Origin of the sequence: Streptomyces noursei, assembly GCF_001646665.1 — a bacterium.
GTDB classification, from domain to species: domain Bacteria; phylum Actinomycetota; class Actinomycetes; order Streptomycetales; family Streptomycetaceae; genus Streptomyces; species Streptomyces lavendulocolor.
Genome location: NZ_LWBU01000279.1, coordinates 310,760 through 368,430, shown reverse-complemented (window position 1 = coordinate 368,430; position 57,671 = coordinate 310,760). Strand labels below are relative to the sequence as shown.

The 57,671-nt window shown below is 75.0% G+C and carries 47 protein-coding genes; 16 read left to right on the top strand and 31 right to left on the bottom strand.

Going from position 1 to position 57,671, the window contains the following annotated elements:
• Window positions 1-183: 183 nt before the first annotated feature.
• Complete coding sequence (locus A4V12_RS20325) at window positions 184-1,116, bottom strand: MurR/RpiR family transcriptional regulator (protein WP_064070766.1); 933 nt, start codon at window positions 1,114-1,116, stop codon at window positions 184-186.
• 193 nt (window positions 1,117-1,309) lie between these two features.
• Here A4V12_RS20325 and A4V12_RS20320 point away from each other — a divergent pair, with 193 nt between their 5' ends.
• The 4 genes from A4V12_RS20320 to A4V12_RS20305 all read left to right on the top strand — a co-directional run bounded on the left by A4V12_RS20320 (window position 1,310) and on the right by A4V12_RS20305 (window position 7,893).
• Window positions 1,310-3,943 (top strand): SpoIIE family protein phosphatase, encoded by a 2,634-nt coding sequence (locus tag A4V12_RS20320; RefSeq protein ID WP_234372258.1) that lies wholly within the window; start codon window positions 1,310-1,312, stop codon window positions 3,941-3,943.
• Between the two features lie 59 nt (window positions 3,944-4,002).
• Window positions 4,003-6,384 (top strand): SpoIIE family protein phosphatase, encoded by a 2,382-nt coding sequence (locus tag A4V12_RS20315; protein WP_064070959.1) that lies wholly within the window; start codon window positions 4,003-4,005, stop codon window positions 6,382-6,384.
• Between the two features lie 71 nt (window positions 6,385-6,455).
• Window positions 6,456-6,794, top strand: coding sequence for a DUF3140 domain-containing protein (locus A4V12_RS20310; RefSeq protein WP_064070765.1), 339 nt, complete (start codon window positions 6,456-6,458; stop codon window positions 6,792-6,794).
• A gap of 64 nt (window positions 6,795-6,858) precedes the next feature.
• Window positions 6,859-7,893 (top strand): DNA topoisomerase IB, encoded by a 1,035-nt coding sequence (locus A4V12_RS20305; RefSeq protein ID WP_064070764.1) that lies wholly within the window; start codon window positions 6,859-6,861, stop codon window positions 7,891-7,893.
• Here the strand turns inward: A4V12_RS20305 and A4V12_RS20300 are convergent, their stop codons facing one another.
• Window positions 7,894-8,640, bottom strand: a complete 747-nt coding sequence (locus A4V12_RS20300) for an SDR family oxidoreductase (protein WP_064070763.1) — start codon at window positions 8,638-8,640, stop codon at window positions 7,894-7,896.
• A gap of 414 nt (window positions 8,641-9,054) precedes the next feature.
• On the opposite strand from A4V12_RS20300, the gene A4V12_RS20295 reads away from it, so the two are divergent.
• Window positions 9,055-10,284, top strand: coding sequence for an MFS transporter (locus tag A4V12_RS20295; RefSeq protein ID WP_234372257.1), 1,230 nt, complete (start codon window positions 9,055-9,057; stop codon window positions 10,282-10,284).
• A 405-nt stretch (window positions 10,285-10,689) separates the two neighbouring features.
• Here the strand turns inward: A4V12_RS20295 and rfaE2 are convergent, their stop codons facing one another.
• The 18 genes from rfaE2 to A4V12_RS20205 all read right to left on the bottom strand — a co-directional run bounded on the left by rfaE2 (window position 10,690) and on the right by A4V12_RS20205 (window position 32,617).
• Window positions 10,690-12,090: a D-glycero-beta-D-manno-heptose 1-phosphate adenylyltransferase gene (rfaE2, locus tag A4V12_RS20290; RefSeq protein WP_064070762.1), complete on the bottom strand. Its 1,401-nt coding sequence runs from the start codon at window positions 12,088-12,090 to the stop codon at window positions 10,690-10,692.
• The gene (locus tag A4V12_RS20285) at window positions 12,087-12,746 is read right to left on the bottom strand and encodes a D-sedoheptulose-7-phosphate isomerase (protein ID WP_064070761.1); all 660 of its coding nucleotides are present in this window, start codon (window positions 12,744-12,746) and stop codon (window positions 12,087-12,089) included. Before A4V12_RS20285 ends, rfaE2 begins: the two co-directional genes overlap by 4 nt.
• Window positions 12,747-12,825: 79 nt before the next feature.
• A complete protein-coding gene (locus tag A4V12_RS20280; protein ID WP_064070957.1) occupies window positions 12,826-14,040 on the bottom strand; it encodes a glycosyltransferase in 1,215 nt (404 codons plus the stop codon).
• A 209-nt stretch (window positions 14,041-14,249) separates the two neighbouring features.
• Entirely contained in the window at window positions 14,250-15,215 is a 966-nt protein-coding gene (locus A4V12_RS20275) for a glycosyltransferase (protein ID WP_064070760.1), read from the bottom strand.
• A gap of 16 nt (window positions 15,216-15,231) precedes the next feature.
• Window positions 15,232-16,899, bottom strand: coding sequence for a carbamoyltransferase family protein (locus tag A4V12_RS20270; protein WP_064070759.1), 1,668 nt, complete (start codon window positions 16,897-16,899; stop codon window positions 15,232-15,234).
• Between the two features lie 85 nt (window positions 16,900-16,984).
• Window positions 16,985-17,953: a UDP-glucuronic acid decarboxylase family protein gene (locus A4V12_RS20265; protein ID WP_064070758.1), complete on the bottom strand. Its 969-nt coding sequence runs from the start codon at window positions 17,951-17,953 to the stop codon at window positions 16,985-16,987.
• A 448-nt stretch (window positions 17,954-18,401) separates the two neighbouring features.
• Window positions 18,402-19,496, bottom strand: coding sequence for a carboxylate-amine ligase (locus A4V12_RS20260; protein ID WP_064070757.1), 1,095 nt, complete (start codon window positions 19,494-19,496; stop codon window positions 18,402-18,404).
• A gap of 99 nt (window positions 19,497-19,595) precedes the next feature.
• Window positions 19,596-20,483, bottom strand: coding sequence for a glycosyltransferase family 2 protein (locus tag A4V12_RS20255; RefSeq protein WP_064070756.1), 888 nt, complete (start codon window positions 20,481-20,483; stop codon window positions 19,596-19,598).
• Window positions 20,480-21,457, bottom strand: a complete 978-nt coding sequence (locus A4V12_RS20250) for a glycosyltransferase family 9 protein (protein ID WP_064070755.1) — start codon at window positions 21,455-21,457, stop codon at window positions 20,480-20,482. Before A4V12_RS20250 ends, A4V12_RS20255 begins: the two co-directional genes overlap by 4 nt.
• A complete protein-coding gene (locus A4V12_RS20245) occupies window positions 21,454-22,461 on the bottom strand; it encodes a glycosyltransferase family 9 protein (protein WP_064070754.1) in 1,008 nt (335 codons plus the stop codon). The genes A4V12_RS20250 and A4V12_RS20245 overlap by 4 nt, the downstream gene beginning before the upstream one ends.
• Window positions 22,458-23,063, bottom strand: coding sequence for a D-glycero-alpha-D-manno-heptose-1,7-bisphosphate 7-phosphatase (locus tag A4V12_RS20240; protein ID WP_234372256.1), 606 nt, complete (start codon window positions 23,061-23,063; stop codon window positions 22,458-22,460). Before A4V12_RS20240 ends, A4V12_RS20245 begins: the two co-directional genes overlap by 4 nt.
• Window positions 23,060-24,061, bottom strand: coding sequence for a glycosyltransferase family 2 protein (locus A4V12_RS20235; RefSeq protein WP_064070753.1), 1,002 nt, complete (start codon window positions 24,059-24,061; stop codon window positions 23,060-23,062). The genes A4V12_RS20240 and A4V12_RS20235 overlap by 4 nt, the downstream gene beginning before the upstream one ends.
• A gap of 112 nt (window positions 24,062-24,173) precedes the next feature.
• The gene (locus A4V12_RS20230; RefSeq protein WP_064070752.1) at window positions 24,174-26,465 is read right to left on the bottom strand and encodes a S9 family peptidase; all 2,292 of its coding nucleotides are present in this window, start codon (window positions 26,463-26,465) and stop codon (window positions 24,174-24,176) included.
• Complete coding sequence (locus tag A4V12_RS20225) at window positions 26,438-28,222, bottom strand: N-acetylglutaminylglutamine amidotransferase (protein WP_064070751.1); 1,785 nt, start codon at window positions 28,220-28,222, stop codon at window positions 26,438-26,440. Before A4V12_RS20225 ends, A4V12_RS20230 begins: the two co-directional genes overlap by 28 nt.
• A gap of 92 nt (window positions 28,223-28,314) precedes the next feature.
• On the bottom strand, window positions 28,315-29,634 hold the full coding sequence (locus A4V12_RS20220; RefSeq protein ID WP_064070750.1) for an MFS transporter: 1,320 nt from the start codon (window positions 29,632-29,634) through the stop codon (window positions 28,315-28,317).
• Window positions 29,635-29,869: 235 nt separating this feature from the next.
• Entirely contained in the window at window positions 29,870-30,052 is a 183-nt protein-coding gene (locus tag A4V12_RS20215) for a hypothetical protein (protein WP_064070749.1), read from the bottom strand.
• A 2-nt stretch (window positions 30,053-30,054) separates the two neighbouring features.
• On the bottom strand, window positions 30,055-31,398 hold the full coding sequence (locus A4V12_RS20210) for an MFS transporter (RefSeq protein WP_199831328.1): 1,344 nt from the start codon (window positions 31,396-31,398) through the stop codon (window positions 30,055-30,057).
• Window positions 31,399-31,834: 436 nt separating this feature from the next.
• A complete protein-coding gene (locus A4V12_RS20205) occupies window positions 31,835-32,617 on the bottom strand; it encodes a DeoR/GlpR family DNA-binding transcription regulator (protein ID WP_064070748.1) in 783 nt (260 codons plus the stop codon).
• Window positions 32,618-32,821: 204 nt separating this feature from the next.
• Here A4V12_RS20205 and A4V12_RS20200 point away from each other — a divergent pair, with 204 nt between their 5' ends.
• The 4 genes from A4V12_RS20200 to A4V12_RS20185 are packed head-to-tail and all read left to right on the top strand — an operon-like array spanning window position 32,822 to window position 37,485.
• Entirely contained in the window at window positions 32,822-34,333 is a 1,512-nt protein-coding gene (locus A4V12_RS20200; RefSeq protein ID WP_064070747.1) for an FGGY-family carbohydrate kinase, read from the top strand.
• Entirely contained in the window at window positions 34,326-35,810 is a 1,485-nt protein-coding gene (locus tag A4V12_RS20195; protein ID WP_064070746.1) for an FGGY-family carbohydrate kinase, read from the top strand. Before A4V12_RS20200 ends, A4V12_RS20195 begins: the two co-directional genes overlap by 8 nt.
• Window positions 35,807-36,445 (top strand): histidine phosphatase family protein, encoded by a 639-nt coding sequence (locus tag A4V12_RS20190; protein ID WP_064070745.1) that lies wholly within the window; start codon window positions 35,807-35,809, stop codon window positions 36,443-36,445. The genes A4V12_RS20195 and A4V12_RS20190 overlap by 4 nt, the downstream gene beginning before the upstream one ends.
• Window positions 36,442-37,485 (top strand): 2-hydroxyacid dehydrogenase, encoded by a 1,044-nt coding sequence (locus A4V12_RS20185; protein WP_064070744.1) that lies wholly within the window; start codon window positions 36,442-36,444, stop codon window positions 37,483-37,485. Before A4V12_RS20190 ends, A4V12_RS20185 begins: the two co-directional genes overlap by 4 nt.
• Here A4V12_RS20185 and A4V12_RS20180 read toward each other — a convergent pair.
• Window positions 37,482-38,291: an SDR family NAD(P)-dependent oxidoreductase gene (locus A4V12_RS20180; RefSeq protein ID WP_064070743.1), complete on the bottom strand. Its 810-nt coding sequence runs from the start codon at window positions 38,289-38,291 to the stop codon at window positions 37,482-37,484. The genes A4V12_RS20185 and A4V12_RS20180 overlap by 4 nt on opposite strands.
• 87 nt (window positions 38,292-38,378) lie before the next feature.
• On the opposite strand from A4V12_RS20180, the gene A4V12_RS20175 reads away from it, so the two are divergent.
• The 3 genes from A4V12_RS20175 (at window position 38,379) to A4V12_RS20165 (ending at window position 40,873) form a co-directional block, all read left to right on the top strand.
• Window positions 38,379-39,893: an MFS transporter gene (locus A4V12_RS20175; protein WP_064070742.1), complete on the top strand. Its 1,515-nt coding sequence runs from the start codon at window positions 38,379-38,381 to the stop codon at window positions 39,891-39,893.
• 251 nt (window positions 39,894-40,144) lie between these two features.
• Window positions 40,145-40,558 (top strand): hypothetical protein, encoded by a 414-nt coding sequence (locus tag A4V12_RS20170; RefSeq protein ID WP_064070741.1) that lies wholly within the window; start codon window positions 40,145-40,147, stop codon window positions 40,556-40,558.
• A 6-nt stretch (window positions 40,559-40,564) separates the two neighbouring features.
• The gene (locus A4V12_RS20165; RefSeq protein WP_064070740.1) at window positions 40,565-40,873 is read left to right on the top strand and encodes a hypothetical protein; all 309 of its coding nucleotides are present in this window, start codon (window positions 40,565-40,567) and stop codon (window positions 40,871-40,873) included.
• 44 nt (window positions 40,874-40,917) lie between these two features.
• Here the strand turns inward: A4V12_RS20165 and A4V12_RS20160 are convergent, their stop codons facing one another.
• Both A4V12_RS20160 and A4V12_RS20155 read right to left on the bottom strand, forming a co-directional pair.
• Complete coding sequence (locus A4V12_RS20160) at window positions 40,918-41,811, bottom strand: dihydrodipicolinate synthase family protein (protein ID WP_064070739.1); 894 nt, start codon at window positions 41,809-41,811, stop codon at window positions 40,918-40,920.
• Between the two features lie 49 nt (window positions 41,812-41,860).
• Window positions 41,861-43,186 carry an aminotransferase class I/II-fold pyridoxal phosphate-dependent enzyme gene (locus tag A4V12_RS20155; protein WP_064070738.1) on the bottom strand — a complete coding sequence of 442 codons (1,326 nt, stop codon included), beginning with the start codon at window positions 43,184-43,186 and terminating at the stop codon, window positions 41,861-41,863.
• A gap of 196 nt (window positions 43,187-43,382) precedes the next feature.
• Between A4V12_RS20155 and A4V12_RS20150 the strand changes: the two genes are divergently transcribed.
• Complete coding sequence (locus A4V12_RS20150) at window positions 43,383-44,849, top strand: aminotransferase class I/II-fold pyridoxal phosphate-dependent enzyme (protein WP_064070737.1); 1,467 nt, start codon at window positions 43,383-43,385, stop codon at window positions 44,847-44,849.
• 31 nt (window positions 44,850-44,880) lie between these two features.
• On the opposite strand, the gene A4V12_RS20145 is transcribed toward A4V12_RS20150, so the two are convergent.
• Window positions 44,881-46,089: an amidohydrolase gene (locus A4V12_RS20145; RefSeq protein ID WP_064070736.1), complete on the bottom strand. Its 1,209-nt coding sequence runs from the start codon at window positions 46,087-46,089 to the stop codon at window positions 44,881-44,883.
• A 121-nt stretch (window positions 46,090-46,210) separates the two neighbouring features.
• Complete coding sequence (locus A4V12_RS20140) at window positions 46,211-47,449, bottom strand: FUSC family protein (protein ID WP_064070955.1); 1,239 nt, start codon at window positions 47,447-47,449, stop codon at window positions 46,211-46,213.
• Between the two features lie 136 nt (window positions 47,450-47,585).
• Between A4V12_RS20140 and A4V12_RS20135 the strand changes: the two genes are divergently transcribed.
• Window positions 47,586-48,395, top strand: a complete 810-nt coding sequence (locus A4V12_RS20135; RefSeq protein WP_064070735.1) for an SDR family oxidoreductase — start codon at window positions 47,586-47,588, stop codon at window positions 48,393-48,395.
• Between the two features lie 111 nt (window positions 48,396-48,506).
• Here A4V12_RS20135 and A4V12_RS20130 read toward each other — a convergent pair whose 3' ends face one another.
• The 5 genes from A4V12_RS20130 to A4V12_RS39535 form a co-directional block, all read right to left on the bottom strand.
• Window positions 48,507-50,165 (bottom strand): catalase, encoded by a 1,659-nt coding sequence (locus A4V12_RS20130; RefSeq protein ID WP_064070734.1) that lies wholly within the window; start codon window positions 50,163-50,165, stop codon window positions 48,507-48,509.
• A gap of 104 nt (window positions 50,166-50,269) precedes the next feature.
• Window positions 50,270-51,058, bottom strand: a complete 789-nt coding sequence (locus tag A4V12_RS20125; protein ID WP_064070733.1) for a metallophosphoesterase family protein — start codon at window positions 51,056-51,058, stop codon at window positions 50,270-50,272.
• On the bottom strand, window positions 51,055-51,309 hold the full coding sequence (locus A4V12_RS20120; protein ID WP_064070732.1) for a hypothetical protein: 255 nt from the start codon (window positions 51,307-51,309) through the stop codon (window positions 51,055-51,057). The genes A4V12_RS20125 and A4V12_RS20120 overlap by 4 nt, the downstream gene beginning before the upstream one ends.
• Window positions 51,306-52,130 (bottom strand): nucleotidyltransferase family protein, encoded by an 825-nt coding sequence (locus A4V12_RS20115; RefSeq protein WP_234372255.1) that lies wholly within the window; start codon window positions 52,128-52,130, stop codon window positions 51,306-51,308. Before A4V12_RS20115 ends, A4V12_RS20120 begins: the two co-directional genes overlap by 4 nt.
• Window positions 52,131-52,207: 77 nt before the next feature.
• Window positions 52,208-53,620 (bottom strand): collagen-binding domain-containing protein, encoded by a 1,413-nt coding sequence (locus A4V12_RS39535; protein WP_159028903.1) that lies wholly within the window; start codon window positions 53,618-53,620, stop codon window positions 52,208-52,210.
• Between the two features lie 559 nt (window positions 53,621-54,179).
• On the opposite strand from A4V12_RS39535, the gene A4V12_RS20105 reads away from it, so the two are divergent.
• Complete coding sequence (locus tag A4V12_RS20105; RefSeq protein ID WP_064070954.1) at window positions 54,180-56,120, top strand: ATP-binding cassette domain-containing protein; 1,941 nt, start codon at window positions 54,180-54,182, stop codon at window positions 56,118-56,120.
• 1 nt (window position 56,121) lies between these two features.
• On the opposite strand, the gene A4V12_RS20100 is transcribed toward A4V12_RS20105, so the two are convergent.
• The gene (locus A4V12_RS20100; protein ID WP_064070730.1) at window positions 56,122-56,982 is read right to left on the bottom strand and encodes a GNAT family N-acetyltransferase; all 861 of its coding nucleotides are present in this window, start codon (window positions 56,980-56,982) and stop codon (window positions 56,122-56,124) included.
• A gap of 47 nt (window positions 56,983-57,029) precedes the next feature.
• On the opposite strand from A4V12_RS20100, the gene A4V12_RS20095 reads away from it, so the two are divergent.
• The gene (locus A4V12_RS20095) at window positions 57,030-57,656 is read left to right on the top strand and encodes a DUF6629 family protein (protein ID WP_064070729.1); all 627 of its coding nucleotides are present in this window, start codon (window positions 57,030-57,032) and stop codon (window positions 57,654-57,656) included.
• The last annotated feature ends 15 nt before the right edge of the window (window positions 57,657-57,671 follow it).

Below are 57,671 nucleotides of genomic sequence, written 5' to 3'. Positions count from 1 at the left end.
CGAGGAGGGAGCGCCGTCACACCGGTGTTCTGCTCGTTCCCCCGGTGTGTTGCACCGGGGTGTCCGAGCAGTAAATATATTTACCGTCGAGTAAGCAAGCGTATGAAAAATTTCATGCGGCTCTCGGTGTGTAAATGTCTGAAAATGCCCTTGTGGGGCGGGGGGAACACGCCGGATGCGGACTCAGTCGTCGAGGAAGAAGTTGTGCTGCTCGGCGGCCTGCTCGTACCCCTCCAGCCGCAGCTGCGTCCGCTCCGGGTTGGCGTCCGCCATCGCCTGGAGCACCGATGCCGCCAGGACGCCCGGCGCCGCGTACGAGTCGAAGACCAGCCGCGACCCGGTCCCCGCGGTCAGCGCCACGTCCGCCTCCTCCACCAGCGGCCCGAGCGTCAGGTCGGTGATCAGCGCGATGCGCAGACCGGCCCGGCGGGCCGCCCGCATCGTGGAGAGCGTCTCGTGCGCGTGCCTCGGCATGGCGAAGGCCAGCACCCACGTCCCGCCCGCCTCCCGGGACTGCAGCAGCGCGTCGTAGGCGACGCTGCCGCCCCGCGTCACCAACCGCACGTCCGGGTGGATGCGCCGGGCCGCGTACGCGAAGTACTCCGCCAGCGACACCGAGATGCGCAGACCCAGGACCGTCAAGGGCACCGAAGCGGCCAACTCGCTGCCGACGTCCAGGATCTGGCTCGGATCGGCGACCAGGCGGCGCAGGTGCTCCAGGTTCTCGATCTCCGCGTCGATCGCCGCCTGCAGCTCGTTGCGGCGGATCTCCTCACGGGTGTCCGGCGTACCGGCCACCGCGCTCAGCGCGATGGGCTGCAGCGCCTCCCGCAGCGCGGGGAACCCGCTGTACCCGAGCGACGTCGCGAACCGCGTCACCGACGGCTGGCTGACGCCGACGCGCTCCGCCAGGTCCGTGATCGACAGGAACGCCGCCTCCGTCAGGTGGTCGATCATGTACTGGGCGATGCGGCGTTGGGCGGGCGACAGCCGGTGGCCGCCGAACAGCGCCATGACCCGGTCCATGGGAACAGCGGGGGCCGACTCCTCCGTGGGGGACGGCCTGCCCGGCGTGATCGCAGCCGCCTGCGCGCGTGCCTGCTGCCCTGATGGCACCCGTGGGCCTCCTTCTTGTCCTTATTGCGCTCAACATAGCTCAACCGGTGCGACCCCCTCCGGGAGTCCCGACGTGCACGACGAGCACCGACGTGCACGACGCGGGCGCTCGGGAGCATGCTGGCTGTGTGCCCCGGCACCGCGCCTCCACCACGACGGCGCGCCGGACCACCCCGCTCAGTGAGGCTGGGACATGCCAGGCAATGCGCACAGCAACGGCACCGGGACCGCCCAGGGCCCGCCGGACCGGCTGACCCTGGAGCTGGCGGCCGCGACGGTGGACGCCGTCGAGGCCACCGGCGCCTTCGCGGGCGGCGTCTACCTGCGCGCCGGCACCCCGGGCCTGCTGCGGCTGGCCGCGCTCGCCGGACTGCCCGCCCGGCTGTTCCGCCCCTGGTGGCGCATGCACACCAACCGCCCCTTCCCGGTGGCCGAGTCCCACCGGTACGGCACCTCGATCCACCTCGCCGACGCCGAGGACGCGATGCGCCGCTTCCCCCAGCTCATGGCGGGCCTGCCCTACCCGTTCGGCTCGCTGTACGAGCCGGTCACGCACGGCCGCGACGCCTTCGGGGTGCTCGTGGTCCTCCGCGCGGCCACCCCCGGCCGGCCGGTCGACCCCGCCGACCGGCAACGCATGCGGCACACCGCGCAACGCCTCTCCGAGAAACTCGCCGACCTCACCGCCCGCGGCGCCCCCGTCGTCTGGGACGGCCCGCCCGTCAACGTCCAGCTCCCCGCCGGCGACACCCCGCCCGTCCGCACCGGCCACCTCCACTGGGACCCCGACACCGGGGCCCTCACCATGGACGGCCCCCTCCACACCATCCTGCGGGGCGCGGCCACCCCGCCCCGGGGCACCGGCGGCCACGACCCCGGCACCGCCACCGGCGCGGCGCCGGACGCCCCCCGGGAACCGGGCGGCCAGGACCCCGAGGACGGACCCGGGCACCCCCACCCGCCCACACAGCCCCACACGCACCCCCACACGGACGCGGAGGGCCCCGGAAGGCCGGACGCCACCGGCGTCGACACGCTCGCCGCGCTGCTCGCACCGGAGGACGCGTACGGGCTGTGGACCGTCGCCCGCCAGGTCGCCGACTCCGGCCGGCCCCGCAGCCGCCGCATCTGGCTGCGGGCCCTCGACGGCCGGCCGTGCCTCCTGGAGGTGACGCGCACGGAGAACGGCCTCCACGGGGCCCTGGTGGAACCGGGCGTCGGCCCCGTCGTGGCCGCCGGCGCCGACCGGCTGCCTGGCGGGGTCTGCTCGCTGGACCGGCTCGGGCGGATCATGTTCGCCAGCCGCAGCGCCGAGACCCTCCTCGGCCGCGGCCGGCCCGAACTGGTCGGGCAGGTGCTGTGGGACGCCCTGCCCTGGTTCGGCAGGCCCGCCCACGAGGACCACTTCCGCGCCGCGCTGCTCTCCGACGAACCCGTACAGTTCCAGGCCCGCCGCGACGGCGGGCGGTGGCTCTCCGTCACCCTCTACCCGGGCCACGAGGGCGTCACCATGACGCTCACCGCCACCGACCGGCCCGCCTACGCCCCCGGATCCGTCGCCGCGCCCGGCGCCGGACTCGGCTCCCCGGCGGACCGGGCGTCCATGCTCTACCGCCCCGTCGCCCTCGCCATCGCGCTCACCGAGGCCGTCACCGCCCGCCAGGTCTCCGCCGTCGTCACCGAGGAGCTCCTCCCCGCGTTCGGCGGCCGCCAGCTGGCGATCTACCTCCTCGACGAACGCCACCTCCACCTCGCCTGGGAGACCGGCTTCCCCCAGGGCTTCCTCAACCGGTTCGACGGCGTCCCCCTCGACGCCCGGCTGCCCGGCGTCGAGACCCTCACCACCGGCCGCCCGATCTTCTTCGAGTCCATGGAGCACCTGGCCGCCGCCTACCCCGGCATCCCCATGGACGCCCACGTCGGCGCCCGCGCCTTCCTCCCCCTCATCGCCTCCGGCCGCCCCGTCGGCTCCTGCATCCTCGGCTTCGACCAGCCCCGCGGCTTCAGCCCCGAGGAGCGCACCGTCCTCACCGCCCTCGCCGGCCTCATCGCCCAGGCCCTCGAACGCGCCCGGCGCTACGACTCCGAGGCGGCCCTCGCCCGGGGCCTCCAGGACGCCCTCCTGCCGCACCGCCTGCCGAAGCTCCCCGGCGTCGAGACCGCCGCCCGCTACCTCCCCGGCACCGAGGGCATGGACATCGGCGGCGACTGGTACGACGTCATCGACACCGGCCGCGGCATCGCCCTCGTCATCGGCGACGTCCAGGGGCACGGCGTCGCCGCCGCCGCCACCATGGGCCAGCTGCGCAGCGCCGTCCGCGCCTTCGCGCTCAGCGAGCACGACCCCGAGGAGGTGATGAGCGGAACCAATCGGCTGCTCATCGACCTCGACGTGGGCCAGTTCGCCACCTGCTGCTACATCGTCCTGGACGTGACGACCGGCACCACCCGCGCCGTACGCGCCGGCCACCTCCCGCCCCTGCGGCGTCACCCGGACGGCACAACGGACGTCCTCGACCTCCCCGGCGGCGTCGTCCTCGGCATCGACCCCTCGGCGTCCTACCCGGTCACCGAGGTGCGGCTGGACCCCGGCGACATCCTCGCCCTCTACACGGACGGGCTCGTCGAGCGCCCGGGCACCGACATCGACGTCGGCATCGAGCGGCTGCGCCACGCCCTCGCCGGCATCGGCACGTGCCCGCTCGCCGACTCCGCCGAGCGGCTCATCCGCGAGGCGACCCCCGCCGGGGACCGGCCCGACGACATCGCCCTGCTCCTCGCCGCCCGGACGGCCGTGGACGGCCGCCCCGGGCCCCGCACGGCATGAGCGCGGTTGTGCGGCGCCGGACGCCGACCGACCATGAGGAGACGGAGAAGGCAGGTGCCATGAGCGCGGTGTACGCGGCCGAGGGTGCCGACTTCCGCGGCCCCCTCGACGTCACGAAAGCGGCCACGGCCGCCCTCGACGCCGACGGGACGGTCGTCGGCTGGGGCCCGGCTGCCCACGCCCTGCTGGGCTACCCGGCGAACGAGGCGGTGGGCCGCCCCATCGGATCCTTCATCGTGGACCGCCCCGGCGAGTACCACCTGGCCACCCCCCTGCCCGGCGCCGCCCAGGCCCGGCACAAGGTGCTCCACATGCGCCGCCGGGACGGCCACATCATCCGGGTGGCGACCGCCACGCTCCCCCTCTCCCACGACGGCACCGGCCCCGCCCGGCTGCTCGCCGTCGCCGACGCCGACGAGACGGAACGGTGGGAGGCCCTCCAGTCCATGCTCCGCGGCCTGGCCACCCAGTCGCCCGTCGGCCTCGCCATCTACGACACCGACCTGCGGGTCGTCTGGACCAACCACGCCCTCTACGAGGAGATGGGCACCCTCCAGTACGCCGGCCTCGGCCCCGACGAGATGGTCGCCCGGGGCGAGATCCTCTCCGACGGCTACCCGGCCACGCTGGAGGAGACCATGCGCGAGGTGCTCGTCACCGGCGAGCCCGTCATAGAGCTGCACTACAGCGGCCGCCCGCCCGCCGACCCCGAGCACGACCACGTCTGGTCCTGCTCCTACTACCGGCTCCAGGACGCCGACGGCCGCCCCCTCGGCGTGTGCGAGGAGACGGTGGACATCACCGACCGCTACCTGGCCCAGCAGCGCCTGGACCTCCTCGTACGGGCCGGCGGTCGGGTCGGCACCTCCCTCGACATGACCCGCACCGCACAGGAGCTCTCCGCCGTCGCCGTCCCCCAGTTCGCCGACGGCATCACCGTCGACCTTCTCGACGTCGTCCTGGAGGGCGACCAGCCGACCGCCGAGACACTGACGGCCGGACGCGTCGTGCGGGTGTGGCAGGGCCCGGCGGACCGGCCGCACGGCTCCGGCCCGGACGGCGTCGACTACCCCGAGGGCTCCCTCCAGGCCCGCTGCCTGGCCGCCGGACACCCCGTCCTCGACACCTCGCCCGACACCGACGGCCCGCACTCCCGCCTCGCCGTACCCCTGCGCACCGAGGGCGCCTTCCTCGGCGTCGTGACCTTCTGCCGCGACGCACACCCCGACCCGTTCGAGTCCGGCGACCTGCCGCTCGCCGACGAACTCGTGGCCCGCGCCGCCGTCTGCATCGACAACGGCCGCCGCTACACCCGTGAACACGCCGCGGCCCTCACCCTCCAGCGCAGCCTGCTGCCCCGCCACCTGCCCCGCCTCACCGCCGTGGACGTCGCCCACCGCTACCTGCCCGCCGACAGCATGGCCGGCGTCGGCGGCGACTGGTACGACGTGATCGCCCTGCCCGGCACCCGCGTCGGCCTCGTCGTCGGCGACGTCGTCGGCCACGGCGTCCGCGCCGCCGCCACCATGGGCCGGCTCCGCACCAGCGTCCGCGCCCTCGCCCGGCTCGACCTCCCGCCCGACGAACTCCTCACCCGCCTCGACGAACTCATCACCCACGACGTCCACGAGCAGACCGCCACCCAGGCCGAGCCCGACGACGCCGCCCTCGGCGTCACCTGCCTGTACGCCGTGTACGACCCGGTCACCGGACGGTGCAGCATGGCCCGCGCCGGCAGCCCGCTGCCGTCCGTCGTCGACCCCGCCACCGGACGGATCAGCCACCCCGACATCCCCGCGGGCCCGCCCCTCGGCCTGGGCGGACTGCCCTTCGAGAGCGCCGAGTTCACCCTCGCCGAGGGCAGCCTCGTCGCCCTGTTCACCGACGGGCTGATCCAGGGCCGTTCCAGCGACCGCGACGCCCAACTCGACGCGCTGCACCGCGTCCTCGCCGAACACCACCGCCCGCTGGACGACCTGTGCGACCGGATCGTCGGCACCCTGCTGCCCGGCCCCGTCGACGACGACGCCGCGCTCCTTCTCGTCCGCACCCGCACCCTCGACAGCCACGAGGTCGCCGCCTGGGACCTGGCCGACGACCCCGAGGCCGTCGGCCGGGCCCGCGCCCTGGCCACCGGACAGGTGGACGCGTGGGGACTCGACGGCGAACTGTCCTTCACCACCGAACTCGTCGTCAGCGAACTCGTCACCAACGCCATCCGATACGCCTCCGGCCCCATCCAGCTGCGGCTCATCCGCGACCGCACCCTCATCTGCGAGGTCTCCGACACCGGCCACACCTCGCCCCACCTCCGCCGGGCCGGCAGCGACGACGAAGGCGGCCGGGGCCTGTTCCTCATCGCCCAGATGACCCAGCAGTGGGGCACCCGCTACACCCCCACCGGCAAGACGATCTGGGCGGAGCAGCCCATCCCGCCCTGACCCCACCGTGTTTGACCAGGGGCGGCGACGGAAACCCGGGAGACGGCCACACGCTTCGGAGGAGGTACGCCATGGCAGTGTCCGAACAGGTCGACGACGCGCTCTGGGCGGAGTTCCACACCGTCGTCAACATGACCTCGCGCGAACTGCAGGAGTGGCTCAGCACCGAAGCGGCCGGCGAACGGACCGAAGAGGTCCCCGACCGCGCGGGGAAGCCCCTGGGCCGCCACGTCCTCGCCATCCTCGGCAAGCGCCGCACCGACCTCACACCGGACGACGTACGCGCCATGGAACGGGTCTGCGAGATCGTCCGCTCCCAGCGCGACCCGTCCCTCGACCCGCGGGCGGGCGGCACCGACTGGCGGCACGGCCTGATGGACATCGGTCACGACCCGCTCAAGCCGGCCTGACCACCACCAGCCACGCGGATTCCCCACCGCACGCGGCGTCCGGCGTCCCGACGAGGAGGATCCGTTGCGTCTGCACCACAGCCGCCCCACCGACCCCGGCTACCGCCGCAAGCGCCACGGCCGGGGTTTCCGCTACCTCGACCCCTCGGGGCAGCCCCTGCGCGACCCGGCGGAACTCGCCCGCATCAAGGCCCTCGTCATCCCGCCGGCCTGGCAGGACGTCTGGATCTGCACCCGCCCCAACGGCCACCTCCAGGCCGTCGGCACCGACACCGCCGGACGCCGCCAGTACCTGTACCACCCCCAGTTCCGCGCCGAACAGGAACAGGCCAAGCACGAACACGTCCTCGACGTCGCCGAACGCCTCCCCGCCGTCCGCGAAGCCGTCGAGGCACACCTCGGCGACCGCGGCCTCACCCGGCGGCGCGTCCTCGCCACCGCCGTCCGCCTGCTCGACCTCGGCTTCTTCCGCATCGGCAGCGACCGCTACACCGAACTCAACAACAGCTACGGCCTGACCACCCTGCGGCGCGACCACTCCAGCTGCCGGGCCGGCGCCGTCCTCTTCTCGTTCAACGGCAAACACGGCAAGGAGATCGTGCGGACCGTCGCCGACCCCGCCGCCTGCCGCACCCTCACGGCCCTGCTGCGCCGCCGCGGCGGCGGGGACCGGCTCCTCGTCCACTGGGACCGGCCCACCTGGCGCGAGGTGAGCGGCGAGGACGTCAACGCCTACCTCAGGGAACTCGCCGGGCTGGAGATCTCCGCCAAGGACTTCCGCACCTGGCACGCCACCGTCATGGCGGCCGTCGCCCTCGCCGTCTCCGAACCCGTCGCGCGCAGCGAGACCGCCCGCAAGCGCGCCATCGCCCGGGCGGCCCGCGAAGTGTCCGGTTACCTCGGCAACACCCCCGCCGTCTGCCGGGCCTCCTACATCAACCCGCGCGTCATCGAGCTGTACGAGGAGGGCGTCACCGTCGCCGCCGCCCTGCCCCGCCTCGGGGACGAGGGCACCCACGGCACCCCCGCCACCCAGGGACCCGCCGAGCGGGCCGTCCTGCACATGCTGCGCACCGGACGCCCGCCCGAGAAGGTCTGATCACGGCCAGGACGGCTCCTTGCGCGGCACCACCACCAGCTCCGACACGGCGCTGCCCGCCGGAACCGACAACGCGTACAGCACCGTGTCCGCGACGATGTCCGGACTCTGCAGCATCGACACGTCGGCGTCGGGGAACCGCTCCAGGATGAACGGCGTCTCCATACCGCCCGCGATGACCCCCGTCACACCGATGCCCGGGCAGTCCCGCTGCGCCTCCTTGAACAACGTGTGCGTGAACGCCCGCAGACCCGACTTCCCGGCCGCGTACGGGCCGGCCTCCGTCCAGGTGCGGTTCGACGCCGTCGACAGGATGTTCACGATGTGACCACCGCCCCGGGCCACCATCCGGCGGTACGTCTCCAGGCACAGGTACATCGGCCCCAGCAGGTTCGTGGTGACCACCCGGGTCACCTCCTCCGCCGTGAGGTGCTCGATCGGCTTCGAGACGTCCACGGCCGCGTTGTTGACCAGCACGTCCACGGCCTGCCCGTCCCGCTCCAGCTCCCGGAACACCTCGGCCACCGCCCGCGCGTCCGTCACGTCCAGCTCCACGAACCGGGCGTCCCGCCCCTCCTGCGCCAGCTCCTCGCACACCTCCCGCGCCAGCTCCTTGCGCACGTCCGCGACCAGCACGGAGGCCCCCGCACCGGCCAGCGCCCGGGTGATCGACGCACCCAGCCCCCGCGCCCCGCCGGTCACCAGCGCCTGCCTGCCCCGCAGATCGACCCGTACTCCGCCGTCCATGCACCACCTCCGCGCTCCGCAGTCCTTGCCCCTCCACTGTGGCCCGCGCCACTACGGACGGCATGCCGGACGGTCACTGTGAGCAAGCACACCAGAAGTACGGAAAGCCCAGGTCAGGCCCGAAAAAGCCACCCGAACCACCCCTGACCAGGCCCGTTGGCCCCTTCATGGCACCACCCCTTCTGCCACCATGGTCGACGCCGAGCGACCGCCTCCCACGGGGCCCGCGGCGGCAGACAGATCCGGTGGACCGGCCGTGCAGTGCAGCAGGCGCCTCACTTCCGCCGAATTCCGCCATCCGAGTCCACCGGCTCGTCACCCCCCGAACTCACCGTGCTTCCTTCCTCCCCGCCCACCGCCCCCGAGCGCCCGCGCGCCGACCGCTCGCCGTGGCGCTCCCTCAGGTACCGCAGCATGCGCTGGTGGTCCGTCGCGAACCTGGTGTCCAACGCCGGTACGTGGATGCAGCTCACCGTCCAGAACCTGCTGGTCCTCCAGATCACCGGCTCCGCCGCCGCCACCGGCCTGTCGCTCTCCGTACAGGCCGCCCCCGGCCTGCTCATGGGCGTCGCCGGCGGTGCCGCCGTCGACCGCTGGCCCCGCAAGCTCACCGCCGCCGTCAGCCAGGCGCTGCTCGGCGCGGTCGCCTTCACCACGGCGCTCCTCATCGCGTTCGACCAGCTCGGCCTGGGCGTCCTCATGGCCCTGGCAGCCGTCACCGGTCTCATCGCCACCGTCGACGGACCCGCCTGCGCCCTGCTCGGCAACGACCTCGTCCGCGCCGAGGACGTACCGTCCGCCATCGGCGTCGGCTCCCTCGTCAGCAACGCCGGGCGACTCGCCGGCACCGGGCTGGCCGGTCTCGCCGTCGGCGTCTTCGGCACGGCCGCCGCGTACGTCGCCAACGGCGTGTCGTTCCTGTTCGTCGCCGCGGTCGTCCCCTTCCTGCGCCCGGTGGCGACCGCCGTCACCAAGGCCGCCCCGGCGGCGCCGCGCGACGACGACGGCATGACGGTCCGCCAGGGCCTGGCCTTCTTCGCCCGCCGCCCCCGGCTCGTCGCCCTGGCCGGCATCACCGGCATCAGCGCGATCTTCGGCCGGAACTACGGGCTCACCCTCGCGGTCCTCGTCACCGGCCCGCTCGCCGGCGGCGCCGCCGACTTCGGCACGGTCTCCACGGTCCTTGCCGTCGGCGGCATCATCGGCGCCGTCCTCGGCGCCCGGCTGCGCAAGCCCTCCGTACGGCTCGTGGGCACCCTGGCCGCGGCGGGCGCGCTGCTCCAGGTCGTCGCCGGTCTCTCGCCCTCGCTGGCCGTCCTGCTGGTCCTGGTCCTGCCGATGGCCGTCGCCGAGTCGGTGTCCGACACCGCCGGCACCACCGTCCTCCAGACCGACCCGCCGGCCGACATGCGCGGCCGCGTCCTGGGCGTGTGGGGCAGCATCAAGACCGTCTGGGGCCTGGCCGGCCCGCCGGCCCTCGGCCTGCTCATGGAACTGGCCGGCGCGCGCGGCGCCCTCGTCACCGGCGGCCTGCTGATCGCCGGCACGATCGGCGCGGGCCACCTGCTGCGGCGTCGCCGCGCGGCGGAGCCCGTGGTGACCCCGGTCCTCACCCCCCGCCCGGCGCTCTCCACCGCGGCCTGACCCCCCGGGCGCGCCGGTGCCCACCACCCACCACCCGCAGTCGGCGTCCGCCCGGGGTGGGGCCGTGCAGGGGCGCCCCCGCAGAGGTCGGCGGCTACGGACGGGCTCCCTTTCCGGTGCCCAGGGCCGCCGGCCTCGAGGAGGCGAGCCCGGAGGGGCACCGCCCCCCACCCACCGGCGGTACCCGCCGGACGGGCACCGCCCGGGAGGGAGGCGCCGCCCCGGGGGTGACCGATGGAAGTCGCCGCCCCGTCCCGGGACGATTGCCCACAACGGCGAGGCGCCGGCCTTGCGGGGCGCGGGCCACAACGGCGAGACGTCGGCCCTGCGGGGCGCGGGCCCACGGGCGAGGCGCCGGCCTTGCGGGCCCCGGCCGGGGCGGGGTTCCGGCGGGGCCCGGTGGGGTCAGCGGCCCGGGGGGCGGATGGGCGCCGCGGCTTCGGCCGCGCGGCGGGCCAGCAGCGTGGTGGAGCGGCCGTCGAGGTACGGCAGCACCACCGCCTGCCCGCCCCAGCCCCGCAGGACCTCCGCCTCCGGCAGGTCCTCCGCGGAGTAGTCGCCGCCCTTCACCCACACGTCGGGCCGCAGCCGGCCCAGCAGCTCCGAGGGCGTGTCCCCGTCGAAGACGGCGACCGCGTCGACGCTGCCGAGGCCCGCGAGGACCCGCATCCGGTCGGGCAGCGGGTTGAGCGGCCGGCCGGGGCCCTTCAGCCGCTCGACGGACTCGTCGGAGTTGACGCACACGATGAGGCAGTCACCGATCCGGCGGGCGCTCTCCAGCAGGCCCACGTGGCCCGCGTGCAGCAGGTCGAAGCACCCGCCCGTGGCGACCACGGTGCCGCCCCGCGCCCGTACCTGCTCGGCCAGCACGAACGGGTCGGTCTCCGGCACCTCGCGCCGCGCGTCCGGCGGGGGAGTGCGCCACAGCGACGGGTTCCCGGCGCCGCCCGCCGCGACGAACGCGGCCGCCTCCGCCACCGCCCGCTGCACCGCCTCCTCCGGCAGGGCGCCGTCCGCCAGCGCGGCGGCCGTCGCCGCGGCGAAGCAGTCGCCGGCGCCGCACGCGTCGCCCTCGGCCCGGTACGGCGCGGGCACCAGCATGGGGGTCGCGGCGCCCGGCCGGGTCAGCAGCACGCCCCGCTCGCCGAGGGTGACCGCGACGGCCGCCACCCGCCAGCGTTCGGCCAGGTCGGCGCCCCGTTCCGCGAACGCGCGCAGCGAGTCGCCGTCGCCGCGGCACAGCGCCATGGTCTCGGCGGCGTTGGGTGTGACGATCCGCGCGCCCGGCACCGGCACGTCGCCCTTGAGGTGCGGGTCCCACACCACGGGCACCTTGGGCGCCACGGCGGCCAGGTGCTCGCGTACCGCGCTCGCGGTGTGCCGCCCGTAGTCGGCGACGAGCACGGCGTGGGCCTGCGCGAGGGTGTCGCGCACCGCCCCGTCGGGCTCGCCGGGGGCGCCGCCGCCGCGGTCGATCCGCACCAGGGGACGGCCGCCGGCGAGGACCCGTGTCTTCACCGGCAGGGTGCCGTTCAGGGGCAGTTCCACCAGCCGGACACGGCCGCGCAGCGAGCGCCGCACCGCCTCGCTGGCCGGGTCGTCGCCGAGGGCGGTCACCAGCACCACGTCCCGCCCGCCGCGCGTGGCGAGGGCGGCCGCGAGTCCGGCGCCGCCGGGGCGCCGCTGGTCGCCGGTGACGTCGACGACCGGTGCGGGCGCGTCCGGGGCGAGCCGGGTGGACACGCCTTCGATGTCCTCGTCCAGCAGGACGTCACCCACCACGACCAGGGGCTTGTACTCGCTCATGACATCCTCCGCCGGGCCGCGACGGGCGCCGCCGCGCCCGCCGCACGAGTGGGCCGTACCGACGCCGCGGCGACCGCCGCGTCGAAGGACTCGCACAGCAGGTGCACGGCCACGAGATGGGTCTCCTGCACGGTCGCGGTGGAACCGGTGTCGACGCACAGCGCCTCGTCGGCCGCCTCGGCCAGCGGGTTGGGGCGCGGACCGGTCAGCGCCCACACCCGGAGCCCGGCCTGCCGCGCGGTCACGGCCGCCGCGATCAGGTTGGCGCTCGTGCCCGAGGTGGACAGCAGCACCAGTACGTCGCCGGGGCGGCCGTGTGCGGCGACCTGGCGGGCGTACACCTGGTCGAAGCCGTAGTCGTTGCCGATGGCCGTCACGCTGGACGTCTCGGCGTGCAGCGAGATGGCGGAGAACGCGGGCCGTTCCCGCTGGTAGCGGCCGACCAGCTCGGCGGTCAGGTGCTGGGCCTGCGCGGCGCTGCCGCCGTTGCCGGCGGCGAGGAGCCGGCCGCCGACGGGCAGGACGGCCGCGAGGTGGCCGCCCCATTCCGCGAGGCGGTCCAGGTGGTGGCGCCGGAGCCGGTCGAGCGCGTCCTGCAGCGCCCGGCAGTGTTCGTGCGCCGCTTCGAGGGTGGGGGGAGCGAGGGGATCGGTCATGGCGTTCGGGCGAACCGCGTTCGGGGAACGGCGGCGGCGCCCACACCTCCTTCGGGCTTCGTCGTACCGGTGGACCGGGTCAGGCCACGCCCGTCACGGCGGGCCTGGCGGCGAGCACCGCGGCGTACTCCTTCTCGGTGGCCGCGGCGACCCGCGCCCAGCCGTACCGGCTCAGCACCCTGCGCCGGCCGGCCGCGCCGCAGGCGGCCCGCCACGCCGGGTCGGCGAGCAGTTCCCCCACCGCGCGGGCGAGCGCGTCGGGGTCCCGGGGCGGCACGAGCCGCCCGGTCTCCGGGTCGGCGACGGTGTCGAGCTGCCCGCCGACCGCGCTGGCGACGACGGGCCGCCCGCACGCCATGGCCTCCAGCGGCACGATGCCGAACGGCTCGTAGTCCGCGGGGCACAGCACGACGTCCGCGCTGCGCAGCAGCGGAGCCACCTCCTCGGGCGCCACGCCGCCGGTGAACCGGACCCGGTCGGCGACACCCGCGAGCCGGGCGATCTCACGCAGCCGGCGCACCTCCGGGTCCTCGTGGAGCCGGCCGGCCGGGGGGCCGCCGACGACGAGGAGTTCGGTGTCGGGCAGCCGGGTCAGCGCCGTGATGGACACGGCCGCGCCCTTGCGGGGCACCAGCCGCCCGAGCTGGAGGAGCCGGTAGCGGTGGCCGCCGTCGCGGTCGGCGGCCGGCCCCTCCGGGCGGAACACCTCGGTGTCGACCCCGCACGGCACGACCCCCACCTTGCCGGCGGGTATGCGCATCCGGCCCAGCTCGTACACCTCGTCGTGGCAGGTGGCGATCACCCGGTCGCAGCCGAGGCCCACCTCCCGCTCCAGCGCGAGGCGTTCGGGCGGGCTGGTGTCGGCCTGCTTCTGGTGGCGCCGCTTCACCGTCCCCAGCGCGTGGTACGTGTGCAGGAACGGCAGGCGCGCCTCCCGGGCGGCCCGCAGGGACGCCACACCGGACATCCAGAAGTGCGAGTGCACCAGGTCCGGTGCGCGGCCCCGCCACTCCCGCGCCATCCAGCGGCCGAAGTCGTCCATGTACGGCAGCAGTTCGTCCTTCGGGATGGGCTCCGGCGGCCCGGCCGGCACATGGTGCACCTCGACGCCGGGGCGCAGCAGCACCCGGTCGGGCAGGTCCCGCGCGTCACGCCGGGTGTACACGGTGACCCGGTGGCCCCGGTCGGCAAGGGCGCTCGCCAGGCGGGCGACGTGCACGTTCTGGCCGCCCGCGTCGACACCGCCCAGCACGGCGAGGGGACTCGCGTGCTCCGAGACCAGTGCCACGGACATCCCGGGGCCGCCGCGCACGGCGGGGCCGTCCGCACCGATGTCGATGTCGATCGCCTCGGCATCCCGCGCGCCGGTGCCGTCCGCGCCGGCGTCCAGCGCCTCCAGGGCTTCCAGGGCCTCGGCCTCCGCGTCGATGTCACCGAGCGCGTCGACGTCCGCGGGGCGCCGGTCGGACCCGGTGTCCACCGGGTCCTGAGGGTCGAGGGATGTCATGACCGCACCTCCGTCATCACGCGCTCCCAGTCGTCCAGGAAGCGTTTGAGCCCGTACCGTTCGAGCACCGCCTGCCGGGCCCGCGCGCCGTCCTCGGCCGCCGCCTCCGGCTCGTGCACGTAAGCCCGCGCGGCCCGCGCCAGCACCTCGGGCCGCGTCGACAGCGTCCCCGCACCCGCCGGGACCGCCTCGACCGCCTCCGTCGTGGCCAGCGCCACGACCGGCATGCCCAGGTGCATCGCCTCCAGCAGGGACAGGCCCAGCGACGTCCAGCGGATGGGGTGCAGGTACAGCCGCCGCTCCGCCATCGCCGCGTGCAGCTCGCCCTGCGGCAGGTCGGCGCTCCGGCACCGGTCCTCCGGTACGCCGAGGTGCCGGGCCAGCCCCTCGGTGCGCATGCCGAACACGTCCAGCGGCGCCGCCTCGGACAGTGCGGGCAGCAGGTCCGTACCGGTGTACCGGCCCCTGCGCACCGGCTCGTTGACCACGACGGCCGCGCGCGGCAGGCGCCCGGTGTACAGGTGCCCCGGGTCGACGATGCCGTGCTCGATCACCTCGGTCCTGGTCGAACCGTTGTCCCAGAACAGGCGGTTGAAGTGCGTGACGTGCACCAGCGTCACATCGTCCCGGCCGGCGCACGGGTGCCGGGTGCCGGGCACGTCACCGTCGGGGGCGTTGTGCTCCAGGTACACCGCCGGCACGTCGCGGCCCGGACGGCGTCCGCCCAGCCAGCGTTCGGCCAGCTCCCACTCGTGCGGGCGCTGGAGGACCACCAGGTCCACCGGCGTCTCCCGCAGCCGTTCGGGTGTCACCTCCCGTACCGAGTCGGGCCAGGTGAAGGTGCGCGCCCGGCCGAGTCCGTCCGGACCCCGGTCGGGGGTGACGGGCACCAGGTAGGTGTGGGGCCCCTGGACGAACGACGTCGTCCAGGACCCGTGCACGTGCCAGAGCAGGATGTTCATCGTCCGTGTCCTCCCGTCACCGCGCGGCGTCGTCGGTGTCGTCGGAGCGGAAGAAGTCCCCGCGCCGCACCGCGTACGGGCCGATCGCCAGCAGGTCCACGGGCGACGAGCCGAAGCACTCCAGGGCGTCGCGCGGGTCGTCCACCATCGGCCGGCCGGCCGTGTTGAGGCTGGTGTTGACCACGACCGGCAGCCCGGTGCGCCGCTCGAACTCGGTCAGCATCCGCGCCACCAGCGGCTCCGACCGCCGGTCCACCGTCTGGATGCGCGCCGTGCCGTCGACGTGCACCACGGCCGGGATCCGCTCCCGCCACTCGGGCGCCACGTCGTGCACGAACAGCATGTACGGGCTCGGCACCACCCCGTCGAAGATCTCCGCCGCCCGGTCGGCGAGCACCATCGGCGCCACCGGCCGGAACTGTTCCCGCCCCTTCACGTCGTTGAGCCGCTCGAGATTGCCCGCGTGCCCGGGGTGCGCCAGCAGCGAACGGTGCCCGAGGGCCCGCGGCCCGAACTCCGAACGGCCCTGGAACCACGCCACGATCGCGTTGTCCGCCAGCGCCTCCGCCACCGTCCCGGCGATGTCCGCCGGCCGGTCGAACGGCACCGCCGCCGTCTTCAGCCAGGCTCCGAGCTCCGAGTCGGACCAGTCCCGGCCCAGGTCGGCACCCGCCATCGGGTCCGGGTCGTCGCCGCCGCCGGCCGCGAGGAGCAGCGCCCCGCCCAGCGCCGTACCGGCGTCACCGGCGGCGGGCTGCACCCACACCCGGTCGAACGGCCCCTCCCGGGCGATCCGCGAGTTGGCCACGCAGTTCAGGGCCACACCCCCCGCGAGGGTGAGGAGCCGGTCGTGGGTCTGGCCGTGCAGCCAGCGCGCCAGGTCCAGCAGCGTCTCCTCCAGCACGGCCTGCGCGCTGGCGGCGACATCGGCGTGGTCCTGCGTCCACGCCTCGTCCGGGCGGCGGCGCGGGCACAGCTCCGCCCACGGCACCCCGGTCGCCCGGAACCCGCCGTCACCGGTCGGGTGTACGTACCGCCGCAGCTCCGGCAGCATGCGGGGTCTGCCGTGCGACGCGAGCGCCATCACCTTGAACTCGTCCGACGAGCGCAGGAACCCGAGGTGGTCCGTCAGCTCCTCGTACACCAGCCCCAACGAGTGCGGCAGGTCCTGCGCGTACAGCGCCTCCAGCCGGTCGTGGACGCGGCGCGCCGCCAGGTGCGAGGCGCGCTCGCCCCGCCCGTCGAGCACCAGTACCGAGGAGGTGCCGGCGTCCTCGGCGGCGAACGCGCCCGACGCGGCGTGCGCCATGTGGTGCGGTACGAAGCGGACGATCTCCGGGTCCAGTCCCGGCAGCGACGCCTTGAGGAAGCCGGGCGCCTCTCGCGCGTACGTCAGCCGCAGGTGGTCCCACGGGTCGTCCAGGCCCATCTCGCCGGCGGGCCGGGCCAGCCGGGGGTCGAAGGAGTACGCCACCGCGTCCAGGTCCTGCGGCCGCAGGCCCGCCCGCTTCAGGCACCAGGCGGCGGCCTGCTCGGGCAGTTCCCAGGCGGAGAACGGCAGCGGCCGCTTTCCGTGCTTGCGGCGTGAGAACCGCTCCTCCTCCGCGGCGGCGACGGTCCGGCCGTCGATGACCAGCGCGGCGGCCGGATCGTGGAAGAGGGCGTTGATTCCGAGAATGCGCATGGGGTCCCAGGCCTTTCGGCGAGTCGGGGGTGCGGCGGGTGGTGACGCGGGTGGCGCGGGTGACCGGGTTGCCGGGGCGTCCCGGTCAGGAAGGGGCGTCCTCGTGATCGCGGAACCAGGCGATGGTGCGCCGCAGGCCCTCCTCCGCGTCGATGCGCGGCTCCCACTGGAGCTTGTCGCGGGCCAGCGTGATGTCCGGGCAGCGCACCGCGGGGTCGTCCGTCGGCCGTTCGATGAAACGGATCTCCGAGTCCGAACCCGTGAGCCCGATGACGAGCCGCGCCAGTTCCAGCATGGTGATCTCGGTCGGGTTGCCGATGTTCACCGGGCCGCGCAGCCCGTGGGCGGCCGCGGCGAGGATGCCGCGCACCGTGTCGTCGATGTAGCAGAGCGACCGCGTCTGGAGCCCGTCTCCGGTCACCGTGAGGGGCTCGCCCGCCAGCGCCTGGCGTACGAAGGTGGGGACGGCCCTGCCGTCGTGGCCGCGCATCCGCGGGCCGTACGTGTTGAACAGCCGGACGATGCCGGCGTCCGTGCCGTGCACCTCCGCCTCGGCGGTGGTGAGCGCCTCGCCGAACCGCTTGGCCTCGTCGTACACGCTGCGCGGCCCGACCGGGTTCACGTTGCCCCAGTACCGCTCGTTCTGCGGGTGCTGCTGGGGGTCGCCGTACACCTCGGAGGTGGAGGCGAGCAGGAACCGGGCGTCGCTGCGGTGGGCGAGGGCCAGCGCGTGGCGGGTGCCGAGGCTGCCGGTCTCCAGGGTGTGCAGCGGCAGGCGCAGGTAGTCGGCGGGTGACGCGGGCGACGCGAAGTGCAGCACCAGGTCGGGCGGGCGGTCGACGGTGAACGGTTCCGACACGTTCGCCTCGACCAGGGTGAAGCCGGGGTGGTCGAGGAGGCCGGATATGTTCTCCGGCCGGCCGGTGCTGAAGTCGTCCACGCACGTGACGGCGGCGCCCGAGTCGAGCAGCGCGTGGCACAGGTGCGAACCGACGAAGCCGGCGCCGCCGGTGACGACGGCGTGCTCCCAGCTGCGCGAGAAAGCGGTGGTCATGCGGTCTCCTCCGGACGGTGCGGTACGCGAACGGCGGGCGAGTGCCCTCCGCACCTGCGACCAGGCTGGGCCGAACGGGGGCCGGGGGCGCGGTGGTCTGGTCCGTTGGAGTGGTCACCGAGGGTGAGCGGGCCGCTGAGCGGTCTTTTCCGTCCGCCGGGGGCCGTGCCGTCCTGGTGGGCGGCACCAGGGCGGTGGGTGGTGGGGTCGGGGCCCCTCCGGGCTCACCTCCTCGGGGCCGGCGGCCCTGGGGCACGGGGAAGGGGAGCCCGCCCGTCGCCTCCCCCGAGCTCTCGCTGCGCTCGAGCAGGGGGTACGTGGGACGGGGGCGGGGGGCACGGCCGCTGCCGAGCGGCTGAAGTCGGGTCGGAGCGGTTCTGTACGGGCCCGCCTGGGCCGTATGCCGGCTGCGGGGCCGTGGTGCGGCCCCGGCCGGGCGGGCCGGGGGTCAGGGGGCGACGGTCTCGCTGGTGATCAGTTCCGTCAGGGCCGGCAGGCCGCCCTCCGCGAGGGCGCGGCGCTGCTGGTCCGCCGGGGTGCCCTGCTGGAGCAGGCGGTGGACCAGTGAGGTCACCTCCCGGCTGTCGCCGGCCTCGTCCAGCGCTGGCGTCACGTGGTCGAGCAGCATGACGAGGACGTCACCGGCGCGGCGCGCCCGGCCCTCGGGGTCGACGAGCAGGCCGCTGAGGCCGTGGCGGGCGGCGTGCCAGTTGGACGCCTGGAGCAGTTCGGGCGGGCACTCCGGCAGCGGGAGGCCGGCCTTCTCCTCCCGTATGGCCGTGGCGATCAGGCCGCGGACGATGCCGGCGAACATGACCGCCGTGTCGGCCCGCAGCTGCACGTCGGCGCAGCGGACCTCGACGGTCGGGTACTTGTCGGACAGCCTGGCCTGCCAGTACAGCTGGCCGGTGTCCGTGATGATCCCGGTGTCCAGGAGCGTCTGCACGCGTCTTTCGTGGTCGTCCAGCGAGGTGAAGCGGGGCGGCGGCCCGCTGACCGGCCAGCGTCCGAAGATCACCGTGCGCCAGCTGGCGAAGCCCGTGTCCTTGCCGTCCCACAGCGGCGAGTTCGCCGACATGGCGACCAGGACGGGGAGCCAGACGCGGATGCGGCTGAGGACGGCGACGCCCATCTCGCGGTCGGGCACTGCGGCGTGCACGTGCATCCCGTTGACGAGCTGCTCGGCCACCAGCTGCGGGGCCTGGGAGCGCATCGCGAGGTAGCGGGCCTTCTGGGTGACCGGTACCGGCGCCAGTTCCCGGTACGGGGCGGTCGCGCAGGCGGCGATGCGGCAGCCGCTCTTCTCCGCCGCCGTACCGAGGGCGTGGCGCAGCCGCAGCAGGTGGCCGCCGGCTTCCTCCAGGTCGGTGCACACCGGGGTGGCGACCTCCACCTGGGCCTGCAACAGCTCCGACTGGACCTCCGCGTCCTCGACGATCGGCTCCAGACCGGCCGCCGCGCGCACCTGGTCCGCCAGGGGAACCGGCAGGCACGTGTCCGGATCGAGCAGCAGGTACTCTTCCTCGATCCCAATGGTGATCATGTCGCCCCGGGTACCCTCCGAGCGACCGGATGAATCGGGCATGGCCGGCTGGTCAGCACTCATGGCGTCACGCCGCTTCCTCCGGACCCCGCCGATACGTCATGACACCGCTCCTTCCAGGTCCAGGCGCCGGGCCGCCGCCTCGACGGCCGGCGGGAGGGCGCGGCGGTCCCGCAGCGCGACGGGCAGGCGTCCCGCGAGGGCGCGCAGCGCCTCCCGTGCCTCCGGGTCCCGCCTGGCCCGTACGGCGAGACGGCGCGTGTGCCGCAGCGCCACCGCCAGGGGGCGGCGCAGCCACGCGGTCAGCGCGGCGTTGCGGAGCTGGACCGCGGGCCGGCCCGGCCGGACGCCGCCGACCGGGCTGTGCACGGCCACGACGTCGGGGGAGTGGCACACCCCCCAGCCGTGGGCGGCCAGGTCGTAGGCGAGCAGCGTCTCCTCGCCGCCGACGAAGAAGATCGGGTGGTATCCGCCCGCCTGAAGATACGCCTCGCGACGGGCCACCGCGGCGCACGCCAGGAAGCCCAGCACCGGCGGGCCCGGCAGGTCCGCGGCGGCGGCGAGCGGGGAGGCCGCGAGCAGGTCGTTCAGCGGGTCGGGCGGCCCGTCGGGGCCCACCCGGACACCGGCGGCGAGCAGCCCCAGCCGCGGGTGGCGGTCCAGCAGGTCCGCCGCGCGGGCCAGCGCCCCCGGCTCCCACCACGAGTCGTCGTCGCTGAACGCCACGTAGGGCGTGCGGGCGTGCCGTACGCCGAGGTTGCGGCCGCACGCCCCGAGGTTGCCGCCCGCGGCCAGCACCGTCACGGCCGGGTGGCGGGCGGTGACGGCCTCGGGCGTGCCGTCCGTGGAGGCGTTGTCGACGACGATCACCGGTGGCCGCTCGGGCAGCCCGGCGAGGCGGTCCAGCGTGCCCAGCAGCTGGTCGCGGCGGTCGTGGGTGATCACCACGACGGTGGTCCGCCCGTCGGCGGTCTCGGGGCTGGTCACGGCCGGGGCACCTCCGGGTGGTCGAGCAGGGCCTTCAGCACGTCGTCGGGCCCGATGCGCAGCAACCGGGGGTCCGGCTCCCGCCCATGCGGGTCGCCGGGTGGCCCCGGGTGCCACAGCGCCACGTGCCGCGTACCCGGGGGCGGCCCCCACAATCGGGGAGAAACCGGTCCGAAAAGGGTGACCGAGGGCGTGCCGTACGCCACGGCCAGGTGGGCGATCCCGGTGTCGCCGCTCACCACGGCCGCCGCCCCCGCGAACAGGGCGCCCAGCCGGTCGAACGGCAACCCGCCCCGGAACACGTCGACGGCGCCGCCGTCCGCGCCGGCCAGCACCCGGTCGAGCAGCGCGTCCTCGCCCGGCCCGCCGGTGAGCGCCACCCGGTGCCCGTGCCGCCGCAGCTCCCGCACCACCACCGCGTACCGCTCCGCCGGCCAGCGCCGCGACCCCGAGTCGGCGCCCGGGTGGACGACGACCGCGCCGGGCGCGGGGGACGACGCGCCCGGAGCGGAGAACCGCAGGTCGGCCGGGTCCGCCGCGACGCCGTACCAGGCCAGCAGCCGGCACCAGCGCGCCCGCTCGTGCTCGTCCGCCGTCCACTCCGGCCCGGGGATCTCCGGCGTCCCGGCGTGCGCGAACGCCATGAGCCGCCCCGGCCGCAGCCGTTGCAGCAGCCGGTGGCTCGGCGGTCCGTTGCCGTGCAGGTCCACGGCCACGTCCGGCGGCGGCCCCGCCCAGTCGAGGGCCGCCGGGACGGCACGCCCGGGCGCCGACGCGGGCAGCAGCCGGTCGACCGCCCCGGAGGCGGCGGCGGGCGCCGCCAGCTGTTCCGGTGCGGCGAGGACGATCTCGTACTCCGGGAACGCCCGCCGCAGCCCCCGCAGGGCGGGCACCCCCGCCAGCAGGTCACCGAGCCCGAGCGCGCGCAGCACCAGCAGGCGCGGCCGGGCGCCCGCCCCCGCCGGACCGCTCACCGGCCGCCCTCCAGCAGCTTCTCGACGGCCGCCACCACGTCCTCCGCCGTCACCTCGTCCAGGCACGGGTGGCCCGGCACCGGGCACTCCCGGGCCCTGCTGTCGGCGCACGGCGCGAGCTGGTCGCCCAGCAGGACGTGGGGGACGCCGTACGGGCCCCAGCGCTCGGCGGCGACGACCGGCGAGAACAGCGACACGATCGGGGTGCCGACGGCCGCCGCCAGATGCGCAGGACCGGTGTTGCCGACCACCACCGCGCCCGCCGCCGCCAGTACCGCGGCCAGCTGCGGCGGCTCGGTGCGGCCGCCCAGGTCCAGCCCGTCCCGGCCCGCGACCAGCGCGGTCAGCTCCCGTTCGTCGGATCCGCCCGTGACGACGACCCGGTGGCCGGCGCCCACCAGCAGCCGTACCGCGTGCGCGCACCGCTCGGGGCTCCACCGGCGGGCCGTGACGCTCGCGCCCGGGTGGACCACCAGGTACGGCTCCGGCCCGGTCAGGTCGGGGGCGCCCGGCGCGTGCCGCACGCGCAGCCGCCCGTCGTCGCCCGGCGGGCGCGGGAAGCCCGCGGCCTCCGCCAGGTCCAGCGCGGCTTCGGCCTCGTGGGCGTGCGGCGCCCTGGAATGGCGCACGTCCAGCAGCGAACCGGGCGCGTCGACGCTGTCGGCGGCGATGTGCCCGACCCCGGCCATGCGCAGCAGCAGCGCGGCGGGCAGCGGGCTCTGGTGGAAGGAGGTGAGGACCAGCGCGGCGTCGGCGCGCACGGCGGCGACGCGGTCCACCAGGCGGTCGACGCCGGCGCGGTCCACCGGCGGCGGGCTGAACCCCACCCAGGGGGCCTCCCACACCAGCACCTCGTCCACGCCCGGCAGCAGTCGCGCGGCCGGCGCCCCGCGCGGCCCGCACAACACCGTCACCCGGTCCGCCCGGCCGGCCACCGCCCGTACGGCCGGGCCGGCGAGCAGGACGTCCCCGAAGCTGTCGAGCCGTACGACCAGGGCTCTCATCCGCGCCTCCCGGCGCCGGCCGCCCCGTCCGCCGCCGCCCGTCCGCCCGCTGTCGCGCCCGCGGTGCGGCGCGGGTGTCGCGGGTCGTCCCGGAGCACGTGCCGCACCGCGCCGAGCAGGTCGTCGCAGACCAGCGGCGCGGCCGCCACCTCCTCGGGCAGGGTCCGGGCCGTCGGCACCAGGACGCCCCGCGCTCCGGCGGCCCGCGCGGCGCCCATGTCGGAGCCGATGTCCCCGATCAGGACGCACTCCCGCGGCCGGACGCCCAGCAGCCGGGCCACCTCCTCCACCAGGCCGGGGGCGGGTTTGCGGCAGCGGCAGCCGTCCTCGGGGGCGTGCGGGCAGTACGCCCACGCGTCGAAGGGGCCGAGCAGCGCGTCCACCCGGGCGTTGACCGCCCGCACCTGGTCGTCGGTCAGCAGGCCGCGCCCCACGCCCGACTGGTTGGACACCACCGCCACCGGGACGCCGCTCTCCCGCAGCAGACGCACGGCCTCCCGGGCGCCCGGCATGGGCCGCACCCTCGCGGGATCCCCGTTGTAGGGGACGTCCTCGACGAGCGTGTCGTCACGGTCGAACAGCACCGCCGCCGGGCGCGTCACAGGGCGCCGTCCCAGCTCTCCGCCGACCGGTGGCGCAGCTCCCCGGAGAGCCGGTGCCAGGTGGCGGCGGCGGGGATCACCGCGCTCGTCACGGCCATCGTCACGATCTCGTCCGGCGTGCGGGGGCCGGGCGCGATCCGGGAGCGGGCGAACTCCGCGGTCCCCAGCACCCAGCCCGCCGCCGCGAGGACCGCCGCCCGCCTGCGTCCCGCCGCGGCCAGGAGCAGCGCGCCGAGCCCCGCGGCGGTGACCGCCGCGTGCCGCCGGATCCGGCCGCGCGGGGCGGCGGCCCGCTCCCACCAGTCGGGGCCGTGCAGCCGCTTCATCAGGGCGTCGTCGGCGTTGCCGCGCTGGAGCCGGACCGACACCCACCGGTCCGCGGGCCGCACCGGGTGCTCGGTGCGCCGCTCGCCGCGCACGATCCGCCAGCCCGCGTCGATGACCCGCAGCGCGAGGTCGGCGTCCTCGCGGAACGCCCGCGGGAACCGCTCGTCGAAACCGCCGACGGTCTTGAGGACCTCGGTGCGGTACGCCATGTCGGCGGTGACCCACAGGGCGCCCTGGAGCCCGGCGGTGTTGCGTTCCCAGTCGGTGGGGCGCCGGTCGGCGGGAAGCGGCACCCGCAGGACGCCCTGGACGCCGCCCGTGTCGGGGGAGGCCTCCGCCAGGTCGCGGGCGAGCTGCTCGCGCCAGTGCGGGCCGACCCGTACGTCGTCGTCGAGGAGCACGGTCCACGGCTCGTCCACCGCGCGCACCCCGGTGTTGCGGGCCGCCGCCGGGCCCCGTCCGCCGCTGTGCAGCACGACGGTACGGCCCACGAGGCTCCCCAGCGCGTCGAGCGGCAGGGGGTCGCCCGGCGGGCCGGGGCGGTCGTCCACCACCAGGATCCGGCTCGGCTCCGGCCCCTCGCAGGAGGCGAGCGCGGCGAGGCAGTCGGCGAGGCAGGGACGTCCGATGGTGGGGACGACCACGGCGTACGAGGCGAGCGAGGGGATCATGCGTCCGCGCCTCCACATTCTCGGTCGGATTCCGAAGTGGCGTACGGAATGCCCGTGTCCGGTCACTTTATGCGCATACGCCGGTCCCCGCAGGTCGCTCGTCCGGGGCCGCTCAGCCGGTCAGATGACGTTCCATCCAGTCGGCCGCGGTGCGCCGGAACAGCCGCCGGTTGTCCGCCCGCCGGAACTCGTGGCCCTCCTCGCGCAGCATCAGCAGCTCCGCCGCGTGCCCCCGTTCCCGGGCGGCCCGCACCACCTGCTCCGACTCGCCCGGCGGCACGTTGGTGTCGTGCTCGCCGTGCACCGCGAGCAGCGGTACGCGCAGCTCGTCGATCCGGCTCATCGGCGACAGGGCGCGCAGCAGCTCGCGGTCCCGCTCCGGGTGACCGTACTTGTGGGCCGCCGACTCGGCGATCCACGGCTCCGTGCCGGCGAAGAACGTCGCGAAGTCCGACATGCCGCACACCGCGACGCCCGTACGGAACAGGTCCGGGTGCCACACCAGCGACGCGAGGGTCAGATAACCGCCGTACGAGCGCCCCATCACGGCGAGCCGCGTGGGGTCGGCGCGCCCGGTCAGCACCACGTGCGCCACGCAGTCCGCGACGTCCGCGATCGCGGCGTACCGCCCCGTGCCCAGGTCGGCGTCGACGAAGGACCGCCCGTAGCCGGAGGAGCCCCGCACGTCGGGGGCGAACACGTCCAGGCCCCGCCCGGTCAGCTCGTGGTACAGCGGCTCGAACACCGGCCGCTCCTGCTCCTCCGGGCCGCCGTGGAGGTGGATGACGCACGGGGCGGGACGCCCCTCGGCGCGCCCCGGCGCCCGGTAGTACCAGCCGCCCAGCACCAGGCCGTCGCGGGCCGCGGGCCGCAGCGGCGCCGGACGCACGGGCGGCCGGCCCGGGGGCACGGCGTCCTCGTCCCGCGACGACCACGGCGTGCGGGCGGGCGACGCGCCGCGGGGCAGCCACCACACGCCGGGGCGCCGCTGCGAACCCGACAGGGCCAGCACCAGCCCGCCCGGCCCCGCCCGGCCGATCCGGGTGACCACCTCGTGGGGGAGGGCCACGTCGTGCGGCGGGGCCGTCCCCGTCGCGCCGCCCCACGGCGCCGGTCGCGTGGCGTCGTGCCACGGGGGCGCGGCGGTGGCGGCGGTGGCCCAGGGGGCGGCGGGATCGGTGCTGCCGGAGCCGGCGCCCTGGGCGGACGCCGTGGTGCCGTCCGCGTCCGCGGGCTCGCCGCCGGCCCGCCGGGCCGTGCGGGCGGTGTCACCGCCGGGGGCGGGCGCGGCGGGGCCGGCGGCCGGGAGGCCCAGGGTCTGGAACTCACTGGCCCCCCGCACGTTCCACGCCAGCGCGGCCGTGTACCCGTCGTCGCCGAACGCCAGCAGCTCCAGGTCGCTGCCCTCCCGTTCGGCCAGCACCGACAGGCCGGTGCGCCGGCCCTCGTCGTCCAGCCCCGCGGCCAGCAGCGCCGCGAACTCCCGCTCGTGGTCGCTGCGCAGCCACACCGTCCGGCCGTCCGGCGAGAACCGGCCGATCCACGGGTCGCCGTCGGCCACCCGCAGCACCGAGCCCGTACCGAGGTCGGCGGTGCGCACCACCACCGCCTCCCGCCTCCCCCGGGGGCCCCGGCGGACCAGGGCCAGCCGCCCGTCCTGGCTGAGGTCGCACACCCGGAGGGTCGCGGCGCCGCTCTCGGCGGCCACCAGCACGGGGGAGGCCAGGCCGTCGGGGTCCACCAGATAGGCGGTGAGCCGGTCGCGGATGGCCCCGTCGGGCGACTCGTCACCCGGCCGCGGGCCGACCTCGCCCCGGCGCGGGCCGCCCAGCAGGGTGGCGCGGCCGTCCCGCTCGGCCCAGTCCGCCGGGAGCTCCCCGAAGACGTCCCGCTCCTCGGGGGCGGTGTCCTCGCGCAGCAGCGGGCCGAGCGCGGGCGGCGGTTCGGCGACCGTGACCGCCACGGCCGAGCCGTCGCGCGCCCAGCACCCCAGGTACGCCGAACTCCCGGTGTCCGCGCCCGCGAGGATGCGGCGGCCGGTGCCGTCCGGGCGCACGCACAGCACCCGGGTGTGCTCGCCGCCGCCGGGCGCCACCGTGTAGGCGATCCAGCGCCCGTCGGGCGACCACGCCACCTCGGTCACCGGGTCCGGGTCGGCGTCCAGCAGGTGGATGCCGGGCCCGTCGACCGCCCCGTCGACCGGCCCGGTCCACAACTGCGGCACACCCGTCCGGTCGCAGATGAACGCCACGTGCTCACCCGTGGGGTCCGCCGACGGGTACCAGCAGCCGTGGGAGACCAGCGGCTGAGGGGTGTCGCGGGTGCCGGCCGCGTCGGCGAGCGGCACCAGGAGCGGTGCCGCCGACGTGGCCCCGGTCAGCTGATCCTGTGCGTCTGCAGCCATATCTCCAGCAACGCTACGTGCCACAGGGCGTTCGCCCCGCGCTTCGTACGGTGGTCGTCGGGGGCGGCGAGGAGCTCGTCGAGGTACTCCCGCCGGTACAGGCCGCGCGCCTTGGCCTCGGGGGCGTTCAGCGCCTGCCGCACCCGTTCGAGGACAGGGCCCGCCATGTGGCGGATGGCCGGCACCGGGAAGTACCCCTTGGGCCGGTCGACGACCTCGCGGGGCAGCAGTGCCCGCCCGGCGTCCTTCAGCACGCCCTTGCCGCCCTGCGCCAGCTTCAGCTCCGGCGGGCAGGCCGCCGCCAGCTCCACCAGCTCGTGGTCCAGGAACGGCGTGCGCGCCTCCAGGCCCCAGTCCATCGTCATGTTGTCGACCCGCTTGACCGGGTCGTCCACCAGCATCACGTGCGTGTCCAGCCGCAGCGCCGCGTCCAGGGCGGTCTCGGCGCCGGGCGCGGCCATGTGCTCGCGGACGAACCGCGCGGACACGTCGTCACCGGTGAGCAGATGGGGCTGGAGGATGCGGGCCATGTCGGAGTGCGGCCGGTCGAAGTACACCTCCGCGTACCGCTCGGGCTCGCGCTCCCGCTCGACGGCGGCCATGTCCGGGTACCAGCGGTACCCGGCGAACACCTCGTCGGCGCCCTGACCGCTCTGGACGACGCTCACCTCCTTGGACACCAGCTCGGACAGCAGGTGGAAGGCGACCACGTCATGGCTGATCATCGGCTCGCTCATCGCCGCGATCGCGCCCTCGAGGGCGGTCGACACCCGGTCCGAGGGGACCATCAGCTGGTGGTGGTCGGTCTCGTACCGGCGGGCGATCAGGTCCGAGTAGGTGAACTCGTCGCCCTCCTCGCCGCCCTCCGACTCGAAGCCCACGCTGAACGTGGCCAGGTCCTTCTGGCCCTCCTCGGCCAGCAGGCCCACGATCAGCGACGAGTCGAGACCGCCGGAGAGCAGCACGCCGACCGGCACGTCGGCGACCATCCGGCGGCGCACCGCCGTCCGCAGCGCGTCCATCACCGCGTCGCGCCAGTCACCGGCGTCCATCCCCGCGAACTCGGGGCGGCGCGTGTACGACGGCTGCCAGTAGCAGCGGTCGGTGTACGAGCCGTCCGGCTCCACCACCCGCACCGTGGCGGGCGGCAGCTTGCGCACCCCGTTGAGGACGGTGCGCGGCGCCGCGACGGTGGCGTGCCAGCTCAGGTACTGGTGCAGCGCGACCGGGTCCAGCGAGGTGTCGACCCCGCCGCCGGCCAGCAGCGCGGGCAGCGTCGAGGCGAACCTCAGCCGGCCCGGCGCGTGGCTCAGGTACAGGGGCTTGATGCCCAGCCGGTCCCTGACCAGCACCACCCGGCCCGTGTCGTTCTCCACGATGACGAACACGAACATGCCGATCAGACGGTCGACGCAGTCCGTGCCCCACTGCGCGTAGGCCTTCAGGACGACCTCGGTGTCCGAGGTGGAGAAGAACCGGTGCCCCAGGGCGCGCAGCTCCTCGCGCACCTCCTGGTAGTTGTAGATGCACCCGTTGAACACCCCGGTCAGTCGCGCCTCGGTGTCCGTCATCGGCTGCGCGCCGCGCTCCGAGAGATCAATGATCTTCAGGCGGCGGTGTCCCAGTGCCACGGGCCCCTGCGACCAGATGCCCCGGCCGTCCGGGCCACGGGCCGCCAGCCGGTCGGTCATGCGTTCCACCGCGGCCACGTCGGGCCGCCGGTCGTCGAAGCGGATCTCACCGCTCAGCCCGCACACAGGGCACCCCCCAGCGCATCGGGGACCTCAGCGTCCTCCTCGACCCCACGTGAATCAATCACCACAACTCCTCCAAGACGGGGAGCGGGCCCCTACCCGCCGTTGGTTCCGGCCGTTGTTCTCGGCAGCCCGCTCCGTACCGGCGGGTGCCCCGTTGATCGCGGAGCATTCCTGACCGGGACACGACCCGAGCCGGCCCCGTGCCGCTCCGCCCACCGGACCGCCGGCCCCATGCCCACCCCCGCGACCAGGAAGAACCCGCCCAGGACCAGCCATCCCGGCACGCCCCCGCCCAGCACCAGCGCGGTCAGCAGCACCGGGCCGAGCATCCGGGCCACCGGCACACCGGCCCCGAAGAAACCCTGGTACTGGCCCTGCCGCCCGGCCGGGGCCAGGTCGAACGCGATCTGCCAGGCCCCCGCCGACTGCCGCATCTCGCCCCACACCAGCAGCGCTGCCCCCGCCACCAGCACGGCCACCACGCTCCACACCGGCCCCGGGACCACCGCCGAGAGGCCGAACACCGCGCAGGAGGCCAGCATCACCGCACCCCCCGAACGCGCCGCGCGGACCGCGCCGGCCAGGCCGGTCACCGCGGCCGCCACACGCACCTGGAACAGCATCACGGCGACGGTGTTCAGCACCAGCAGCAGCGACACCGTCCAGCCGGGCGCCGCCGTGCGCTCCACGATCCACAGCGGCAGCACGAGGCTGATCAGCGGCATCCGCAGCAGCATCACCGTGTTGAGGAGGGCGACGAGCGCGTACGGCCGGTCCTTCAGCACCGCGAACCCGCCGCCCCGCCCGCCCGGTGCCGCCACCGGCCCCTCCCCGCCGGCCGGCGCGGGCAGCCGCCACAGCAGCAGCGCGCACCCCGCGAAGGCGGCGGCGTCCACGGCGAGGACGGTCAGGTACGCGGCCGGCGTCCCGGTGTGCAGGGCCACCGCGCCCAGCGCCGCGCCCACCGCCAGCCCGGCGTTCGCCGCCGACTGCAGGTGGGCCAGCACCCCTGTTCGCGCCCCCCGCGGCACGAGCCCCGCGAGCAGCGACTGGCGGGCCGCCGCCAGCCCGCACTGCGCGGTGGCGTACGCGCACACGACCGGCAGGAACCAGGCGTACGACCGCACGAACAGCAGCGCCGCCACCGCCAGCGCGGTCGCGCAGGCCAGCAGCACGGCGGTGCCGCGGGGGCCGCGGCGGTCGGCGAGGTGGCCGAGGGGCACCCCGGCGACGGCACCGACCGCCCAGGCCAGCGTCAGGGCGGCACCGATCTGCGTGGCGGTGAGGCCGACGACCCGGGAGAAGTACAGCGCGGAGCAGACGTAGTAGGCGCCGTCGCCCACGGCGTTGACCATCTGGGCGAGGGCGAGCCCCCGGGCGGGGCCGGGGGCGGGCAGCAGCGGGGCGGGCACGGGCGTCCTCGGGGGGTGCGGCGGCAGGGGGCGGGGCGGCCGGTGCGACCGGGCCGCCCGCCCAACCTAGGCCCGCCGGTGGCGCACCCCCTGGTCCATTCGCGGCCCGCCCGGGTGGGCCAATCGGTCCGCCCGAGGGTCCGCGCCCCGGCGGCGACCCAAAGGCGAAGGGGCGGGCCGCCGGCGCCCGCCCCTCTCACCGGGCGGGTGCCGGCGGCCCGCCCCCCTCAGCGCCTCATCCCGGGCCCTTCTCCTTCCCGGGCTCCGCCTGCACCTCCTCCTCGGCGCCGCGCTCTCCCTCCGCCTGCGACGGGGTGGAGCGGGCCACGTCGGGGTGCTCCTCGGGGTGCTCGTCGGGATCCGGCTCCCGTTCGCCCTCCGCCTGGGAGGGGGTCGGGTAGTCCCACGCATCACTCATGGCTAGGCCTCCGGCGACTCGTTCCGTGCCCGCGGTGCCGGGCCGGCGGGCGACGAGTACCCCGCCGCCCCGGGCGCTACCGGGTCCGGCAGCCTCAGGAAGAGCGTCATCACGGCACTCGCCAGGTACAGCCCGGCGAAGATCCACATCACGCCCTCGACGCCCAGCGGGCCGAGGAAGACTCCCACCAGCGCGGGGCCGATGAAGGTGCTGGCTCCCGCGCCCAGGTTCAGTGCGGACATCGCCTGGCCCTTGTGGGCCGGGTCGAGCGACGGCATCAGCGCGGACAGTGGCACGTACCCGGCGAGCGTCGCACCGAACAGGCTCACCAGGACCATCGCCAGGGCGTAGTCGTCCCCGCCCGCCACCGTGCCGTAGTGGAGCAGCAGCGTGGTCACCGCGCAGCCGACGCCGCCGCACCAGGCGACGGTGCGCTGCCAGCCGATGCGGTCGCCGACCACTCCGAAGACCAGGTTGAAGAAGATGTTCGTGGCGAACATCGCCGACAGCAGCTGCAGCCACTCGCTGAGCGTGAAGCCGAGCGTCTCGGTGAAGAAGACCGGCAGGAAGACCAGGAAACCGAACTGCGGCGCCGTGTTGATGGCGCGCACCACCGCCCCGGTTCCGATGCGAGGGTTGCGCCAGATGATGGCGAGCGAACCGACCAGGGTGGCGAGCGGACGCTCCCCGGCGGGGGCGAGCCGCTTTCTCCCGGTGGGCTCGCGCACCAGGAGCAGGGCGATCAGGCCGCCCGCCACGACCAGCCCGAGCGCCAGCCACAGGGTGGCGTACGCGCCGATCCCCGGCACCGCGACGCTGGCGACGAGCGACCCCAGCGTCGGCAGGCCCCCCGTGAAGGCGAACCAGAACCAGCCCACCGCCGACCCCAGCCGGCGCTGCGGCGTCACCGCCGTGACCCAGATCAGGAAGCCGTACGCGAAGAGCGGATAGCCGAAGCCGCGCAGCCCGTAGCTCACCAGCAGCAGCGCGAAGTCGGCCGTCGGTACGGCGAGGACCAGGAAGACGACCTGGAAAACGCCCCAGATGCCCAGGCCCAGCAGCATCACGCGGCGGGGACCCCACAGGTCGGACAGCGCGCCGGAGAACCAGGCGGCGACGCTGGCGGTGACGCCGTAGACGCTGAACAGCAGCGCCACCCGCTCCTTCGACACCCCCTCCTGGAGGAGGTACGGCGAGAGGTATCCCGACTCCACCCCGTCGCCGATCATGAAGACGAGGAGGCCGAGGAACCCCCAGGCGAGCGGCTTCGGAATGCCGATCCGGTCCAGCCAGTGTCTCGCGGGTGCGTCTTCGGCGGAAGACGACGGATCCAGGACGACGGCCACGGGAACCACCCTTTTCTGAGAAGTCGGGGAAAGCGCGGGGGTATGACAGGAGAGCGCCGGTAAGCGCGGGAGAACTCGGAACACCGCGAAAGCACGGAAAGCCGCGGAGCGCCGGAACGGACCGGAACACGCCGGTGAGCACGGGAAAATCACCGGGAAGCGCCGGAAGGGCACCGGGTGGTGCGCTCCGGGGCGTCACGATGTAACGGCCGGGTGGGAAACGGCGTCAATGAGCGGGCGGAAATCCCCGCGGCCCGGCCCGGACGTGGCGTGAAATCGCCGGTGCGACACCCGGCCCGCCCATCGGCCGGGCGCCGTCGCCGCAGGTCGTACCGGGGGGCCGGAGAGTGCGCCGGGGCCGCCGGGGCGGCGGCCCGGGTGAAGACGGTGTGACGTTCACACGGGCCGTGTGATCAGCCCGGGCGCCGGGCCCCCGTCACCGCGAGGTGTCGACCGTCCGGACGTCCACGCCCAGGTCCCGCAGCCGCCGCACCTGCGCGGCCGGCGCCGCGTCGTCCACCAGCACGACGTCGAAGTCGGTGAGCGGCGCCAGCGCGTACAGCCCCTGGTTGGCGAACTTGGTGTGGTCGACGAGCAGCACCCGGCGCGCGGCGGCCGCCATCATCGCCCGCTTGACCTGCACCGTCTCGGGCGACATGTGGTAGCAGCGGTCCCCGGTGACCGCGGTCGTCGACATGAACAGCACGTCCGCCCGGAACGCCTCCACGCTGCGCGCCGTGTGCAGCCCCATGAAGGCGTCGTACGCCGGGAAGTACGTGCCCCCGAGCGCGATCAGGGACACCCCGGCCTCCCTGGACAGCGCGGTGACGGCCGGCAGCGAGTTGGTGATCACGGTGAGCGGCGTGCGGTCGGCCATCTGCCGCGCCAGGCTCAGGCAGGTGGTCGAGTCGTCGAGCATCACGATCTGCCCGGGTGCCAGCAGGTCCGCGGCGGCCCGCGCCAGCCGGTGCTTCGTCCGCGCCATCGTCGTCATGCGCTCGCCGACACTGCCGTGGAACTGGGTCGACGGCAGGCAGCTGGCGCCGCCCCGCACCTTGCGCAGCCAGCCCTGCGCCTGGAGGGCGTCCAGGTCGCGGTGGACGGTCATCACACTGACGCCGAACTCGTCCGCCAGGTCGTTCGTCCGCGCGAACCCCTTGGCCGTCACCAGCTCGCGCACCCTGCGCCGCCGCTCCTCCTGCGCGTCCGTACGGGTCATGGCGTCCGGTCCCTTGTCACCTGGTGCGAATCTCACGTGAACTTAACACGGCGTTCCACGGGCGCGGCTCGGGCCCTGCGGCGACCGCGCCGGACCTCACACGGCGGTCACGCACCGTGGCGGGATAATCGCGCGGCCGATTGACGCTCGGCACAGCCGCACGTTTATCTGGCGGCCGCGAGCGAAGGGGCAGGTATCCCAGTCATGTCGGTTCTGACCATCGACGTCGGCACGTCCGTCATCAAATCCGTCGTCTTCGACGACCAGGGGCAGGAAACAGCGCTGTCCCGCATCGGCACCGAAGTGCTGCGCCCCCGGCCCGGCTGGGCGGAGCAGGACATGGACGCCGTGTGGAACGCGGTGGTCGTCACCGTGCGCGGCGCCCTCTCCGCACTGGGCCCCGGCCACGACCCCGTGCGGCTGGTGAGCTTCACCGCCCAGGGCGACGGCTGCTGGCTCGTCGACGCCCAGGACCGCCCCACCGGTCCGGCCGTCCTGTGGTCCGACGGGCGCGCGGGCGGCCTGCTCACCCGCTGGGCCGCCGACGGCGTACTGGAGGAGGCCTACCGCCGCAACGGCTCCCTCACCTGCGGCGGCATGCCCAACGCGGTGATCAGCTGGCTCGCCGCGCACGACCCCGAACGCCTGGCCCGCTCCCGTACGGCGCTGACGGCGGCCGGCTGGCTGTTCCTCAAGCTCACCGGCGTGACCGGCATCGACGAGTCCGACGCCTCCGCGCCGTTCCTCGACCACACCACCGGCGCCTACGACCCGGCGGTCATCGACCTGTTCGGGTTCGGCCCGCACACCCGGCTGCTGCCCCGGGTGCTGGGCGAGCACGAGCGCGTCGCCGGGATCACGCACCGCGCCGCGGGCGAACTCGGCCTCCCGGCCGGCCTGCCCGTCGTCATGGCCCCCTACGACATCGCCGCGACCGCGCGCGGCGCCGGCGCCGTCGAACCGGGCCAGGCCTGCGCGATCCTCGGCACCACCCTGTGCACCGAGATCGTCACACGCCGGGTCGACACCTCCGGCGAGCCGTGCGGCATCACCATCGCCTACGGCGCCCGGGACCGCGTCCTGCGCGCCTTCCCCACCCTCTCCGGCACCGAGGTCCTCGACTGGGCCTCCCGCCTCCTGGCCGTCGACGGCCCCGCCGCACTCGGCCGGCTGGCCTTCGGCACCGAGCCCCGCCCGGGCGGGCCCGCGTTCCTCCCGTACCTCTCGCCCGCCGGGGAACGCGCCCCCTTCCTCGACCCCGGGGCCCGCGGCTCCTTCTGGGGCCTGTCCCTCGACCACACGCCCGCCCACCTGGCCCGGGCCGTGTTCGAAGGACTCTCGCTCGTCGTCCGCGACTGCCTGCGGGCGTCCGGCACCGACATCCACGAACTGCGCCTGTGCGGCGGCGGATCCGCCAGCGACGACTGGTGCCGCCTCATCGCCGACGCGACCGGCGTCCCCACCGCCCGCGCCGCCGACACCGAACTCGGCGCCAAGGGCGCGTTCCTGACCGGGCTCGTCCTCACCGGCGCCGAGAGCAGCATGAGCGAGGCCGCCGCCAAGTACGTCCGGATGCGCTCCGGCTGGGAGCCCGACCCCGGGCGGGGCGCCTTCTACGACGAGCTCTACGAGTCGTTCCTCACCTGGCGCGACGCCGCCCGCTCCCTGGGCTGGTCGCCCGCCGCCACCGACGTACGGAAAGCACCCCATGCCTGACGCCCCCCTCTCCGACGCCGTCCACGTCGGCCTCGACCTCGGCACCCAGAGCGCCCGCGCCGTCGCGGTGGACGGCGGCGGCCGGCTGGTCGCCGCCGCCTCCCGCCCGCTCACCGGCCGGCGCGACGGCGCCCGCCACGAACAGGACCCCGCGCAGTGGTGGTCCGCCGTCGCCGCCGCGTGCCGCGAGGCCCTCGCCGGCATCGCGCCCGAGCGCGTCCGGGGAGTGGCCGTCGACGCCACCTCCGGCACGGTCCTCCTCGCCGACCGGCAGGGCCGTGCCCTCACGCCCGGCCTCATGTACGACGACGGGCGCGCCCGCGCGTACACCGCCCGCGTCAACAAGGAGGGCGGCGCCGTCTGGCGGGACCTCGGCTACCGGGCGATGCAGCCGTCCTGGGCGCTGCCCAAGCTGCTGTGGCTGCTGGACAACACCGACTTCCCGGACGCGCGGCTGCTGCACCAGTCCGACCTGATCACCTGGCGGCTGGCCGGGCGGCAGCTGGCGAGCGACACGAGCCACGCCCTGAAGACCGGCTACCACCTGGTCGAGGAGCGCTGGCCGGACGACGAACTGGCCCGGCTCGGCGTCCCGGCCGGTCTGCTGCCGGACGTCGTCCGCCCCGGTACGGTCGTCGGCACGGTGTGCGCCGCCGCCGCGGGCGCGACCGGGCTCCCCGCGGGCACGCCCGTCGTCGCGGGCATGACCGACGGCTGTGCCGCGCAGATCGGTGCCGGGGCGCTCACCCCGGGCGCGTGGAACTCGGTCCTCGGCACCACCCTCGTCCTCAAGGGCGTCAGCCCCCACCTCGTGCGCGACCCCGGGGGAGTGGTCTACTGCCACCGCGGACCGGGCGGCACCTGGCTGCCCGGCGGTGCGTCCGGCAGCGGCGCCGGAGCCCTCGCCCGGCGCTTCCCCGGCGCGGACCTGGACGCCCTCACCGCCGCCGCCGCGGCGACCGGGTCCACCGCCGTCGCCTACCCCCTGGCGGGCGGGGGCGGCGAACGCTTCCCGTTCCTCGCCCCCGACGCCACCCCCTTCCTCCTCGGCGACGCGGACGGCGACGCGGAGGAGTTCCACGCCCTGCTCCTCGGCACGGCCTGCGTCGAACGCCTCTGCCTCGACCGCCTCGACCACCTGGGCGCCCCCGTCGGCGGCCCGCTCTCCCTCACCGGCGGCGGGGCCCGCAACCGCTACTGGTCGCAGCTGCGCGCCGACGTCCTCGGCCGGACGGTCACCCTGCCCGAACACGCCGAGAGCGCCACCGGCATGGCGGTGCTGGCCGCCACCGCGTCGGGCGCCACCCTGGAGGAGGCGGCGTCCGCCATGGTGCGCGTCCGCGAGGAACTGACCCCCGACCCCAGCCGCACCGCCCGGCTCACCCCCGTGTACCTCCGGTTCGTCGACGAACTGACCCGGCGCGGCCTGCTGGAGCCGGCGGTGGCCGAGCACGCCCGAGGAAAGGCCGAGCGGTGACCGACTTCGTCCTCGTACGCCACGGCGAGACCACCTGGCACGCGGAGAACCGCTACGCGGGCCGCACCGACGTGCCGCTCACCGAACGGGGCCTGCGACAGGCCGCCGCGCTCGGGGCCTGGGCGGCCGGGCAGCGCCTCGACGCCGTCCTCTGCTCGCCGCTGTCCCGGGCCCGCCTCACCGCCGGGCCCGCCGCGACCGCGCTCGGCCTCACCGCCCGTGTCGACGAGCGGCTGTACGAGGTGGACTTCGGGCGCGGCGACGGGCTGACGCGCGGGGAGATGGCCGAGGAGTTCCCCGACGAGCTGGCCGCCTTCCTGGCCGACCCGGTGGCCCACCACCTGCCGGGCGGCGAGGACCCCGTCGCGGCGGCCGAGCGTGCCGTCGGCTGCCTGGAGGAGGTCGCGCGGGAACTCCCCGGCGGCCGTGTGCTGGTCGTCGCGCACTCCACCCTCGTACGCCTGGCCCTGTGTGAGCTGCTGGGCATCCCGCTCGCCCGCTACCGCCAGGTCTTCCCCGCCCTGGAGAACGGCGCCCTGACCGAACTGCGGCTGCTGCCCGGCCGACGGGCGTCCCTGCTGCGGCTCAACGCACCCGCCGCCCCCACCACCCACCGAACGGGAGCACCACCGTGACCACCACCGTCCTCGCCGCCGGCGACCACTTCGTCCTGCCCCGGCTGCTGCGCGAGGAACTGCGCGCCGCCGTACCGGACGACACGGCCCTGGACGTACGGGAGATCCAGCTGCCCTGGCCGCACACGCCGTTCGGCCCGGTCGCCGAGGTCGACGAGGCGTCCGGCACCGAGGACCAGCTGATCGAGGCGCTGGCCGGAGCGCGGATCTGCCTCACCCAGCTGGCCCCGCTGACCGAGCGGGTCCTGAAGGCCTGCCCCGACCTGGAGCTGTTCTGCGTCAGCCGGGGCGGCCCGGTCAACGCCGACCTGGAGGCCGCGACCCGCCACGGCGTCGCCGTCTGCTACGCCCCCGGCCGCAACGCCACCGCCACCGCCGAGCACACCCTCGCCCTGATCCTCGCCGCAGCCCGGGGGATCGGTGCCGTCCACACCGACCTCACCCGCGGCGTCTGGCGCGGCGACTACTACGACTACGACAACTGCGGCATCGAGATCGACGGCTCGGTCGTCGGACTGGTCGGCTTCGGGGCGATCGGGTCGCGGGTGGCCCGGGTCCTGGCCGCGATGGGCGCGAAGGTGCTGGTGCACGACCCGTACGTGGCGCCGGAAGCGGTGGCGGGCGTCGCCGAACCCGTGCCGCTGGACGAGCTGCTGGGCCGGTCGCGGATCGTCTCGCTGCACGCGCGCGTGACGGAGGAGACCAGGGGCATGCTCGGCGCCGCCGAGATCGCGGCGATGCCGCCCGGCTCCGTGCTCGTGAACTGCGCGCGCGGCGCGCTCGTCGACTACGAGGCGGTGTGCGACGCGCTGGACTCGGGGCACCTCGCGGGCGCCGGCTTCGACGTGTTCCCGGCCGAGCCGGTCCCGGCCGGCGCCCGGCTGCTGTCCACCCCGGGCGTCGTCCTGACCCCGCACATCGCGGGCGCCAGCAGGGAGGTGGCGCACCGGGCGGCGCGCATCGTCGCGGCCGAGGCGGCCCGCCACCTGCGCGGCGAACCGCTCGCCCACTGCGCCAACCCGCGGGTGCTGGGGCGTTAGCGACCGCCCGGCAGCAGGCGGCGGGGGCGGGGCTCCGACAGGAAGCGCTGGCCGAGAGTCTTGAGGCGGTCGGGCAGCACCGTGAGGGCCGCGCCCAGGACCCGGCTGCCCGCCGATCCGGCCACCACCCGGCCCCGGCCGCGCATCAGTGCCGCGTACCCCTGCCGGGCCACCACGGCGGGGTCGTCCTTCGTCATGCGTCCCAGGCGGGTGTCGTCCATCCCGGCCCGGTGGAAGAAGGCCGTCCTGGTGGCGCTCGGCATCAGCGCCGTCACCGTCACCCCGGTGCCCCGCAGTTCCTCCCGCAGCGCCTGGGCGAAGGACTGGAGGAACGACTTGGAGGCGTTGTAGACGGACTGGAACGGCCCGGGGGCCATCGAGGCCACCGAGGAGGTGATCATGAGCCGTCCGGCGCCCGCCGCGATCATGCCCGGCAGCAGCCGGTGCGCCAGGTGCAGGGTCGAGGTGATGTTGAGGTCGACGACCCGGGCGTGGTCCGCCAGGTCCACGTCGGTGAACGCCCCGCCCTCGCCCACCCCGGCGTTCAAAACGGCGGCAGCGACCGGCCTGCGGGTGGCGAGCACCGCCCCGTACAGCTGCTCGACGCCGTCGTAGACGGCGAGGTCGGCCCGTACGGCGACGACGTCGGCACCGCGGCCGCGCAGCTCGTCGGCGGTCTCCGCCACCGCCGCGTCCTCGGCGCAGACCACGAGGTCGAACCCGTTCTCGGCGAACACCCGGGCCAGGGCGAGACCGATGCCGCTGGAGGCACCGGTCACCACCGCCATGGGCTTCTCGGTGTGCATGGCCCGGCGGGTACCCGCCGAACGGGCCGTTTCACCGCTTTGACCATGGGGTACCCGCCCGCCCTCTTCACGCCTCGGAGGTGACCCATGACGGAGCGGCAGCTCGGGCAAGCGTCGGACGGGACCGTCACGACGCAGGTACCGGCGCGACTGGACAGACTGCCCTGGTCGCGCTGGCACTGGATGATCGTCATCGGACTCGGCACCGTCTGGATCCTGGACGGCCTGGAAGTCACCATCGTCGGCAGCATGGCCGGCCGGCTCTCCGAGGAGGGCAGCGGGCTCGCCATCAGCAGCGCCCAGGTCACCGGCATCGCCGCCGCGCTGTACGTGGCGGGCGCCTGCTCGGGCGCGCTGTTCTTCGGCTGGCTCACGGACCGCTTCGGCCGCAAGAAGCTCTTCCTGATCACCCTCGCGGTCTACCTCGCCGCCACGGCGCTGACGGCGCTGTCCTTCTCCGCCTGGTGGTTCTTCGTCTTCCGCTTCCTGACCGGCTTCGGCATCGGCGGTGAGTACGCGGCCATCAACTCCGCCATCGACGAGCTGATCCCCAGCAAGTACCGCGGCCGGGTGGACCTGATCATCAACGGCAGCTTCTGGCTCGGTGCCATGGGCGGCGCCCTGCTCTCGGTCCTCGCCCTCGACACCGACATCCTGCCGAAGGACATCGGCTGGCGTGTCTCCTTCGGCCTCGGCGTCGTCCTCGGCCTGGTCATCCTGCTCGTCCGCCGCCACGTGCCCGAGAGCCCCCGCTGGATGTTCATCCACGGCCGGGAGGAGGGCGCCGAGCGGCTGGTGGAGGACGTCGAGCGGCAGGTGGAGGCGGAGACGGGCCGGCCGCTGCCGGAGCCGGCCGCGGCGATCACCATCAAGCAGCGGCACAGCGTCGGCTTCGTGCAGATCGCCCGGACGCTCTGCCGCACCTACCCCCGGCGCGCGGTGCTGGGCCTCGCCCTCTTCGTCGGACAGGCCTTCCTCTACAACGCGATCACGTTCGGGTTCGGGGCGATCCTGGTCACCTTCTTCGACGTCGGCACCGGCTCGACGGGTTACTTCTTCGCGGTCATCGCGTTCGGCAACTTCATGGGCCCCCTGCTGCTCGGCCGGCTCTTCGACACCTGGGGCCGTCGCCCGATGATCGCGGGGACGTACATCCTCTCCGGGACGCTGCTGTTCCTGACGGCGTGGATGTTCTCCAACGGCTGGCTGACCGCCACCACCATGACCCTCAGCTGGTGCGTGGTGCTCTTCTTCGCGTCGGCGGGCGCCAGCTCCGCGTACCTGACGGTCAGCGAGATCTTCCCCATGGAGACCCGCGCGATGGCGATCGCGTTCTTCTACGCGGTCGGCACGGCCGCCGGCGGCATCTCCGGCCCGCTGATCTTCGCCGGGCTCACCGAGAGCGGCGTGGTCGCGGACACCGTGCTGGCCTTCTGCATCGGCGCCACGCTGATGGTGGCGGGCGGCCTGGTGGCCTGGTTCTTCGCGGTCGCCGCGGAGGGCAGGTCCCTGGAGGACATCGCCACCCCGCTCTCCGCCCAGGCGGCCCGGCCCGTCACCCCGGGCGGTACGGCCACCGCCGCCGCCCGCACGGGGACGTGAGCGGAAGCGGGACGACGGGCGGGGCGGCCCCCGATTGGATCGAACGCCGCTCAATGGTTTATCGTTCATTCAGTCGGTTGTGAAGACGTCTTCACGATCGCCACACACTGCCCCGGCTGGTTCCCCCGTCCAGCCGGGGCTCTTCTTTTCCCTCCACGTTCCCCCGTCCGCCGGGCCGGCTTCAGCCCGGCCAGGGCGGGCACCCGTCCCTCCGGACCACTCCGAGCCGACGAACGAGGAACGGTGGAGCGATGACCGAGTACGAGCGTTCCCGCACCATGCCGGCGCTGCCCGAGCACGTCTTCGACCAGGCCGCCAACGTCGACCAGTTCGACAACTGGCTGCCCGAGGAGCTGCACGTCCGCCCCGGGCGGCTCCCCGCCGTCACCGTCCACGAGGACCGCACCGACCAGGACACCTCCGCCCTGCTGCGGGCCGAGAAGGACCAGATGCGCATCGAGTGGGGCACCAGGGAGCAGGGCGGCTACGCCGGCTGGCTCCAAGTCGCCGGCATCGGCAGCGGGGCCAGCGAGGTGACCGTCCACCTGTCGTTCTTCGACGAGACGCACGACCCGGGCGGCCAGCCGGTCAACGACGCCCTCGACCGGAGCCTGGAGCGCCTGGAGGACCAGGTGCGCCTGCGCGTCGACAACGCCGCCGGCTGACCGCCCGTGCCGTCGCCGAAGCGCTACGCGGTCGCCGCCTCCGGCCGGTGGACGGACGAGGAGGAGGGCCGCCGCAGGCTGCCCGCCGGGGAGGTGCACGCGTGGGAGCCCGGCATGAACCAGACGGTCTGCGGTCTCTCCCTCAGCCGGTCCCGGCTCGACCGCTTCCCGCACGTCACCTGGCAGGACGCACTGCCCGAGTCCGGCGGTGCCGCCGACCGCGTCCGCCGCGTCTGCCCGCGCTGCGCCTCCGTCGCGGGGCGCCGGGGCACCGACGCCCGACCGCGCTGGCAGCGCGTGCGCCCCCGACCCTGACCGGCGTGCGCCGCCGTGCCAGGTGGCGGCGCACGCGGGTGCGCTCAGGAGGTGAGACCGAGGGCGTCGAGCGCGGCGACGACCTCCCGGCGGGCGGTCCCGTCCAGCCCGCGCAGGGGGCGCGGCAGGTTCGGCTCGTCCGTCAGGCCGAGGTGGGAGGCGGCGGCGGACATGACGCGCAGGCTGCCGTGGCGGCGGAACAGCGCCCAGAGCGGTTCGAGCCCTCCGGACAGTTCGGCGGCCTCACCCGCGCGGCCGCCCTGGGCGGCGCGAGTCAGGGCGAGGGCGGTGCGCGGGAAGGTACCCCCGAGGACCGAGTACCAGGCGTCGCACCCGGCGTTCAGGCCGCGGGCGGCCGTCCAGTCGCCGCTCACCCCGATGGTGACGGTGCCGGGGATCAGGGCGCGCAGGGCGTCGACGCGGCGCTCGGCCCCGCGCGGGTCCTCGGGCACACCGGGGATCTTGATGGAGCCGATGTTGGGCAGCTGCGCGATGCGGCCGTGCAGGTCGTCGGTGAACCGCACGTGCGTGGTGCCGGGGTTGTCGTACACGCACAGCGGCACGGACAGCTCGCGGGTGACGTCCTCGTACAGGCCGAACACCTCGTCGTCGGTGAGCGGCTGGTACGTCATGGGGGCGAGCAGCACCCCGGAGGCGCCCGCCTTCTGCGCGTCCTCGGCCAGCTCCAGGACGTGCGAGGTGCGCAGCGCGCCGATGCCGACGACGACGGGGACCCCGTCGGCGGCGTCGACGGCGGCCCTCGCGGTGTGCGCGCGCTGCTCGCGGGTGAGGTAGGCGTAGCCGCCGGTCGAGCCGAGCGCGCCGATGGAGTCCACGCCGGCGGCGGCGAGGCGGGCGACGAGCGCCGTGTACGCCGCCGTGTCGATGCCGTGCTCGCTTGTGGGGGTGAGGGGGAAGGCGCTCAGGCCGCGGAACATGCTGTCTCCTCGCAGGGGTCGGGTGGGCCGGGTTCGGGTCGGTGGGGGGTCAGGCGGCCGGGGGACGCAGGCCGGCGACGACCTCGGCGAGTGCGGCGGCGAAGGCCTCGGCCCGCGCCGCGGTGAGGGTGGAGGAGGTGACCCGGATCGCGCCCCGGTGGGCGGACGGGTCCGGTGCGAAGAGGTGGCCCGGCCGCACCGCCCAGCCCCGCTCGGCCAGGGCCGTGACCGCGGCGCGTGCGTCGACGCCGAGGTCCACCCAGACGTTCAGCCCGTCGGGCCGGTGCGGGACGTCGATGCCGTGGGCGCGCAGCCGCTCGACGAGCAGGCCGCTGCGGCGGGCGTAGGCCTCGCGGGCCCGCTCGTGGAGTTCGTGGACGCGGGGGTCGAGGAGGAGTTCGCGGGTGATGTGCTGGAGCAGGTGGCTGACCCAGCTGGTGCCGGCGCCGAGCCGCGCCTCCAGCTGGGTGGCGGTCCCGGCGTCGGCGGCGACGAGGGCGAGGCGCAGATCGGGGCCGAGGAACTTGGAGACGGACCGCACCAGCGCCCAGCGCGCGCTGCCCGGTGGGGTGATCCGGTGGTACGGCCGGGCGGAGACCGCCGAGAAGTGGTCGTCCTCGACGACCAGGACCTGGGGGTGCCCGGCGAGGACCGCCCGCAGCTCGGCGGCCCGTTCCCCGGTGAGGCTCGCGCCGGTCGGGTTGTGGGCGCGGGGCGTGCAGACGACCGCGCGTGCCCCGGCCTCCAGGGCGGCCCGCAGGGCGTCGGGGCGCATGCCGGCGCCGTCGACCGCGACGGGCGCCGAGCGGTAGCCGTTCAGCCGCAGGATGCCGATGCTCGCCAGGAAGCAGGGGTCCTCGATCGCCACCAGGTCCCCGCGGGTGAGATGGGCGTCCAGGAGCCGCTCGGTGGCGTCCACCGCTCCATGGGTGACCAGGGTGCGGAACGGGTGGTCGATGTCCTCGGCGAAGTCGGCCCGGGCCCAGGCGTCCAGCCCGGCGTCGACGGCGGGTTCGCCGTACAGCGGCCGGCCGTAGTCCCCGCGCCGGGCGACGGCCAGGAGGTCGGGCAGCAGCCCCGGGTCGGGGTTGCCGCCGGCCAGGTCGACGCGGCCGTCGCCGGCACCGGCTCCGGTGCCCTCGCGTGCGAGCTGCGGTACCGCCGCGACCACCGTGCCGCCGCGGCCCCGGGTCTCGGCCACTCCCGCCTCGACGAGGCGCCGGTAGGCCAGGGCGACCGTGTTCCGGTTGACCCCCAGTCCGGCGGCGAGGGCGCGCACCGGCGGCAGGACGGATCCCGGCGCCAGCCCGCCCGAGGCGACCTGGTCCCGCACGCTCCCGGCGATCTCGGCCGCGGTGGTGCCTCTGATGGTCATGCGATCGGCTCCGCCCGAGGGATGTTTGTCCTATGTCAAATATTTGTCCTGGGTCAAACTACGCCAGGTGGGGTCACCGGCGCCGGCGGAAAGGCCGACCGGCGTGCAGGCCGGCGTGCCGGTACGGTCAGGGCCGCCGCTCCGCGCCCCCGGGGCGGGCCTGTTTTTGTCCTGGTTCGCGGGGCACTGGGGTGCCATGGACCACTCACAGGCACCCGTGCTCGACGCGCTCGCCGCGTACCACTCCGAGAACCAGACCCCCTTCACCCCACCCGGCCACAAACAGGGCCGGGGCGCCGACCCACGCGTCCGCGCCGTGCTCGGTGACGCCGTCTTCCGCTCCGACGTCCTCGCCACCAGCGGGCTGGACGACCGGACCTCCTCCCACGGCGTGCTGGCCAGGGCGCAGGAGCTGATGGCCGACGCCGTCGGGGCGGACCACACCTTCTTCTCGACCTGTGGCAGCTCCCTGTCGGTCAAGGCGGCCATGCTCTCCGTCGCCGGACCGCACGAGAAACTGCTCGTCGGACGCGACGCCCACAAGTCCGTGGTGTCCGGGCTCGTCCTCGCCGGCATCGTTCCCGTCTGGGTCGACCCCCAGTGGGATCCCGAACGCCACCTCGCCCACCCGCCGTCCGCCGACGCCTTCCGCGCCGCCTTCGCCGAGCACCCCGACGCCCGGGGCGCCCTGGTGACGACCCCGACGCCGTACGGCACCTGCTCCGACCTGCCCGCCATCGCCGAGGCGTGTCACGAGCACGGCGTGCCGCTCATCGTCGACGAGGCGTGGGGCGCCCACCTGCCGTTCCACCCCGAGCTGCCCACCTGGGCCATGGACGCCGGGGCCGACGTCTGCGTCACCTCCGTCCACAAGATGGGCTCCGGCCTCGAACAGGGCTCCGTCTTCCACCTCCAGGGCGACCTGATCCAGCCGGAGGTCCTCAAGAACCGCGAGGACCTGCTGGGCACCACCAGCCCCTCCGTCCTGCTGTACGCGGCCCTCGACGGCTGGCGCCGCCAGATGGTCCAGCACGGCCACGCCCTCTACGACGACGCGCTCGCCCTCGCCAAGTCCGTACGGGCCCGCATCGCCGAGATCGACGGCCTGCACGTGCACGGCCGCGACGACTTCTGCGGGCCCGGCCGCGCGGCCGACCTCGACCCGCTCCAGGTCATCGTCGACATCACCGGCCTCGGCACCACCGGCTACCGGATCGCCGACTGGATCCGCGAGCACCACCGCATCAACCTGCACCTGTCCGACCACCGGCGCACCAGCGCCCAGCTCACCCACGCCGACGACGAAAGCACCGCCGAGGCGCTGATCACCGCCCTGCGCGACGTCGCCGACCACGCCGACGAGCTGCGTCCCGCGACCGGGGTCGAGGTCCCCGACCCCGCCGACCTCCGCCTGGAGCAGGTCATGCTGCCGCGCGACGCGTTCTTCGGGCGCGTCGAGCAGGTGCCGTGGGAGAAGGCCGCCGGCCGCGTCACCGCCGAGATGCTCACCCCGTACCCGCCCGGCATCCCCGCCGCCCTCCCCGGCGAACGGCTCACCTCCGAGGTGCTGCACTACCTGCGCAGCGGCGTCGAGGCCGGCATGGTCGTCCCGGACGCCGCCGACACGGAGGTGAAGACGGTCCGGGTGACCGTCGAGGACTGACCGGGGCCCCGGCGGCGGCGGGACCGGGTCCTCACTGCCCCGAGGCCGCCTTCTCCCGCAGGCAGGCCCACGCGCGCGCGGAGACGTCCGTACGCATCAGCACGTCGGCCGCCGTGCAGGCCAGCGCCTCCGCCGCCGCCAGCATCACCTGACGCCCGCGCGGCCCGGCCGCCGCCTCGGCGAACTCGGGCGTGTGGTCCGACGCGTCCGGGTCCATGATGGCGACGAACGGATGGATCGCCGGCACCCTCGTGCTCACGTTGCCGATGTCCGACGACCCCAGGTACACGCCCGGAACCGGCTCCGACAACCGGATGCCCGCCCGGTCCAGGTGGTGGGCGAACAGCCCCGACAGCACGTCGTTGTCGCGGAAGTGCTCGTAGCGCCCGCCCACGCCGTCCACCTCCACCCGCGTGCGGGTCGCCAGCGCCACGCCCCGTGCGCACGAGCGCACCTCCTCCACCAGCTCCTCCAGCGCGGCCGTGGTCCCCCCGCGCAGCCCGAACAGGCCCTCCGCGTACTCGGGGACGATGTTCGTCGCCCGCCCCCCGTCCGTGACGATGCCCTGCACGTGCGACCCCGCCGGCAGCCTCCGGTCCAGCACGCCCAGGGTGTTGAACAGCTGGATCAGCGCGCCGAGCGCGTCGATGCCCTCCGTGGGGTTGCCGGTCGGGTGCGCGGCCCGCCCGTGGAACGCCACCCGGATCTGCGCGCTGGCCGTCAGCGGGGCGCGCGCCCAGCCGTACACGCCCGGGTGGAACATCAGCGCCGCGTCCACCCCCTCGAACAGCCCCGCCTCCACCAGCACGACCTTCCCGCCGCCGCGCTCCTCCGCGGGGGTGCCGACCGCCAGCAGCGACCCCGGCACCTCGCCGAGCGCCCCGCGCACCGCGAGCGCGGCGCCCAGCCCGGCCGCGGCGATCAGGTTGTGGCCGCACGCGTGCCCCAGCAGCGGCAGCGCGTCGTACTCCATCAACAGCGCCACGCACGGCCCGTCGCCGCTCCCGGTCCGTCCGGTGAAGGCGGTCGGCAGGCCCGCCGACCCGCGCTCCACCGCGAACCCCTCGCGCTCCAGCTCGCCGCTCAGCAGCCGCGCCGCCTCCCGCTCCTCGAACGCCGTCTCCGGCGCGCGGTGCAGCGCGAGGCTCACGTCCCACAGCCGCTCGGCACGCGCGGCGACCTCCTCCCTGATCCGGTCGTACACGGGCTCCGGGCTCTCCGACACGTGGGCCTCCTTCATCGGTCGACGGACACTCGCACGTGTTCCACGCCCCCGCCGCCCGATGCCTGCCGGGAGGCCCGGGAGGCATCGGGCGGCCGGGGGCGGAGTGGCCGGGGGACGCCGGAGCGGCCGGGGCGGCTCAGGCCTCCACGCCCGGCCGCCGCTCGCTGCCGCCCTCGCCGCGCAGCCGGCGGCGCAGGGCGGCGAGCCGCGGGTGGCGCTCGCTCAGTTCCGCCGAGCGCCGGTCCAGCTCCTGCATGAGGCGCTCACTGCGCTTGTCGAGGTCCAGCTCGTCGAGGATCCGGTCGATCTCGGCCAGCAGCGCGCCGTGCAGCTGCCACTGGCGGGGGTGCTCCTGCACGTCCTCCAGCAGCATGTCGGCGACCCGGTCGCGGGTGACCCGGCTCGCGGCCAGGGCGTCGGCCAGCCGCTCCTCCGCGTCCTCCGCGTTGGCGGCGACCTGAGTGGTGATCAGCAGGGCGAAGCTCTCGATGGCGTCGGCCATCTGCCCGAACAGTTCCTTGAGACCCGCCGACACGTCCGCGGGGAACAGCGACTCCTCCGTACGGAACTTCGCCAGGTCCGTCATGCTCCGGGTCAGCACCCGCAGCACCACCGCGCAGATCTCCAGCGTGTCCAGGCCCGTCCGCAGCACCACCCGGGACAGCAGCCCCTCCCGTACGCGCGGGTTCATCCGCAGGCTCTCCTCCGCCTGCCGCAGCGACGCGTCGACCTCCACGATGTCGTGGTCGAGCCGCCGGGCCTCGTGCAGCCGGGCGGCGGCGTGCGGGAAGGGGATGTGGCCCTCGGCGACCTCCGCGCCCATGGTGCGGAACATGCGCCCCATCCCGCGCGCCAGACCCTCGATGGACGTCCCGGCCGACTGCGTCCACACCGGGGGAGCGAACAGCAGGTTGAACAGCAGGCCCACCCCGGCACCGATCAGCGTCTCCAGCACGCGGTGCCAGGCGGCCGAGGTGGCCTGGGACACCCCGAGGACGAGCATGGCGCTGATCGCGACCTCGGGGACGAACTCGTCCACCCGCACGAAACGGCCGATGATCAGCGAGGTGAAGATCGTCAGGCCGAGGCTCCACCAGGTCAGACCCACCAGGGCGGTGAAGCCGATGGCGATGAGGACGCCGACCACGACCGAGTTGACGCGTCGGATCCCGGTGGTGAGGGTCGCGTAGAGGGTCACCTGCACGACCAGGAGCGCGGTCAGCGGAGCGGTCAGGGGCGCGGGTTGCGCGGGCAGGACCATCAGGGCGACGACGAAGGAGATGACGGCGGCGGCCGTGGATCGCAGCGTCTGCGCCGCGACGGGTTCGGTGGTCCGCCGCACCAGTTTGATCACGGGTGCTGATACGTCCGGCATCCCCTTCACGTGCCCGATCATGAGCCACTCAGCACACTTCAGCCTCAGGAACCCCTCGGACGCCGTTTCGTCTCACCCGTCACGTGGTACCGCCATTGTCCTGAACGCACGTCCCGAACACCGCCGAGGAGGCACGATGAATCCGCCCGTGAACCGGGGCACCCCTGTCGCCGTCGTCACCGGCTCCGACTCCGGCATCGGCCGGGCCACCGCGGTACGGCTCGCGGCCGAGGGCATGGACGTCGGCATCACCTGGCACGCCGACGAGGAGGGCGCGCGGCGGACCGCCGAGGAGGTCCGCGGCCACGGTCGCCGCGCCGCCGTCGCCCACCTCGACCTGACCCGGCTGCCCGGCGCCGCGGACGTCGTCGACGAGCTGGCCGCCGAACTCGGCCGCATCGACGTGCTGGTGAACAACGCCGGCACCGGTACGGCCACCCCCTTCCTGGAGATGTCCTACGAGACCGTCCGGGACGTGCTGGACGTCGACCTGGTCGGGCCGTTCCTCTGCTCCCAGATCGCCGCGCGCCGCATGATCGAGCAGGGGGACGGCGGGCGGATCGTCAACGTGACGTCCGTCCACGAGCACCAGCCACGCGTCGGAGCGGCGCCCTACTGCGCCGCCAAGGGCGGGCTCGGGCTGCTCACCCAGGTCATGGCGCTGGAGCTGGCCGAGTACGGCATCACCGTGAACGCCGTCGCGCCGGGCGAGATCGCCACCCCGATGACCGGCCAGGACGACGAGGACGTCCGCAAGCAGTCCCGGCCCGGTGTGCCGCTGGGACGCCCGGGCGACGCGCGGGAGGTCGCCTCGGTCATCGCGTTCCTGGCCGGGGAGGACTCCTCGTACGTCACCGGCGCCTCGTGGGTGGTGGACGGCGGCATGCTCCGGATGGGCCCGCAGGCCGGCTCCCACCTGGAAAGCGACGCCTGGCGCCGCCCCTGAACGCACCCGCCCGGCCGGGCAGCCGGGCGTCCTCCTCCGGGCCCCGGCCGGACGACCGAGGGCCCCGCCGTCGCCGGCGGGGCCCTCGGTCATGGGGTGGGACGGGTGGGATCAGCGGGTCACGACGTGCCGCTCGTTGGGGACGCAGTGCGTCATCGTCAGGCCCTCGACGTCCCGGGGCGGGTTCTCCCCGAGGTTGGCCAGCCGCTTGCGGTCGTCCTCGGTGAGGTCCTGGCTCGCCAGTGGTTCGAGGTGGGACACGTCCCGCGGGCTGATGCCGAGGCCCTCGCCGACGCGCAGCCCCAGGTCGTTCTCGACCAGGAGGAAGTGCCACACCATCCGCTCCTGCACCGGCCGGTCGCACTGCTTCAGCAGCGTGACGAAGTTGTGCACCAGGTCGTCCCGCTCCCACTGCTCCATCAGCAGATAGCGCTGGCCGGCCTGCTGGTAGTCGTTGGTCCGCGGGATGCGCTTGCGGGTGAGCCGCCCCCGGATCTCCGGGCCCTGCTCGTCGTGCGTGGGGTACTCGCCCTCGCGCAGGCCGCCCCGGATCGACGGCTCGTAGTTGACGTCGGCGTTCTCCCCGGCGCCGTCCACGTGGTACGTCATGAACCCGTCGCGCTGGTTGGTCCGCACGTCCGCGTTCTTCGCCTGGTTGACCGGCAGCTGGAGGTAGTTCGGGCCCACCCGGTAGCGCTGGGTGTCGCTGTACGAGAAGGTCCGGCCGACCAGCATCTTGTCGTCCGAGAAGTCCAGCCCGTCCACCAGTACACCCGTGCCGAAGGAGATCTGCTCGTTCTCGGCGAAGAAGTTCTCCGGCATCCGGTCCAGCACCATCCGGCCGACCGGCTTCGGCGGGAAGTCCTGCTCCGGCCAGGTCTTGGTGTCGTCCAGCGGGTCGAAGTCCAGCTCCGGGTGGTCGTGGTCGTCCATCATCTGGACGAGCAGCTCCCACTCCGGGTGGTCACCGCGCCCGACCGCCTCGTACAGGTCCTTGGTGGCGTGGCCCAGGCCCAAGGCCTGCACGTTGGCCGCGTCCTCCTCGGTCATGCTGCGGACGCCCTGCTTGGGCATCCAGTGGTACTTGACCAGGACCGACCGGCCCTCCGCGTTCACCCACTTGTAGGTGTTCACGCCGAAGCCCTGCATGTGGCGGTAGTCGGACGGGATGCCGCGCGGGCTGAACAGGTTGACCAGCATGTGCATCGACTCCGGCGTCTGCGACATGAAGTCGAAGATGCGCCGCGGCTGCTGCTCGAAGCTGACCGGGTTGGGCTTGAGGGCGTGGATGACGTCGGGGAACTTGATGGCGTCCCGGATGAAGAAGACGCCCAGGTTGTTTCCCACGAGGTCCCAGTTGCCGTCCTCGGTGTAGAACTTCACCGCGAAGCCGCGCGGGTCGCGCGCCGCCTCGGAGGAGTCCCGGCCGCCGATCACGGTGGAGAAGCGGACGGCCAGGTCGGTGCGCTTGCCGCGCTCCTGGAAGAGCTTGGCGCGGGTGTAGCGGCTGATCGGCTCGTCGCCCCAGGAGCCGTACGCCTCGAAGTATCCGTAGGCCGTCACGCCGCGGGCGTGGACGACCCGCTCGGGGATGCGCTCCCGGTCGAAGTGGCTGATCTTCTCCAGGAACTGGTAGTTCTCCAGCGTCGCGGGGCCGCGGGCCCCGACCGTGCGCTGGTTCTGGTTGTCGTAGACAGGGTGGCCCTGCCGGTTGGTGAGTACCTTCCGGTCGTCGCCGGGTGCGGGACCCTGGCTCGAAACGTCCGTCACGATCCTCGGCTCCTCTGCTGTTTTTGTCCGTTTGTGTGATGAATGCGCCCTATCTCTGGCAGTATGCCCCGGTTACCCGCCTAGCGGGGTGTCCGACCGCCCGATCAGTGGGCGCCCACCGCGTCCGCCCCGGCCTTCACACCGCCGCCGCCCGCCGCGGCGCCCCCGGCGTGCACGGGCAGGTGGTAGACGGCGAAGGCCCGGCCGATCACCGGCTGGGCGACGTTGCGCACCCGTACGCCCTCGCTGGTCATCCCGTGCTCGGTGCCCATGTGCGCGTGGCCGTGCACCGCGAGGTCGGCCCCGCCCTCGTCCACCGCCTCGGCCAGCAGGTAGCTCCCCAGGAACGGGTAGATCTCCAGCGGCTCACCCGCCAGCGTGTCCGGCACCGGCGCGTAGTGCGTCAGGGCGATCCGCACGGCGCAGTCCGCCTCGGCCAGCATGGTCAGCGACTTCCGCAGACCGTCCGCGCAGCGCCGGGTGTAGCGGATGAAGTCCTTCATCTCCGGTTCGCCGAACTCGCCGCCGCTGCGCCCGGCGAAACCGCCGCCGAACCCCTTGGTCCCGGCGACGCCCACCCGCGCGCCGCGGATGTTCAGCACCGTGCCCTCGCCCTCCAGGACGGTCACGCCCACCCGGTCCAGCGCCGCCGCGACCTCGGCCTCCTGGTCGCTCTGGTAGTCGTGGTTGCCCAGCACGGCGACCACCGGGATGCCGAGTCCGGCCACCTCGCCGGCCACGACCTCGCCCTCCTCCGCCGTGCCGTGCCGCGTCAGGTCACCGGCGAGCAGGAGCAGGTCCGCCTGCTCGTGCAGGGACTCGAAGGCCGGCCGCAGGGTGCCCGCACTGCCCGGGCCCAGGTGGATGTCACCGACCGCTGCTACTCGGATCACGACAGCTCCTCGGGGTGGTCGGGGGCGTCCGCGCAGACGACGACCAGGTCCTCGCGCAGCGGCAGCCCGGCCAGTTCCTCCCGGGCGATGCGCAGGATCTCGGCCCGGCAGTCGTCGCTGGCGACGGTGCCGTACAGCATCACGCTCGTACCGCGCTGCTCGATCCTGATGCCCAGCTCGGCGATGTCCTCGCTCGCCAGCCGGTCCCGCAGATGGGCGATGCGGTACTCGGCGGTGTCGGCGGCGCTCATGGCGTGGCCTCCCGGGGTTCGATCACGTTCAGGCGTTCCAGCAAATACAGGAAAGCCTCAGGCATGGGGGAGCCTTCGCTCTCCCGGCGCAGCAGATCCCAGTCGATCTTCTCCCGCAGGGTGCGGGCGATCGGCAGGACGGCACCGAAGTCGCAGTGGTGCTCGGAGAACGCGGCCAGCAGGCTGCCCACCAGGTCGGTCGGCGCCAGCACCGGCATCCGCACCGAGTCCACCGGCAGGGTGTGCGCCCTCTGCAGCAGGTCGGGGGTGACCGGGTGCCGTGCCAGCTCGAAGATCAGGTCGATCTCCTCGCCGTGGCTCCGCGCCTTGATCAGCCAGTCCTCGGGCGGCACCCGCACCTGGATGCCGGCCGCCTCCAGGTCCTGCGTGACCGCCTCGGCGTCCTCGCGCAGGATCGCGAAGTCGGTGTCGTGCTGGAGGCTCTGCGGCACGCCGTGCGCGTACGCCGCCACACTCCCGGCCAGTGCGAACGGGTGACCGGCGCTCTTCAGCAGCGCCGCCACCTGCTTGGTGGCCTCCAGGATGGCCTGCGTGCGGTCCGGAGGGTGGGTGCCGGCCGGGCCTTCGGCGCCGCCCGCGGCGCCCCCGGTTCCGCCCGGCGCGGCGGACGTTCCATGGTCGTGCGGGGCGCCGGCCGAGGTTCCGCCGCTCGCGGGGGTGCCGAGGAGCGCGTCACCGGGCTCGCCCTCCACGGCTCTGCCCCCGGCCAGCCGCAGCCCCAGGGGACCGGTGGGCCCGGTCGGGTCGGCGGGTCCGGTCGGACCGCCGGACTGGGTGGCGTCTTGCGAGTGGTTCCTCACGGGTGCTCTGCCCTCCTCGTCGACCTTCGGGAGGCGGTTCGGGTACCCGGACTCCTGCCTTTTATGGGCCGCCCGGTTCACTCGCCGGGCTCCCGGCGGCCGCGACGGGACGCCCTGGTCAGGGCCGTGCCGACGGCGACGAGCAGGGCCGCTCCGGCGCCCGTGTACCAGAGCCCCGACCGGGAGCCGGTGTCGGCCATGGCGGTGCCGGCGCCGGGGGAGGGCTCCTCGGCGCGGCGCGGGAAGGACTCGGCGGGGGAGGGCCCGGAACCGGGGCGGGCGTCCGTGACGGCCCCGGTGGCGGGGGCCCGCGAGCCGGGTCCCGGCTCCGCCTCCGCCTCCGCGGCCGCCCCCGGTCCCGGCTTCGCCTCCGGGTCCGGCTCCCGACCCGTTCCCGGGCCCACCCCCGCCTCCGCCTCCCGACCCGGCTCCCCGTCCGGGCCCGGATCCGTGCCCGGCTTCGCCTCCGGGCCCGGCTCCGGCCTCGCCCCCGCACCCGGGACCGCCGCCCCCGGGACCACCGACCGGTCCCGGGACGGTCCGGACGCGGGCGCCGGAGCGCTGCCGCACTCCGGCTCGGCCGCGAACGCGGCGCTGCGGATGCCGCCCGCGCCGGGGCCCGCCCGGAACGAGCGGACCACGATGTCGCCCTCGATGTCGGCGGGGCTCCGGTCGGTCAGGTCCGCGCGGGGCGCGTAGAGCGAGCCCCACAGGGTGTCGCCGGCCGTGAGCGTGAGGTCCTTGGTGCCGGCGAAGGTCCACAGGACGTACGGCGCGTCCCCGGTACCCAGGCCGGTCGTCGCGGGCGGCCGCCAGGACAGCACGTCCCCCTCCGCCCCCGTGTCGACCACCACCACGAGGGGCCGGTCCGCCGCGGGCCGGTTCTCGAAGGCCAGTGACCTGATGCCGGCGAGCTGCGTGCCGGTCAGCCGCAGCACGTTCGTCCGGTCGTCGGCGAGCCGGATCCGCACGGTGGCGCCCGGGCCGAGGGCGCCGCGCGGTGTCACCGTGCCCGGGCAGCGCGCCAGGGCGTCGGCGCGCCGGCGGTGGTCGGCGAACAGGGCGCCGAAGTCGACGAGGCCCGGCGCGGGGCCCACCGACGCGGACGCCTGGGCGGTGGTCAGCTCGACGCGCGGCGTCGTGCCGTAGCCCCGCCCGGTGGCCACCAGCCGGGTCTTCACCGGCGCGCCGTCCATGCCGGTGGCCAGGGCGGCGCTGTCGGACAGGTCGCCCACCTTGACGTAGGCGTCCCCGCTCACCTTCAGCACCCCGTCCGCCGCGCTGCCGGCGAGGTCGACCGCCCCGCCGACCAGGAGGGCGGTGGGCCGCCGGTCGCCCGGCGCGGTGTAGCCGCCCTCCCTGCGGGGCGCGACGCCGTACCGGGACCCGAGGACCAGGTCGCCGCCCACGGCGACGGGGCTTGCGGACCCGGTCCCGGCCAGCACCGCGTCGCGCCGGGTCACGACGCCGAAGCCGCGGTTCCCGGCCATGGGGTTCCCGACGCGCAGGCCACCGGCCCCGGGACGCGCCCCGGCGGTCCCGGCGGTCTCAGCGGTCCCCGTGGCCGTAGTCGTCCCGTCGGTCCCGGTGGTCGTGGGCATCCCCACGGCCTCCGAGGTCCCGGCAGCAAGCGCGGCACTGAACGTCCCACCGGCCCCGACCACCTCGGGCGTCCCGGGCAGCGGCACCGCACCGGCGGTCACCGGTGTCCCGGGCAACGGCACCGCACCGGCGGTCACCCGTGTCCCGGGCAGCACGGCGGCCCCGTGGGAGGCGGGAGTCCCGTGCGCGCCGGCAGTCCCGCCGGCAGCCGGCGTCCCGTGTCCCCCGGGAGGGAGTCCCGCCGCTCCGGGGCTCATCGCGCACAGCCCGCACAACACGGCCGGGAGCACCGCCAGTCCAGTCATTCGCATAGCGGTGAAAATAGGATCATCCGATTCGTGCCGAGTGCGACGCGCCCGCCCCACACGTGCACGTTTCACCCGATCGGCGGTGGGGGAGCGGTTGCTGCGACGGCAACGGCGCCGCGGCGACCGGGGGGTGGGGATCGTGCGTGACAAGAAACTGTTCCGGCGGGCCTGGAGGTCCGAGCCGCCCGTCTCCGAGAGCGAGCGCGAGCTGTTCGGCGGCGCCCTGCGCTACGACTACGGCTGGGCCGCGCACGAGTACGCCAGGCTCGACCTCAAGCCGCTGGCCGCCGTACGCGCCCTGCCCCGGCTCGTCGGCGGGACCCTGCGGCTCGCCCGGGAGTCGGACGGGCGCGCGCTGCTGGCCGTCGGTCTCGCCGAGATCGGTCAGGGCGTCGCCCAGGCCGGCGGACTGCTCCTGACGAACCAGGTCCTGCACGCCCTCTTCGCCGCCGGCACCACCACCGACCGCCTCCGCGCCGCCCTGCCCGCGCTGATCGCCGCCGGGGTGCTCGCCGTCGTCAACGCGGTGCTCGCCAGCCTGTCCACCGCCGCCACCGGCCGGCTGGAGCCCAAGGTCGAGCGGCTCGCCACCGAGAAGTACCTCCGCCGCGCCGCGGGCGTGGAGCTCGACGCCATCGAGGACGGCGCCTTCCGCAAGCTCCTGGACTCCGCCCAGTTCGGCGCCGTGGCCGCCCGGAACATGATCGGCGCCTGCGTGGGCGCCCTCAACGGCGTCTTCACCATCGTCGCCGCAGCCGGCGTCCTCACCGTGCTGCACCCGGCACTCCTGCCGCTGCTGGTGCTGATCGCCCTGCCCCGCGGCTGGGGAGCCATGCATGTGGCGCAGCGCCGCTACGCCTCCCGTATGAACTGGATCGAGCACGAACGGGCCGCCCGCCTGGTCAGCAACCTCATCACCAGCCGCGAATCCGCGCAGGAGGTCCGCGTGCACCAGGTGGGCCGCTACCTCCTCGACCGGTTCCACGACATGGCCGAGACCTCGGAGGCCGAACAGACCCGCCTCGCCGACGGGCGCGCCCTCACCGAGCTGCTGGCGGCGGCGCTGTCGGGCGCAGCCGCCCTCCTCACGTACGCCGCCCTCGGCGTCCTGCTGGTCAGCGGCCGGATGGACATCGCCATGGCGGGCACCGCCGCCCTCGCCGTACGCACCGGCTCCGCCAGCCTCAGCGCCCTGATCACGCACGTCAACACCCTCCACGAGGAGTCCCTGTACGTCCGCGACCTCGACCGGTTCACGGTGGCCGCCGACCGGCGGGCCATCCCCGCCGGCGGCACGGCCGTCCCCGACTTCCCCGAGAAGATCACCTTCGAGAACGTCGGCTTCCGCTACCCCGACCGCGAAGAACCCGCGCTGGACGGGGTGTCCCTGACCATCGCCGCCGGCTCCGTCGTCGCCCTGGTCGGCGCGAACGGATCGGGGAAGTCCACGCTCGTCAAGCTCCTCGCCGGGCTCCACCGGCCGCAGGACGGCCGTGTCCTGTGGGGGGACACCGACCTCGCCGAGGCCGACCGGCTGGACGTCTTCCGCCATGTCGCCGTCCTCGACCAGGACTTCCAGCGCTGGCCCTTCACGCTGGACACCAACATCCGCATCGGGCAGCCCGACGCGCCCCCGGACCCGGGCCGTGTCCAGCGGGCCGCCGTGTACTCGGGCGCCGACCGGCTCGGCGGCACCCTGCCGCGCGGCTACGACACCCTGCTCGCCCGTGAGTTCCGGCACGGCTCCGAGCTGTCCGGCGGCCAGTGGCAGACGGTCGGCCAGGCCCGCCTGCGCTACCGCGAGGCCACCCTGGTGATCGCCGACGAGCCGACCTCCGCGCTGGACCCCGAGGCGGAGGTCGAGTCCTTCCGGCGCATCCGGGCCCTCAGCGACGAGGGGCGGACCGTCGTGCTCGTCAGCCACCGCATGGCCGGCATCCAGTCCGCCGACGTCATCCACGTCCTCCACCGGGGCCGGCTCGTCGAGTCGGGTTCCCACGAGGAACTGATGGACCGGCCCGACTCCCGCTACCGGCGCATGTACCTCCTCCAGGCCGAGCAGTACGGCACCGGCACGTGACTCAGCCCAGCTCCAGGGTGGTGATGCCGAAGACGCGGTCCCGGGCGAACGGGCGCACCGGCCCCGTGTACATCCGCGCCGTGGCGAACGTCGGCACCAGCCCCCGGCTCTCCGCCAGGCGCACGGCGGCGGCGTTCGACTCCGGTACGTCCATGGCGATCCGGTCCGCGCCGGAACCGGCCACGAGCGCGTCCAGCAGCACCTCCGCGTCACCCGGCGAGTCGGCGAACAGCGGCCCCACCCGCGCCTCGTCCTGCGCCGGGCGGATCACCCCGTACCCCGTCATCCGCCCGTCCACCACCCGCGCGAGCGCCACGTGGCCGGGCGCCCGCAGCCACCGCTCCAGGAAGCGCGGCCGCTCGGCGGGGTAGCAGGCGGCGTCGTAGGCGGCGATCGCCGACAGCCCCGCCCCGGTGGCCGGCACCACCCCCGCGGCGCGGGTGCCGGCCGCCGCGGAGCCCGCCGTCACCGGTCCCGTCCAGCGGGCCGAGCGGTGCGCCAGGACGAACCCCGAGCGGCGGTAGTTGTCCTGCTGCGCGGGCACCCCGTCGAGCCCGACCGTGCGGCCGCCCGCGTGCGCCAGCGCCGCCTTCCAGGTGGCCAGTCCGTACCCGAGACCGCGCCGGTCGGGCCGCACCAAGTAGAAGCCGAGGAAGGCGTACGCGTCGTCGTAGTTGACGACCGAAATGGCCGAAACCGGTTCCCGCTCTCCGTCGAGCCGGCCGAGGAAGAACCCGTCGGGATCCTGTGCGAAGAAGCTCGCCGTGTCCCCGAGGCCGGGGTTCCAGCCCTCCGCCACGGCCCATTCGCGCACCACCGCCCAGTCCTCCGCAGTGGCTCGCGACACCTGAAGCGCTGACAAGGGATCTCCTCCCGGCCGCCGTACGGTTGCACCCGTACGCTACCCATATGTGTTGGAACGCGACCGCCGATCTCGTGGCCGGCACCGTCATCGCCACGGTCGGCGCCGTCTGCGTGGCCCGCGCGCGAAGCCTCCGTGAACTGCCGCTCGCCGCGCTGCCGTTGCTGCTGGGGGTCCACCAGATCGTCGAGGCCGCCGTCTGGGACGCCGGGGGCGGCGGTGGGCCGGCGACCCTGGCGTGGGCCGTCATCGCGCTGCCGCTGCTGCCCCTGTGGGTGCCGCTCGGCGTCCTGCTTGTCACCCCGCCGGGAGCCCGCGCCCGCCTCGCCGTCCCGGCCGCCGTCGGGTGCGCGACGGCGGCCGCGCTCTCGTACCGCCTCGCCACCGGGCCGGTGACGGCCCACATCCGCGGCCGCACCATCGGCTACGTACTGGACCTGCCGTACGCGCCGCTGCTCATCGGCGGCTACCTGCTCGCCACCGTCGGCGCGCTGCTCCTGGCGACCGACCGGCTGCTGCGCCGGCTCGGCGCGGTCGTCGCGGCCGGGGCGATGCTGTGCGTGGCGCTGTGGCGCACCGAGTTCGTATCCACCTGGTGCGCCTTCGCCGCCGTCGCGTCGCTGATCCTCCTCGCCAGGACCCGGCGCGCAGCGCGGCTCCCGGACGGGACCTAGGTCGTGTCCGCAAAG

Coding starts and splice junctions, on each gene's coding strand:
- A4V12_RS20200 (WP_064070747.1), top strand. CDS start 32,822: ATGTCGGTTCTGACCATCGACGTCGGCACGTCCGTCATCAAATCCGTC.
- A4V12_RS20320 (WP_234372258.1), top strand. CDS start 1,310: ATGCCAGGCAATGCGCACAGCAACGGCACCGGGACCGCCCAGGGCCCG.
- A4V12_RS39535 (WP_159028903.1), bottom strand. CDS start 53,620: ATGGCCGGGAACCGCGGCTTCGGCGTCGTGACCCGGCGCGACGCGGTG.
- A4V12_RS20120 (WP_064070732.1), bottom strand. CDS start 51,309: ATGAGCGCCGCCGACACCGCCGAGTACCGCATCGCCCATCTGCGGGAC.
- A4V12_RS20300 (WP_064070763.1), bottom strand. CDS start 8,640: ATGGACGGCGGAGTACGGGTCGATCTGCGGGGCAGGCAGGCGCTGGTG.
- A4V12_RS20235 (WP_064070753.1), bottom strand. CDS start 24,061: ATGATCCCCTCGCTCGCCTCGTACGCCGTGGTCGTCCCCACCATCGGA.
- A4V12_RS20310 (WP_064070765.1), top strand. CDS start 6,456: ATGGCAGTGTCCGAACAGGTCGACGACGCGCTCTGGGCGGAGTTCCAC.
- A4V12_RS20140 (WP_064070955.1), bottom strand. CDS start 47,449: ATGCCGGACGTATCAGCACCCGTGATCAAACTGGTGCGGCGGACCACC.
- rfaE2 (WP_064070762.1), bottom strand. CDS start 12,090: ATGAGCGAGTACAAGCCCCTGGTCGTGGTGGGTGACGTCCTGCTGGAC.
- A4V12_RS20275 (WP_064070760.1), bottom strand. CDS start 15,215: ATGAACATCCTGCTCTGGCACGTGCACGGGTCCTGGACGACGTCGTTC.
- A4V12_RS20180 (WP_064070743.1), bottom strand. CDS start 38,291: ATGCACACCGAGAAGCCCATGGCGGTGGTGACCGGTGCCTCCAGCGGC.
- A4V12_RS20095 (WP_064070729.1), top strand. CDS start 57,030: ATGTGTTGGAACGCGACCGCCGATCTCGTGGCCGGCACCGTCATCGCC.
- A4V12_RS20155 (WP_064070738.1), bottom strand. CDS start 43,186: ATGACCATCAGAGGCACCACCGCGGCCGAGATCGCCGGGAGCGTGCGG.
- A4V12_RS20230 (WP_064070752.1), bottom strand. CDS start 26,465: ATGGCTGCAGACGCACAGGATCAGCTGACCGGGGCCACGTCGGCGGCA.
- A4V12_RS20265 (WP_064070758.1), bottom strand. CDS start 17,953: ATGACCACCGCTTTCTCGCGCAGCTGGGAGCACGCCGTCGTCACCGGC.
- A4V12_RS20280 (WP_064070957.1), bottom strand. CDS start 14,040: ATGTCCGTGGCACTGGTCTCGGAGCACGCGAGTCCCCTCGCCGTGCTG.
- A4V12_RS20315 (WP_064070959.1), top strand. CDS start 4,003: ATGAGCGCGGTGTACGCGGCCGAGGGTGCCGACTTCCGCGGCCCCCTC.
- A4V12_RS20170 (WP_064070741.1), top strand. CDS start 40,145: ATGACCGAGTACGAGCGTTCCCGCACCATGCCGGCGCTGCCCGAGCAC.
- A4V12_RS20245 (WP_064070754.1), bottom strand. CDS start 22,461: ATGAGAGCCCTGGTCGTACGGCTCGACAGCTTCGGGGACGTCCTGCTC.
- A4V12_RS20270 (WP_064070759.1), bottom strand. CDS start 16,899: ATGCGCATTCTCGGAATCAACGCCCTCTTCCACGATCCGGCCGCCGCG.
- A4V12_RS20285 (WP_064070761.1), bottom strand. CDS start 12,746: ATGACCGATCCCCTCGCTCCCCCCACCCTCGAAGCGGCGCACGAACAC.
- A4V12_RS20295 (WP_234372257.1), top strand. CDS start 9,055: ATGCGCTGGTGGTCCGTCGCGAACCTGGTGTCCAACGCCGGTACGTGG.
- A4V12_RS20135 (WP_064070735.1), top strand. CDS start 47,586: ATGAATCCGCCCGTGAACCGGGGCACCCCTGTCGCCGTCGTCACCGGC.
- A4V12_RS20195 (WP_064070746.1), top strand. CDS start 34,326: ATGCCTGACGCCCCCCTCTCCGACGCCGTCCACGTCGGCCTCGACCTC.
- A4V12_RS20150 (WP_064070737.1), top strand. CDS start 43,383: ATGGACCACTCACAGGCACCCGTGCTCGACGCGCTCGCCGCGTACCAC.
- A4V12_RS20205 (WP_064070748.1), bottom strand. CDS start 32,617: ATGACCCGTACGGACGCGCAGGAGGAGCGGCGGCGCAGGGTGCGCGAG.
- A4V12_RS20260 (WP_064070757.1), bottom strand. CDS start 19,496: ATGATCACCATTGGGATCGAGGAAGAGTACCTGCTGCTCGATCCGGAC.
- A4V12_RS20145 (WP_064070736.1), bottom strand. CDS start 46,089: ATGAAGGAGGCCCACGTGTCGGAGAGCCCGGAGCCCGTGTACGACCGG.
- A4V12_RS20215 (WP_064070749.1), bottom strand. CDS start 30,052: ATGAGTGATGCGTGGGACTACCCGACCCCCTCCCAGGCGGAGGGCGAA.
- A4V12_RS20160 (WP_064070739.1), bottom strand. CDS start 41,811: ATGTTCCGCGGCCTGAGCGCCTTCCCCCTCACCCCCACAAGCGAGCAC.
- A4V12_RS20175 (WP_064070742.1), top strand. CDS start 38,379: ATGACGGAGCGGCAGCTCGGGCAAGCGTCGGACGGGACCGTCACGACG.